Source organism: uncultured Helicobacter sp. (assembly GCF_910577135.1).
GTDB lineage: Bacteria > Campylobacterota > Campylobacteria > Campylobacterales > Helicobacteraceae > Helicobacter_C > Helicobacter_C mastomyrinus.
This window is the reverse complement of record NZ_CAJTLL010000003.1, coordinates 1-57,671: the sequence shown is the minus strand read 5'-3', so window position 1 is coordinate 57,671 and position 57,671 is coordinate 1. Positions and strand designations below refer to the sequence as shown.

The 57,671-nt window shown below is 37.2% G+C and carries 58 protein-coding genes, 1 tRNA gene and 2 pseudogenes (1 of these 61 running past the window's edge); 27 read left to right on the top strand and 34 right to left on the bottom strand.

Annotation, left to right across the window (positions count from 1 at the left end; genetic code table 11):
* The 9 genes from QZ289_RS02190 to QZ289_RS02150 all read right to left on the bottom strand — a co-directional run.
* Positions 1-834 carry the start of an anaerobic C4-dicarboxylate transporter gene (locus tag QZ289_RS02190; protein WP_295698723.1) on the bottom strand. It extends 897 nt beyond the left edge of the window, so only the first 834 of its 1,731 coding nucleotides appear in the window; it begins with the start codon at positions 832-834; its stop codon lies beyond the left edge, outside the window.
* Between the two features lie 89 nt (positions 835-923).
* Positions 924-2,363, bottom strand: a complete 1,440-nt coding sequence (gene aspA / locus QZ289_RS02185) for an aspartate ammonia-lyase (protein ID WP_295698722.1) — start codon at positions 2,361-2,363, stop codon at positions 924-926.
* Between the two features lie 169 nt (positions 2,364-2,532).
* Positions 2,533-3,876 carry a signal recognition particle protein gene (gene ffh, locus QZ289_RS02180; protein WP_295698719.1) on the bottom strand — a complete coding sequence of 448 codons (1,344 nt, stop codon included), beginning with the start codon at positions 3,874-3,876 and terminating at the stop codon, positions 2,533-2,535.
* Between the two features lie 575 nt (positions 3,877-4,451).
* Positions 4,452-5,741: an ATP-dependent nuclease gene (locus QZ289_RS02175; RefSeq protein WP_295698716.1), complete on the bottom strand. Its 1,290-nt coding sequence runs from the start codon at positions 5,739-5,741 to the stop codon at positions 4,452-4,454.
* Positions 5,738-6,130 (bottom strand): YkgJ family cysteine cluster protein, encoded by a 393-nt coding sequence (locus QZ289_RS02170; protein ID WP_295698714.1) that lies wholly within the window; start codon positions 6,128-6,130, stop codon positions 5,738-5,740. Before QZ289_RS02170 ends, QZ289_RS02175 begins: the two co-directional genes overlap by 4 nt.
* Positions 6,117-7,355 (bottom strand): hypothetical protein, encoded by a 1,239-nt coding sequence (locus QZ289_RS02165; protein ID WP_295698712.1) that lies wholly within the window; start codon positions 7,353-7,355, stop codon positions 6,117-6,119. Before QZ289_RS02165 ends, QZ289_RS02170 begins: the two co-directional genes overlap by 14 nt.
* Positions 7,352-7,978 (bottom strand): uracil-DNA glycosylase family protein, encoded by a 627-nt coding sequence (locus QZ289_RS02160; protein WP_295698710.1) that lies wholly within the window; start codon positions 7,976-7,978, stop codon positions 7,352-7,354. Before QZ289_RS02160 ends, QZ289_RS02165 begins: the two co-directional genes overlap by 4 nt.
* Positions 7,979-7,990: 12 nt before the next feature.
* The gene (locus QZ289_RS02155) at positions 7,991-8,746 is read right to left on the bottom strand and encodes an exodeoxyribonuclease III (RefSeq protein ID WP_295698952.1); all 756 of its coding nucleotides are present in this window, start codon (positions 8,744-8,746) and stop codon (positions 7,991-7,993) included.
* A gap of 107 nt (positions 8,747-8,853) precedes the next feature.
* Positions 8,854-8,930 (bottom strand) — tRNA-Glu (locus QZ289_RS02150).
* 79 nt (positions 8,931-9,009) lie between these two features.
* Between QZ289_RS02150 and QZ289_RS02145 the strand changes: the two genes are divergently transcribed.
* Both QZ289_RS02145 and QZ289_RS02140 read left to right on the top strand, forming a co-directional pair.
* Positions 9,010-10,104 carry a CapA family protein gene (locus QZ289_RS02145; RefSeq protein ID WP_295698708.1) on the top strand — a complete coding sequence of 365 codons (1,095 nt, stop codon included), beginning with the start codon at positions 9,010-9,012 and terminating at the stop codon, positions 10,102-10,104.
* A gap of 12 nt (positions 10,105-10,116) precedes the next feature.
* Positions 10,117-10,725: a LysE/ArgO family amino acid transporter gene (locus tag QZ289_RS02140; RefSeq protein WP_295698705.1), complete on the top strand. Its 609-nt coding sequence runs from the start codon at positions 10,117-10,119 to the stop codon at positions 10,723-10,725.
* Here the strand turns inward: QZ289_RS02140 and murG are convergent.
* A complete protein-coding gene (gene murG / locus QZ289_RS02135) occupies positions 10,706-11,752 on the bottom strand; it encodes an undecaprenyldiphospho-muramoylpentapeptide beta-N-acetylglucosaminyltransferase (RefSeq protein WP_295698703.1) in 1,047 nt (348 codons plus the stop codon). The genes QZ289_RS02140 and murG overlap by 20 nt on opposite strands.
* Before the next feature lie 133 nt (positions 11,753-11,885).
* Here murG and gltX point away from each other — a divergent pair, with 133 nt between their 5' ends.
* Complete coding sequence (gene gltX, locus QZ289_RS02130) at positions 11,886-13,265, top strand: glutamate--tRNA ligase (protein ID WP_295698701.1); 1,380 nt, start codon at positions 11,886-11,888, stop codon at positions 13,263-13,265.
* 95 nt (positions 13,266-13,360) lie between these two features.
* Here gltX and QZ289_RS02125 read toward each other — a convergent pair whose 3' ends face one another.
* From QZ289_RS02125 to fliW, 3 genes are all read right to left on the bottom strand, one after another.
* Entirely contained in the window at positions 13,361-13,786 is a 426-nt protein-coding gene (locus QZ289_RS02125; protein WP_295698699.1) for a Fur family transcriptional regulator, read from the bottom strand.
* Between the two features lie 402 nt (positions 13,787-14,188).
* Positions 14,189-16,222 carry an ATP-dependent helicase gene (locus QZ289_RS02120; RefSeq protein WP_295698698.1) on the bottom strand — a complete coding sequence of 678 codons (2,034 nt, stop codon included), beginning with the start codon at positions 16,220-16,222 and terminating at the stop codon, positions 14,189-14,191.
* Positions 16,223-16,237: 15 nt separating this feature from the next.
* On the bottom strand, positions 16,238-16,663 hold the full coding sequence (gene fliW / locus QZ289_RS02115; RefSeq protein WP_295698696.1) for a flagellar assembly protein FliW: 426 nt from the start codon (positions 16,661-16,663) through the stop codon (positions 16,238-16,240).
* Positions 16,664-16,745: 82 nt separating this feature from the next.
* Between fliW and QZ289_RS02110 the strand changes: the two genes are divergently transcribed.
* The 4 genes from QZ289_RS02110 to alaS all read left to right on the top strand — a co-directional run bounded on the left by QZ289_RS02110 (position 16,746) and on the right by alaS (position 23,778).
* Positions 16,746-19,445 carry a valine--tRNA ligase gene (locus QZ289_RS02110; protein WP_295698694.1) on the top strand — a complete coding sequence of 900 codons (2,700 nt, stop codon included), beginning with the start codon at positions 16,746-16,748 and terminating at the stop codon, positions 19,443-19,445.
* Between the two features lie 15 nt (positions 19,446-19,460).
* The gene (locus QZ289_RS02105) at positions 19,461-20,129 is read left to right on the top strand and encodes a rhodanese-like domain-containing protein (protein ID WP_295698692.1); all 669 of its coding nucleotides are present in this window, start codon (positions 19,461-19,463) and stop codon (positions 20,127-20,129) included.
* A gap of 396 nt (positions 20,130-20,525) precedes the next feature.
* Positions 20,526-21,119, top strand: coding sequence for a phosphatase PAP2 family protein (locus QZ289_RS02100; RefSeq protein WP_295698690.1), 594 nt, complete (start codon positions 20,526-20,528; stop codon positions 21,117-21,119).
* Positions 21,120-21,132: 13 nt separating this feature from the next.
* Complete coding sequence (gene alaS / locus QZ289_RS02095; RefSeq protein WP_295698688.1) at positions 21,133-23,778, top strand: alanine--tRNA ligase; 2,646 nt, start codon at positions 21,133-21,135, stop codon at positions 23,776-23,778.
* Between the two features lie 117 nt (positions 23,779-23,895).
* Here alaS and carA read toward each other — a convergent pair whose 3' ends face one another.
* From carA to QZ289_RS02075, 4 genes are read right to left on the bottom strand one after another with little or no spacing between them, the layout of a single operon-like run.
* Positions 23,896-25,038, bottom strand: a complete 1,143-nt coding sequence (gene carA, locus QZ289_RS02090) for a glutamine-hydrolyzing carbamoyl-phosphate synthase small subunit (RefSeq protein WP_295698685.1) — start codon at positions 25,036-25,038, stop codon at positions 23,896-23,898.
* A complete protein-coding gene (locus tag QZ289_RS02085) occupies positions 25,035-25,580 on the bottom strand; it encodes a DUF507 family protein (protein WP_295698683.1) in 546 nt (181 codons plus the stop codon). The genes carA and QZ289_RS02085 overlap by 4 nt, the downstream gene beginning before the upstream one ends.
* Positions 25,581-25,640: 60 nt before the next feature.
* Positions 25,641-27,647, bottom strand: a complete 2,007-nt coding sequence (locus QZ289_RS02080; RefSeq protein WP_295698681.1) for a transglycosylase domain-containing protein — start codon at positions 27,645-27,647, stop codon at positions 25,641-25,643.
* 15 nt (positions 27,648-27,662) lie between these two features.
* Positions 27,663-29,030, bottom strand: coding sequence for a methyl-accepting chemotaxis protein (locus tag QZ289_RS02075; protein ID WP_295698679.1), 1,368 nt, complete (start codon positions 29,028-29,030; stop codon positions 27,663-27,665).
* 304 nt (positions 29,031-29,334) lie between these two features.
* On the opposite strand from QZ289_RS02075, the gene QZ289_RS02070 reads away from it, so the two are divergent.
* The 5 genes from QZ289_RS02070 (at position 29,335) to QZ289_RS02050 (ending at position 34,455) form a co-directional block, all read left to right on the top strand.
* Complete coding sequence (locus QZ289_RS02070) at positions 29,335-29,790, top strand: transcriptional repressor (protein WP_295698678.1); 456 nt, start codon at positions 29,335-29,337, stop codon at positions 29,788-29,790.
* Positions 29,791-30,237: 447 nt separating this feature from the next.
* On the top strand, positions 30,238-31,218 hold the full coding sequence (locus tag QZ289_RS02065; RefSeq protein ID WP_295698676.1) for a DMT family transporter: 981 nt from the start codon (positions 30,238-30,240) through the stop codon (positions 31,216-31,218).
* Positions 31,202-32,422, top strand: a complete 1,221-nt coding sequence (ilvA, locus tag QZ289_RS02060; RefSeq protein WP_295698673.1) for a threonine ammonia-lyase — start codon at positions 31,202-31,204, stop codon at positions 32,420-32,422. The genes QZ289_RS02065 and ilvA overlap by 17 nt, the downstream gene beginning before the upstream one ends.
* A gap of 8 nt (positions 32,423-32,430) precedes the next feature.
* Positions 32,431-33,759 carry a hypothetical protein gene (locus QZ289_RS02055; protein WP_295698670.1) on the top strand — a complete coding sequence of 443 codons (1,329 nt, stop codon included), beginning with the start codon at positions 32,431-32,433 and terminating at the stop codon, positions 33,757-33,759.
* Between the two features lie 12 nt (positions 33,760-33,771).
* Positions 33,772-34,455 (top strand): hypothetical protein, encoded by a 684-nt coding sequence (locus tag QZ289_RS02050; RefSeq protein WP_295698669.1) that lies wholly within the window; start codon positions 33,772-33,774, stop codon positions 34,453-34,455.
* On the opposite strand, the gene QZ289_RS02045 is transcribed toward QZ289_RS02050, so the two are convergent.
* From QZ289_RS02045 to QZ289_RS01990, 12 genes and pseudogenes are all read right to left on the bottom strand, one after another.
* The gene (locus tag QZ289_RS02045; RefSeq protein ID WP_295698667.1) at positions 34,439-35,827 is read right to left on the bottom strand and encodes a methyl-accepting chemotaxis protein; all 1,389 of its coding nucleotides are present in this window, start codon (positions 35,825-35,827) and stop codon (positions 34,439-34,441) included. The two genes, QZ289_RS02050 and QZ289_RS02045, sit on opposite strands and share 17 nt — an antisense overlap.
* 394 nt (positions 35,828-36,221) lie before the next feature.
* Positions 36,222-36,530, bottom strand: coding sequence for a hypothetical protein (locus QZ289_RS02040; RefSeq protein ID WP_295698665.1), 309 nt, complete (start codon positions 36,528-36,530; stop codon positions 36,222-36,224).
* A gap of 1 nt (position 36,531) precedes the next feature.
* A complete protein-coding gene (locus QZ289_RS02035) occupies positions 36,532-36,705 on the bottom strand; it encodes a hypothetical protein (RefSeq protein ID WP_295698664.1) in 174 nt (57 codons plus the stop codon).
* Between the two features lie 198 nt (positions 36,706-36,903).
* Positions 36,904-37,116 (bottom strand): hypothetical protein, encoded by a 213-nt coding sequence (locus QZ289_RS02030; RefSeq protein ID WP_295698662.1) that lies wholly within the window; start codon positions 37,114-37,116, stop codon positions 36,904-36,906.
* Between the two features lie 141 nt (positions 37,117-37,257).
* Positions 37,258-37,743, bottom strand: coding sequence for a hypothetical protein (locus QZ289_RS02025; RefSeq protein WP_295698659.1), 486 nt, complete (start codon positions 37,741-37,743; stop codon positions 37,258-37,260).
* 110 nt (positions 37,744-37,853) lie between these two features.
* Positions 37,854-38,078 (bottom strand): hypothetical protein, encoded by a 225-nt coding sequence (locus QZ289_RS02020; RefSeq protein WP_295698657.1) that lies wholly within the window; start codon positions 38,076-38,078, stop codon positions 37,854-37,856.
* 27 nt (positions 38,079-38,105) lie between these two features.
* Entirely contained in the window at positions 38,106-38,369 is a 264-nt protein-coding gene (locus QZ289_RS02015; protein ID WP_295698655.1) for a hypothetical protein, read from the bottom strand.
* 102 nt (positions 38,370-38,471) lie between these two features.
* On the bottom strand, positions 38,472-38,837 hold the full coding sequence (locus QZ289_RS02010; RefSeq protein WP_295698653.1) for a hypothetical protein: 366 nt from the start codon (positions 38,835-38,837) through the stop codon (positions 38,472-38,474).
* Between the two features lie 8 nt (positions 38,838-38,845).
* A complete protein-coding gene (locus QZ289_RS02005; RefSeq protein WP_295698650.1) occupies positions 38,846-39,463 on the bottom strand; it encodes a hypothetical protein in 618 nt (205 codons plus the stop codon).
* A 100-nt stretch (positions 39,464-39,563) separates the two neighbouring features.
* Positions 39,564-39,863, bottom strand: a complete 300-nt coding sequence (locus QZ289_RS02000; RefSeq protein ID WP_295698648.1) for a DUF6094 domain-containing protein — start codon at positions 39,861-39,863, stop codon at positions 39,564-39,566.
* Positions 39,863-40,441, bottom strand: a complete 579-nt coding sequence (locus QZ289_RS01995) for a hypothetical protein (protein ID WP_295698645.1) — start codon at positions 40,439-40,441, stop codon at positions 39,863-39,865. The genes QZ289_RS02000 and QZ289_RS01995 overlap by 1 nt, the downstream gene beginning before the upstream one ends.
* Positions 40,442-40,647: 206 nt before the next feature.
* Positions 40,648-41,382, bottom strand: a pseudogene (locus QZ289_RS01990) (helicase); the annotation flags it as partial.
* Positions 41,383-41,484: 102 nt separating this feature from the next.
* On the opposite strand from QZ289_RS01990, the gene QZ289_RS01985 reads away from it, so the two are divergent.
* From QZ289_RS01985 to QZ289_RS01965, 5 genes are all read left to right on the top strand, one after another.
* A complete protein-coding gene (locus QZ289_RS01985) occupies positions 41,485-41,673 on the top strand; it encodes a hypothetical protein (RefSeq protein WP_295698639.1) in 189 nt (62 codons plus the stop codon).
* Positions 41,646-42,206, top strand: a complete 561-nt coding sequence (locus tag QZ289_RS01980) for a hypothetical protein (protein WP_295698637.1) — start codon at positions 41,646-41,648, stop codon at positions 42,204-42,206. The genes QZ289_RS01985 and QZ289_RS01980 overlap by 28 nt, the downstream gene beginning before the upstream one ends.
* A gap of 136 nt (positions 42,207-42,342) precedes the next feature.
* Positions 42,343-42,672, top strand: a complete 330-nt coding sequence (locus QZ289_RS01975; protein ID WP_041308936.1) for an STAS-like domain-containing protein — start codon at positions 42,343-42,345, stop codon at positions 42,670-42,672.
* Positions 42,669-43,505, top strand: coding sequence for a hypothetical protein (locus tag QZ289_RS01970; protein WP_289688031.1), 837 nt, complete (start codon positions 42,669-42,671; stop codon positions 43,503-43,505). The genes QZ289_RS01975 and QZ289_RS01970 overlap by 4 nt, the downstream gene beginning before the upstream one ends.
* 53 nt (positions 43,506-43,558) lie before the next feature.
* Entirely contained in the window at positions 43,559-43,690 is a 132-nt protein-coding gene (locus QZ289_RS01965; protein ID WP_289688032.1) for a hypothetical protein, read from the top strand.
* A 134-nt stretch (positions 43,691-43,824) separates the two neighbouring features.
* Here QZ289_RS01965 and QZ289_RS01960 read toward each other — a convergent pair whose 3' ends face one another.
* The 5 genes and pseudogenes from QZ289_RS01960 to QZ289_RS01940 all read right to left on the bottom strand — a co-directional run bounded on the left by QZ289_RS01960 (position 43,825) and on the right by QZ289_RS01940 (position 45,376).
* Complete coding sequence (locus QZ289_RS01960; RefSeq protein ID WP_289688033.1) at positions 43,825-44,031, bottom strand: hypothetical protein; 207 nt, start codon at positions 44,029-44,031, stop codon at positions 43,825-43,827.
* On the bottom strand, positions 44,003-44,242 hold the full coding sequence (locus QZ289_RS01955; RefSeq protein ID WP_289688034.1) for a hypothetical protein: 240 nt from the start codon (positions 44,240-44,242) through the stop codon (positions 44,003-44,005). Before QZ289_RS01955 ends, QZ289_RS01960 begins: the two co-directional genes overlap by 29 nt.
* A 145-nt stretch (positions 44,243-44,387) precedes the next feature.
* Positions 44,388-44,620 (bottom strand): annotated as a pseudogene (locus tag QZ289_RS01950) (type II toxin-antitoxin system YafQ family toxin).
* A gap of 341 nt (positions 44,621-44,961) precedes the next feature.
* The gene (locus QZ289_RS01945) at positions 44,962-45,165 is read right to left on the bottom strand and encodes a type II toxin-antitoxin system HicA family toxin (RefSeq protein ID WP_081947976.1); all 204 of its coding nucleotides are present in this window, start codon (positions 45,163-45,165) and stop codon (positions 44,962-44,964) included.
* Positions 45,158-45,376, bottom strand: coding sequence for a type II toxin-antitoxin system HicB family antitoxin (locus tag QZ289_RS01940; RefSeq protein WP_034367506.1), 219 nt, complete (start codon positions 45,374-45,376; stop codon positions 45,158-45,160). Before QZ289_RS01940 ends, QZ289_RS01945 begins: the two co-directional genes overlap by 8 nt.
* 156 nt (positions 45,377-45,532) lie before the next feature.
* Here QZ289_RS01940 and QZ289_RS01935 point away from each other — a divergent pair, with 156 nt between their 5' ends.
* The 10 genes from QZ289_RS01935 (at position 45,533) to QZ289_RS01890 (ending at position 57,641) form a co-directional block, all read left to right on the top strand.
* A complete protein-coding gene (locus QZ289_RS01935) occupies positions 45,533-45,736 on the top strand; it encodes a hypothetical protein (protein WP_034367508.1) in 204 nt (67 codons plus the stop codon).
* Positions 45,729-47,006 (top strand): hypothetical protein, encoded by a 1,278-nt coding sequence (locus tag QZ289_RS01930; RefSeq protein ID WP_295698625.1) that lies wholly within the window; start codon positions 45,729-45,731, stop codon positions 47,004-47,006. The genes QZ289_RS01935 and QZ289_RS01930 overlap by 8 nt, the downstream gene beginning before the upstream one ends.
* Positions 46,990-47,385, top strand: coding sequence for a hypothetical protein (locus QZ289_RS01925; RefSeq protein ID WP_290456595.1), 396 nt, complete (start codon positions 46,990-46,992; stop codon positions 47,383-47,385). Before QZ289_RS01930 ends, QZ289_RS01925 begins: the two co-directional genes overlap by 17 nt.
* A gap of 7 nt (positions 47,386-47,392) precedes the next feature.
* Positions 47,393-47,884, top strand: coding sequence for a hypothetical protein (locus QZ289_RS01920; RefSeq protein WP_290456594.1), 492 nt, complete (start codon positions 47,393-47,395; stop codon positions 47,882-47,884).
* The gene (locus tag QZ289_RS01915) at positions 47,884-48,504 is read left to right on the top strand and encodes a hypothetical protein (protein WP_290456593.1); all 621 of its coding nucleotides are present in this window, start codon (positions 47,884-47,886) and stop codon (positions 48,502-48,504) included. The genes QZ289_RS01920 and QZ289_RS01915 overlap by 1 nt, the downstream gene beginning before the upstream one ends.
* A gap of 3 nt (positions 48,505-48,507) precedes the next feature.
* Complete coding sequence (locus QZ289_RS01910; protein ID WP_290456592.1) at positions 48,508-49,251, top strand: hypothetical protein; 744 nt, start codon at positions 48,508-48,510, stop codon at positions 49,249-49,251.
* Positions 49,251-49,811 (top strand): hypothetical protein, encoded by a 561-nt coding sequence (locus QZ289_RS01905; RefSeq protein WP_295698622.1) that lies wholly within the window; start codon positions 49,251-49,253, stop codon positions 49,809-49,811. The genes QZ289_RS01910 and QZ289_RS01905 overlap by 1 nt, the downstream gene beginning before the upstream one ends.
* A gap of 10 nt (positions 49,812-49,821) precedes the next feature.
* A complete protein-coding gene (locus QZ289_RS01900; protein ID WP_295698620.1) occupies positions 49,822-52,029 on the top strand; it encodes an alpha/beta fold hydrolase in 2,208 nt (735 codons plus the stop codon).
* A gap of 16 nt (positions 52,030-52,045) precedes the next feature.
* Positions 52,046-53,698: a hypothetical protein gene (locus QZ289_RS01895; protein ID WP_295698618.1), complete on the top strand. Its 1,653-nt coding sequence runs from the start codon at positions 52,046-52,048 to the stop codon at positions 53,696-53,698.
* 73 nt (positions 53,699-53,771) lie between these two features.
* Positions 53,772-57,641, top strand: a complete 3,870-nt coding sequence (locus QZ289_RS01890) for a hypothetical protein (protein ID WP_295698615.1) — start codon at positions 53,772-53,774, stop codon at positions 57,639-57,641.
* Positions 57,642-57,671: the final 30 nt, after the last annotated feature.

Sequence of the window (57,671 nt, the reverse complement as noted above, 5' to 3'; positions counted from 1 at the left end):
AATAGAATCTACTCTATCATCAAAATAATACGCAGGGATATTTTTGCTTACTGCATTCAGTATGGACTTACGCACGACATCAGAAATAGAAGTAGCATAAATTACCACACAAAGCACACCGATAAGGAAAATTGCTACGCTTAGCTTTGCCCCCTTTTTAAGCTCAATATGCTGTGCACCCATAGGAGCTTTGACAAGTCCGGCTTGAAGGCGTTCTTGATAGATGAGGTCTTTGCTCAAATCAAGCGGAAAAAACTTGCTCATCACAAATGCAGTGAGCATACACGCACTGAATGTAGTGATAAGCCACACAAGAAGTAGGGTAGGGTAGTTCCAGCCAAGTGGCTCTAGCACACCTGTCATATACACTACTGCCGCGCTTACAGGAGAAGCGGTAATGGCGATTTGGCTTGATATCACAGCGATAGAAAGCGGGGCAGAGGGTTTGATATTTTGCTCCTTTGCTACTTCTACAATTACAGGTATCATTGAAAAGGCAGTATGTCCTGTCCCAGCTAGAAATGTGAGGAAGTAAGTAACCGTGGGTGCGAGGTAGTTGATATATTTAGGATTCTTGCGCAAGATTTTTTCTGCTATTTGCACCATATAATCCAAACCACCGGCTAATTGCATAGCAGCAATAGCTGCAATCACAGACATAATAATTAAAATAACATCCCAAGGAATATCCCCGGGCTTCATACCAAGTATAAGGCATAGCACCACTACGCCAAAGCCCCCAGCATAGCCTATTGCCATACCTCCAAGCCGAATACCAATAAAGATTGCCCCAAGCAGCACTGCTATTTGCAAGATAAGAAGTATATGTTCCATAAATATCCCCTAATATAAATTAAAATAAGGTATGTCTTAAAGATTCTTAATAATTGATGCTTAAAATCTTTAAGGTTTGTAAAAAGGATCTATGCAAAAGGTGAGTGTTTTTGAAACTTCGCCTTATCTTCTGCACTCATATGTGGATTAAGCATATTTTTGGGTTGGAAAATTTCATCAAGTTGCTCTTTTGTGAGCAATTTGCGCTCAAGGGCGATTTCTTTAACAGGTTTGCCTGTTTGCAGAGATTCTTTAGCGATAGAAGCGGAATTTTCATAACCAATATAAGGATTAAGCGCGGTAACAATACCAATGCTGTTATACACAAAATCACTGCATACCTTTTCATTTGCGGTGATCCCATCAATACATCTACTCGCAAGTGTGAGCATAGCATTTCTCATCATAGAGATAGAATTAAACAAACCATAGGCAATTACAGGCTCAAACACATTGAGTTGGAGCTGCCCACCTTCACTCGCAAAGCTCACGGTCACATCATTGCCAATCACGGCATAGCAGACTTGATTTACTACTTCAGGGATTACAGGATTCACTTTGCCGGGCATAATGGAGCTTCCGGGCTGCATTTTAGGGAGGTTGATTTCATTTAATCCCGCTCGAGGTCCAGAGCTTAAGAGTCGCAAGTCATTACATACTTTAGAGAGTTTAACGGCTACACGTTTAAGCACGCCGCTCACTTGCACATACGCGCCAGTATCTTGTGTCGCTTCAATCAAGTCATCTGCGGTTTGGAATGGGTGTCCTGTAACCTCACAAAGCTTTTTTTGCACGATTTTTGGATAATCAGGGTGAGAGTTAATGCCCGTGCCAATGGCTGTGCCGCCCATATTAATTTCAGTGATAAGATTTCTTGCTTCAAGCACTCTAGCAATGTCTTCCCCCATCATTACTGCAAATGTGTGAAACTCTTGTCCTAATGTCATAGGCACGGCATCTTGGAGCTGAGTGCGCCCCATTTTTAGCACATCTTTGAACTCTTTTGATTTTTTTTCAAATGAAGATTTTAAGACTTCCATATCCTTTGCTAATGCAGAAAGCTCATCATAAAGGGCTACATGGATAGCTGTAGGATAGGAATCATTAGTTGATTGTGAAAGATTTACGTGGTCATTTGGATGGCAGTATTGATACTCGCCTTTTTTATGCCCCATAATTTCTAAAGCGAGATTAGCTACCACTTCATTTGTATTCATATTAGTGCTTGTTCCTGCCCCTCCTTGAATCATATCTACGACAAATTGATCTCTTAGCTCCCCAGCAATTAACCTATCACACGCTTTGCAAATCGCGTCCTTTTTTGCATCATCAAGCAGATTAAGCTCATTATTTGCTAGAGCCGCTGCTTTTTTGACTTGTGCAAATGCCTTAATGAAACTAGAATAGCTACTTAGCTTATCGCCCGTGATATTAAAATTTTGTAATGCGCGAAATGTTTGCACCCCATAATATACATCATCTGTGATTTCAAGCTCACCGATAAAGTCGTGTTCTACTCGATTTCCCATAATAGTCTCCTTATAATTTTGATTTTTTGTTTTAAAACTATACCTAAATCAAAATTATATAAATTTAATAATGACAGGATTTAAAAGATGAGTTTTTAGATTTTAAACATTTTAGTAACACCTAAATATCAAATAAATTGACACAAAAAGACAAATTTTTCTTAAACCATTATTTTGGCATTTTTAAATTTCCCATCATACTCATAAGTTCTTGCATACCGCCCTTTTGGGTGAGCTTTTTTGCCCTTTTGGAAGCTTGGTCAAACTGCTTAATGATACGATTTATATCGCTTACCTCTAGTCCGCTCCCAAGTGCTATCCTTTTGCGCCTTGAACCATTGAGTAGGCTAGGATTCTCACGTTCTTTTTTTGTCATAGAATTGACCATAGCACGGATATTTTTCACCTCACTTGATTTATCTAAATCCACATCTTTTAATGCACTTGCCATATTGCCAAGCCCGGGTATCATAGAGACAATTTGGCTCATCGAGCCAAGCTTTTTAACATTTTCAATTTGTGCGATAAAGTCCTCAAAGCTAAACTGCCCCTTCTTGAGCTTTTTGGTAATTTGCTTAGCTTCATCTTGGCTTATCACACTTGCTGTTTTTTCTGCTAAGGAGACTATATCTCCTGCTCCCATAAGGCGCGATATGATTCTATCAGGCAAGAAAACATCAAAATCAGCGACCTTTTCTCCGCTTCCTATGAATTTGAGTGGAATACCGATTTGATAAGCGATGGAGAGGGCTATACCGCCTTTTGTATCGCTATCAAATTTAGAGAGTATCACACCATCAATGCCAATTTTTTCATTAAAATGTCCCGCAGAGCGGATACCATCTTGCCCACTTAGTGAATCTGCTACATAGAGGCATTCTGTGGCATTTATTGCTTTTTTTACTGCGGCTAATTCATTCATTAATGTTTCATCAATAGCCAATCGCCCAGCACTATCGACAATCACTACATCATAATGTCCCGCTACAGCTTTTTGTCTCGCTTCTTTAGCTACGCAAATCGCGTCATTTGGCTTACTTGCAAGATTGGGCGTGAAAATATCTACTTCTATGCTTTGGGCGAGTTGGTTAAGCTGCTCGATAGCCGCTAAACGGTGCAAATCACAAGCTACAAGCAGCACTTTTTTACCTCTTTGCTTCAAATAAAGCGCGAGTTTAGCACTCGAAGTGGTTTTACCGCTTCCTTGTAAGCCCACCATCACAATCACACTTGGCGGAGTGGGGGAAAAGCTAATGCCATAGCCTTTTGATGATTGCAAAATATCTGCTAGGGCGTGTTGCAGAGCGGCACTAAAGCTCTGTTTGCCTATACCTGCTTGTTTTGTGTGCTCTTGCACGACTTGCACGATATGTTTTGTAGCCTTATGATAGACATCATTTTTAAGCAATGTCTTTTTTAGCTCCTCACATGCTCTTTGCAATGCCTTCTCATCATCGCTAAAGCGAATCTTATTCATAATGCTCTTAAACGAGCTTGTCAGGGTGTCAAACATCATTGCCTCCTTTTTATTTGGATATTATAGTGTAGAAAATATAAGATCCTACTTGATAATCTAAAAGTGTATAAAATCATAACTATTGTGTTTATACACTGCATTATGGTTAAACTTTTTGCTTTGCTTTTTTGATAAATAAAGAGAGAGGGGGTGTTATTCTCTCAATTAGCATATTTCTTTTTCTCTAAGCTTGCTCTAAAACTAAGGAGAGTCTATGCTTCTTATTGTTTGCAGAGGATAATTTGCTTTTTAGCATAAAAAAGAGTGCCCTCTTTCTGTCAAAAGCAGAGTATAGCTTATGGTTTTCTCATTACTTAGTTGTGAAGATTGGGGGAATTGCTTCAAAATTCTCATCTTTTAATGAGGAAATCTAAAAATTATGAAGGCAAAAAGTTTTGAGATATTTATATTGTAAAACTCGTTTATAGAATCTGGCTTTTAGAATGCTAAAAGTTGTCAAAGCTGTTTTTAGGTGTAAGTATGAACAAGATTGGTGTATGTGTATTTTTGCTTTCAAGATTTCGCCGTGCTTTGGAATAATCATTTTTTTATTTAATTAGACTTAATAACTCTCAAGGAATGGCACATTTATCGATAAGATTTTTATGTTCTTGTAATTCTTGTTCTTTTTTTACATCATTTTGAGGGATAAGACCAAAGGTTTCCTTGGCGTTTGCACAATCTTTAAGCTTGTAATATCCCCAAGCAAGGGAATCAAGGTAAGCAGGATTAAGCGGTGAGATCTCTAAAGCTTTTTTGACATGTCCTACCCCCTCTTTTATGTCAATATCATAATCAATCATCAAATACCCTAGAAAATTAAGGAAAAATCCCACTTCACTACTTTGGAAGTTTTGTAAAGAAGCATTAAGACGATGATCTTTGGGTGTGTCTTTATCAGGTGTTTGCATAAGATTCAGGGCAGTTTTAAGTTTCTCTGCAATACTATGTATTTTTGTCATATTATGCTTGTTTTCTAAGGATTCAAAGGCGTAGATTTGCTCTAATGCTAAATAATAAGGATTTTGATTTTCCTCATATAAATATTTTGCCTGTAAAGAAGCGTTGAGATAATCTTTTTGTGCGACATACAAATCTAAGAGAATCTGTCCTTTAAAGGGGAATTGTGCGGCAATATTTGAAGCCTGCTTGAATTTTTGCTGATAGGCATAAATAAGAATAAGATTACGTGCATTCTCAATCGTAGGGTTTTCATTAAATATATGTTCAAAAAACTGCTCTATTTTATCAACCTTGGCAAATCTCGCATATACATCAATGCTAAATTTACAAAAGCTCCCAGTGCAGCCATAAGATTCAATATGTGAATTTAAAATTCGCAATGCCTCTTTTTCGTGGGATTGTGCAATTTCTATGACAATGATTTTTTGCACAATATCAGGATTTTTGGTCGCATTATAAGCCCGATTTAAATATTTTAATGCTTCTTTGTATTCGCCTCTGCTTGCTAGGAGCGAACCTAAAATATCATCAAGTATAGGAGATGGCTCACTTTTAGCAATACTTTTTGCTTCTTCAAGGGCTCTCTCACTCAAACCTAGCTTCAAATAACAATCTAAAAATACTTTACGCAGTGTTAAGTCTTTTTCGCCTCCTTGTGCGATATATTCATTAGCAAAATCAAGTGTAGCGGAGGGATTATTTAAACTAGAAGAAAGCACGATAGCCTCTTTAAAATATTCTAACTTTTTAGTTTCCTCATAAAGCACTAAATACAAATCTCGTGCTTTCTCAAATTGATTTTGTGCCTCATAATCTAATGCTTCAAAAAGATAATCATCTTCATTGAATGCCCCATAAGATAGGCATATAAAGCAAAATAGTGCCATTATAATTCTCATTTTTTCTCCTTTGGGTATATACCCGGGCATTGACTTTTAAGCAGCATAACAGAATGCCTATCAAGGTTTTTGTGAGATTCCCAAAAAGGAAAGGTGCGGCATTGTTTAGGACGATAAGGATAAATGCTGCATTTGCCGCTTGCACCATCAAGGAATATGCAGGCTAAGCCATTATAATGTGCTTTTTCTAAAAATGAAAACCGATACCCGACCTTACGCACATATTGCGTACAAAATGATTCAAAGCTCAAGGCAAGAGCTGAAGCGATTCTTTGCATTTCATAAACGCTTACAAATACATATCCGCTTTGCCCTGTGCAGCATCGCCCTCCACAGCCGTTGCACTCATTTGCATTAAATATAAAAGGATAGTCTTTATTTATACTCATAGAATTTTTTCGCATCACTTTTATAGATTCTGTTTACGTATTCTACTTGCGAATCTTTAATACGTTCTGTAAAGAAATGATTTCCACGATGAATATGATTCAAAATAAGCTGCTCTACACCTATGGCGGTAGAATAATTCACCCAGTCATAGCGCAAATCCCCACCAAGCAATGCTGCATATTCCACAAGACGTTGGTTTTGGTTATTGATAACATTTGTGATAAATAGATTCTTGCGATCGTCTTTTTGAATCAGTAGTAAAAGTGAGGGGTTAAAGTTAATTTGCGTAGAAAGTAGCTTGTCTGGCACTTCCTTAGAGAGTGCGAGCTGCGAAGCCATAAGCCCTGTTTTGGTAACAGGGGTATTAAAAAAGATGACATTATCAGCAATAAACTTTTCGTGTTTTTCTAATTTTTGGGAAAATGTTGTCGCTGATTGAAAATCTACAACTTCTTCAAATACGACTTTATCACTTTTATTTTTTAATATTTCTCCTAGATGCCGTCCCACAGAGCTACTATCATTATAAGCGACAATATCTTTATCTCCTGTTAAAGAAAGCAAGAGTTCAATCTGTGCCTCATAATCAATTCCGCCAAAAAGGAGTTTCTTAGGTATATGGGTATGAATACTATGTTTATTGATTGTGGGAAGGTAGGTAGGAAGGCTTATATCAAGCTTTGCAAACTCCTGTGCACCATTTGGGGTAAGAATAGCAATCACAAAATCATATTGATTTTTCACAATACGTTCGTAAGTATTTTCAAGATTATTGGGGCTTTCATCGCCTGTATCGAATACTTCAAACATAAAATCATTTCCTCTTGCCATCAGGTATGCTAAAATTGTATCAATACTGCTTGAACTATAACGCCCAATGATTTTTTTTGGCATTAGCAGTGCTAGTCTAATTTTTGCATTGCTTTGCAATGTCGTAGGTATCATAGCATCGCTAATACCCAAATCCTCAAGCACACTAGCAAGTTTTGAGCGGAGTTCTGCATTCTCACTTTGTGGGTCAAAAAACGCTATAAATGAGAAAAATTGCCCCTTTGCAAAATAATTGAGCAAACACGAAGAGCTACATTTATCCGTGCTGATATTAAGCACTTCTTGCTGTGGCAATGGAAGTGGAGAGATGATATAGCTTTTTGCCACAGCATTTATAGCAAAGATTCCGCATAGACATAAAAGCATCAATGCTTTTAGGCAAATTTGTTTCATAATTGTCCCTTTGCAATCAAAAAGTGATTGTGTGTTTCTATTTTAAGAGAGGGATTGCGCACAAGTTCATTTAAGGAATAAGTAACCAAAAATTGTTTGTTATTGTGCCATAAAATTCTACCCCCTTCTAAATGTTGTCCTAAAATATGCTCTGCTACTTGATTGCCCAGCAAAATACATATTTTTGGTGCGATTTTCTGCAGTTGGGAGAGGCAAAAGCCCATACAGGAGAGTATCTCACTTTTGTCAATATGCAGATTATGCCCATCGCATTTTACCAATGAAAGAATACAGGTGTGCGATATGGAAAGATGAAAAACACGTTCGATTATGTTTTTTAACATAAGTGCACTTTTATTTTGCACAAACTGCCCTTTTTCATCAATAAGGGGTATTTCGCTAATAAAGCAAAGCGGAGCTTTGGGATTAAAAAGCCCTATGCTAGGTTCTTTACAATGCTTGATACGATTACATAAAGAGCAGTTTTTAATTGCAGATTCTAAATTATTTTGTAGTGGCACAGCGGGGACTTGGCGATAAAAATGGCTACTATATTGCTCTCCACAGGCATATCTCCCATAGAGTTGCTTAAGATGGAGCAATTTAAGAATCTGCGCTTTCACCCTTAATCCCTGCTATATATCAAGCTCCAGTCCCACCGGACAATGATCGCTACCAAAAATATGCGGATAAATAAACGCATCTTTTAAATGCTCTCGCAAAGCATTTGAGCATAAAAAATAATCAATCCGCCAACCTGTATTATTCTCCCTTGCCTTACCCATATAGCTCCACCAGCTATAAGCCCCCTCTAATGTGGGATAAAAATACCGAAAGCTATCAATAAAGCCAGATTCTAAAAGCTCACTCATTTTGCCACGTTCCTCATCTGTGAATCCAGCGTTGCGGCGATTGGTTTTGGGATTCTTTAAATCAATCTCTTTATGTGCGACATTTAAATCCCCGCAGATAATCACAGGCTTTTTTTTGCCTAAATTTCCGACAAATGCTCTAAAATCATCTTCCCATTCCATACGATAATCCAAGCGTTCAAGCTCACGTTTAGCATTGGGCGTATAGACATTGACAAGATAAAACTCATCATATTCAGCAGTGATAATGCGCCCTTCTTTATCGTGATGGGCTATAGCCATATCATATTCCACATTTAAAGGTTTTTGCTTACTTAGCACCACCACGCCAGAATAACCCTTTTTCTCTGCACTATTCCAATAGCTATGATAGCCCTTAAAGTCAAAGTCCGCCTGATTTTTGTGCATTTTAGATTCTTGAATGCAAAATATATCAGCATTGCTTTGGGTAAAAAAATCCATAAAGCCCTTATTCACACAGGCTCTTAAACCATTGACATTCCACGAGATGAGTTTCACCATAATCCTTTAAAATATATTGAATCTAAACCTATGGACTCACTTGATAATACTCACTATCCATCAAATAAATCCTTAATAAGATAAGAAGCAGGGTTTTATCCCTGTGGCGACCCTTGAAAGATTTGAACTTCCGTTTCCACCGAGAAAGGGTGGTATCCTTAGCCAGCTAGATGAAAGGGTCAGCAGAAGTATAGCAAACTTTTTTAAGATTCGTTACAATGCCATTTTCAAGTAAAGAGCCTTACACACAAAGGAGAAAAATGCGTTTTTATCGGCATATTATGATATATGGAGTTTCACTTTTGCTACTTGGCGGTTGCTTTGGTAGCAAGGTAGGAGAAGTGCAACCAGAGGGCATAAGCACAAAAGAGGGGGATATTATCACCATAAGTTTTGTAGGCGATAATATCCTCGGGGATTATTATGGGAGTAATGGAGAAACATTTAATTGGTATTTTAAGAAAGTGGGCGGAGATTATGGCTACTTTTTTGCTAAAGTCAAGCATATCTTTGAAAATGATGATATGAGCCTAGCTAACCTTGAAGGACCCTTGACTACGCATAATGGCGATAGATTAATCAAGCCTTTTGCATTTAAAGGCGACCCAAGCTATGTGGAGATTCTAAAACGTGGGGGCATAGAGGCAGTAAATATTGCTAATAATCATACGCGTGATTATGGTATGCAAGGCTTTAAAGACACTCAAACCCATCTTAAAAACGCACAGATTTTTTATAGCGGGGAGGGGATTTTAAGCATTTATGAAATAAGGGGCAAAAAAATCGGTATGGCAGGACATCGCGGGTGGAATCTTGGCATTAAAGAGCAGGTGAAAAATGAGATTAAAGCCTTGCGTGAAAAGGGCGCGGATATAGTGATATTTAGCTTTCATTGGGGCGAGGAGAGGGAGCATTATCCTAACAAGATTCAGCAAGAAATTGGGAGATTTGCTATTGATAATGGGGCGGATATAATAATCGGGCATCACCCGCACGTGCTGCAAGGCATAGAGGAATATAAGGGCAAAAAAATCATTTATTCTCTAGGGAATTTTGTCTATGGCGGGGCTAAGAATCCTGCCGATAAAGATAGTATTATCTATCAAGTGCGTTTTGCCTTTAATGATGGACAAAAACGACTTGAATCTTTAAGCAAAGATATGATTTATATCACTCATCCCAAAGTGGAACAAATCGTGCATTTGCCTCAATGGAGCGAATTGCATAGTTTTATCCCCGTGCGTATTAGCGGGGAGCGAAGTTTTAATAATTATCAGCCTATTATTGCAGAAGGTGTGGATAAAGAGCGCATTATCAAACGTATGGATACCTATAGTAGTCCTTTAAATCAGTAGACTTATGGCAATATGTATAGTTTTTGGCAAGGATTCCTCGTCTCTTTTGGGCTTTGCTCGGCTATTGGGGCGCAAAATGCCTTTGTTATCAAACAAGCTATTAAAAAAGAACATACTTTGTTTGTATGTGCTACGTGTGTATCGTGCGATGTGGTGCTAATGAGTGTTGGCGTGCTGGGCTTTGGGAGTATATTTGCTGAATCTGCCCTATGGAGTAAAATTTTAGCGATTTTGGGCGCAATATTTCTATGCTACTATGGCATATCTTCTTGCAAAGCAGCCTTGCAATCACACAAAGGCATTTCCATACAAAAGGATAGCACTCATTCATCACTCTCACATACTATTAGAACAGCCCTTAGCATTACGCTTCTAAATCCACACGTATATTTAGACGCCATTGTCTTACTTGGTAGTCTTGGAGTGAGTGTTCAATCTCAAGTAGCTTTTCTTATAGGTTGTATAGGTGCTTCTATGGCGTGGTTTGCGCTGCTAGGTTTTGGGGCAAATGCACTTTCAAACTATTTCACCTCACCTCTTGCGTGGCGGATACTTGAAGGGATTGTCGCTTGTATGATGTTTGGCATTGCTATTAGTCTTATTATTTTTGCATTAGCCTAGCAATATGCCCTAAAATCTCTTTTGCCCCATTTGGTTTAATCTTATCCATTACTTGCTGCGATTTTTGGCTCAAAGCATCACCCCGCATAGTGTCTAAAAAGTCTAAAACCGCCTTTATATCAAGGACAGATTCCCGTATTAAAAGCCCTAAGTCCTCATTTGTAAAATAAAGCGCATTGTAGTATTGATGATCCTTTGCCGCGTATGGATAGGGGACAAATACACCAATAAGCCCATTTGCACTCATTTCCCATAAGCTAGAAGCCCCCGCACGTGCTATGCAAATATCTGCCTTTTGCAAACGCTTGACAAGATGAGTATCAAAGGCAAAAAGTTCAATCTCTGTTAAAATCCCCATTTCCTCATATTTTGCCTTCACACGCTCATAGTCCCTCTCTCCGCATTGATGAGTGATTGTAATTCCTCTCTCTAAAAGCTTAGATGCGATTTGCAAGGCAAAGTCATTAATGCCCTTTGCCCCTTGAGAACCACCCAAAAACAGCAGATTCTCTATATGTGTGCGCACTCGCGCAGAGGTGAAAAACTCATCTCTTACCGGATAAGATGTGCGGATAAAATGTTTAGAATCTGCCTTAAAGCTGCCAAAAATGGCCTTAGCAAAGGGTGTGAGAATGGCATTGAGTTTGCCTTTAATCGCATTTTGTTCGTGAATAAAAAGCGGTATCCTACATAGCACACTCGCTATACTCGCGCCCCCAGCGCTAAATCCCCCCACACTAATCACACATTGCACTTGATGAATTTTTAGAATCTTATGTGCTTGTAAAACGCATTGAGATTGTATAAAAAGGGCTTTTAGCTTAGCCAAACCGCTTTTGTTCACCACGCCCACAGAGGGCAAAAAATAGCATTGCTTAAAAAGTGAGGAATGTTCAAACCAAGCTTTATCCTGTCCCAAAGTCGAACCTATATAAATGGCTTCTTTGCCCTCATCTTGTAAAGCCTCACCTAGAGCCTTAGCAATGGCTAAATGTCCACCTGTGCCGCCCCCTGTGATTGCAAACATATCTATCCTTACGCATAAAATGAATGCGGTATTATAATGTGTAAAAATGATATTTTGGGAATCTTACAAAAGCCACTTAAAAGTTAAAATACTATATACTACTCACGCATTTGAAGTTTCACAAAGGGATAAAATGGCTCATATTGTTACACGTTTTGCACCCTCTCCCACGGGGTATTTACACATTGGAGGCTTACGCACGGCATTGTTTAACTATCTTTATGCACGGGCAAATGGTGGTAAGTTTTTACTTCGTATTGAGGATACAGATTTAGCGAGAAATTCCACAGAAGCGGCAAAAGCAATTGTGGAGGCATTTAATTGGGTGGGGTTAGAATATGATGGTGAAGTGGTGTATCAAAGTCAGCGCTTTGATACCTATAAGCAATACATCAAGCAGCTTTTAGATTCTAAAAAGGCGTATTATTGCTATATGAGCAAGGAGGAGCTAGAGGCACTGCGCGCGGCGCAAGAGGCTAAAAAGCAAACACCACGTTATGACAATCGTTATCGCGATTTTGATGGCACACCTCCGGCGGGAGTTGCCCCTGTGGTGCGTATAAAAGCCCCGCTTGAAGGGGAGATACGATTTAGCGATGGCGTGAAAGGCGAGATATGTATTCAAGCTAAGGAACTTGATGATTTTATCATCGCGCGGAGTGATGGCACACCTACTTATAACTTTGTCGTAGCAGTTGATGACGCGCTGATGGGTGTTACTGATGTGATACGAGGGGACGACCACTTAAGCAATACGCCAAAGCAAATTATTGTTTATGACGCACTTAATTTTACTATTCCACGATTTTTTCACGTGCCGATGATTCTTAATCCTCAAGGGCGCAAACTAAGCAAACGTGATGGTGCAATGGGAGTGATGGATTACTATAAAATGGGATATTTGCCTGAAGCGATTTTAAATTTTCTTGTGCGTTTGGGCTGGAGCTATGGCGATAAGGAGATTTTCTCGCTCAAAGAAATGCTAGAGCTGTTTAATCCCAATGCCCTTAATAGTGCGCCTAGTGCCTATAATGAGGATAAGTTCTTATGGCTTAATGCGCATTATATTAAAAATACCGATAATGCTATGCTTGAGGAGCTTTTGAGCGCATTTAATGTGCCAAAGCTTAGCCCTAAGGTGCGTGAGATTCTCTACCCTGCGCTTAAAGACCGCTCCCGCACACTTGTAGAGTTTGCACAAGGATTTAATGATGTATTTAATGCTCCTTGTGAATATGATGAAAAAATGCGCTCAAAGCTTGATAGCACTGCTATTATGGCTTTAGAAAATCTATTTAAAGACGCAGAGAGTGATATATGGGAATCTACGCAAAATATGGAATCTTATCTCCATCATTATGCTGCAAAATATGAACTTAAAATCGGTAAGCTAATGCCCGCTTTACGATGTGCTTTGTTAGGCAAAAGCGGCGGGATTGGTATCTGCGAGGTGCTAGCCATACTTGGCAAAGAGGAGAGCTGTAAGCGAATAAAGAGACTTATTTCATCATAAGGGGTTTATGAATTTGATTGAGGTAGGGTTATAATGTTTTTAACTACTACCCATATTGAAGACAAACAAACTTAAGATAGGGCTATACCCTAATCTTAAGCATCTAATTTTTGCTTATCTTCTTTGCATTGCGGACAAGTGCCAATAAGCACAGCAGAAATATCAGAAATGGCATAACCACTTTTTTGCCCACAATCATTTTCCAAATAACTTGTTTCAAGCTTAATATCTTCTAGTTTGCCACATACCTCACAATATACGTGTAAATGCTTATCGCTACTTAATTCATATTTTTGCTTATCTTTGGGGGCTTTGATCTCGCGTAAAATATTTGCCTCACAAAGGGCATTTATGTTTTTATAAATAGTGGCTAAAGAAATAGAAGGATATGTTGATTTAATTTGATCGTAGATTTCTTCTACACTCATATGCCCGTTATTATAGATTTGACTTAGCATCGCAATACGTTGAGGCGTGATTTTTAAATGCTTTTCTCGCAAATATTTTTCAAAACCTATCATTGTTTTGTCCTCACTTTTTGTGTGTTAAAGTTTTTGTATCACGCATAATATATAAACTTGAAGCAAATAAAAACATAATAAAAGTGATTTTTGCATACAATGCTGTCTAGATTCTACGTATAAACTTTGCTTTGATAAGACTTGCTTAAAAAAACGGCGGTAGCTTTATGAGGTTTCGCTCCCATTTGTAAGACTACGCGGTGGCATAGCTATATATGCACGAAGTGCTTATCCACACTTGCAAATAGCGTAGCAATAGTGAATTTAACCTATGAAACTCACTTGATGAATGCGTTAGCAGTCATAAGTGTATCCTTTAGGCGCGAAGCGGATTTTAGATCCGCAAAGCAAGACTACGCGGTGGCATAGCCACAACAGCGTAGCAATATGGCAACTCTTAATCTATATCACACTCTCTTTGTGTAGTAATTCTCCCTCATACAAGAAAACCGAGGGGGCATAATCAATATTTTTTAACATATCCTTTTTGGCAAAAGAAAGGATAAGATTTTCTTTCGCGCGGGTGATAGCTACATAAAATAGCCTCCTCTCTTCCTCCAAGCTCCCACTTTTGCTCATAAGCTTTCTATTGGGAAATCTCCCCTCCATTAAATCCACGACATACACATTTTGAAACTCTAGCCCCTTGCTTGCATGCACACTTAGCAAGTGCACCCCGCTTCCCTCCGTGGCTTCGCTTGAGCCTAGAATCATCGCATTTAAAAACTTGCCCAAATCATTATGGTTTTTTGATAAATCAAACAAAAGTTTGCACTTGCGATTGATAGATTCTAAGACATTGTCAAATCGCGTGCTATCAATGCTACCATCTTTATTTTTCGCCCTTGTATTGGCAAGTGAGCGCATAATGCCTACAAAAAATGGAGATTGGGTGATATAGCTTACAAGTGTTTTAGGACTTTTAAGATGGTGGATTTGATGAAGCATTTCATAAAAATCGCTTAAAAACATTGCGCCATCTTTGTGAATCTTAGGGTGCTGTAAAATTGGGTGTGAGGCAAAAGATGGAGAGATGTGCGCATCAAATCGCCCTTGAGATTCTAAAGTAAAAAAATCATCAAAAAGCCCAAGTTGTGTATTTTTATGCTTTTGCTTATATGCCCTTATAGTGTGGTCTGGCTCAAACATACCTTTATGGCAGTCTCCTGCACCTAAGGCAAAAAGTGCCTCATAAATATCCTTTGCGATACTATTGCCTATGCCCTTGCCATAACTTAGCGTGTGGATATACGCCATCATATCACGCGGATTATGCACGAGGGAGCAAATATCAAGCAAGAGACTCACCTCCTTTGTGTTAAAAAAGCTCACACTTCCCTTGCGCTTAGATGGGATATTTAGCTCTCTTAGACTCGCCTCAATCCCATCAGCACTTGAATTGTTACGGAAAATAATCGCCGTATCCTCATAGGGCAAGTTACTTGTAGCGATACGTTTAGCAATGCCCTGATATTGTAAAAAAAGCTCATCATAGACTATAAGCTTAGGAGGGGCAAATTCTCCTTGCTTGACTACCTCTAGACGTTTAGGATAAATGCGTTCATTTTTTTCTATGACTTTATTGGCTAAATGCAAGATATGTTTGCTTGAGCGATAATTTTTGCTCAATGTGAAAACTTGCGCGTCACTATATTTATGTTTAAAACTACTGATAATACCAATATCTGCGCCATTAAAGGCATAAATGCTTTGGTCATAATCCCCCACGCAAAAGAGGCTTGGCGGACAGAGCGCATTCAGTATAGAATCTTGCAAGGGATTGGTATCTTGATACTCATCGCAAAGCACTTCGGCAAAAAGTGGTTTATCAAGCCCCGATACAGCCTTTCTGTATAGCAAAAGCAAGTCATTATAGTCTGCATAGTGATGGGTATTTTTGAGTTCGCTAAATTCTGCCATAAGGTCTTCATAAATAGGCGTGTAAAGCTCTTGCTGGAGGTTTCTCTCTATAAGCCAAGTGCCAAAAGAGCTTTTGGTAGCAGAATTTACAAAGAGCGAGTAGCATTCATAAAGATATTGTGCGGAATATGGTTTATTATGCTCTCTATCTACAAATACTCGCTTGTCATAGAGGCTTTTAAAGAGTATTTGCAGTTCTTTGGGTTGCTTGAGATGGATATGCTGATGTTCCCGTAAGTAGCGATAGGCTACTGCGTGAAATGTGCCAGATTCTATATTTTTAGCTACATCTTCGCTAAAGATTTTCCCCACGCGCAATATCATCTCGCTACTTGCCTTGTTAGTAAAGGTAAGGAGTAAAATATCTTTAGGCGCATAGCCTTGATTTAAAAGATAGGCGATACGTCCTACAATCGTAGAGGTTTTCCCCGTGCCAGCTGAAGCGATAATGAGATTATGCCCACTTGGCGCACTTGCTGCCGCTGCTTGTTCTGCATTAAGTTGTGAAAGCGGCATAGGAGTGAGAGGGGATTATTGATTGAGAGTTTGTAAAATTTCGTTAGATAAAAACTCTTTTAAAGGCTGCACCTTGCTAAATTGCGGATATTGTGCCACAGGCAAGGTAGTAACCTGTAAGCAGAAGCCATTAGCAGGATTAAATACAAAAGGTGCTATAAGATTTACAATAGAGTTTTCAATAGGCTTTTGCACCACTACCACGCAATATAGCTCTACCTTATCGCCCCTGCTTTCATCTAAATCAAGTAGCTTTTCATCAGCCGTAGGAATGGTAACATCATAATTGCTAAGCAAAGAGAAGGGATTAACAAGAATCATCTCAAAGGGTGTGCTTCCATCAAGTGCGCGAATCTTGCTAAATGTCTCATCAATTTTTTCTAATTCTATCTTTTTGACATCATCAAAGCCCAAAATAGGCATTTTTAGCTCATAAGTCATACTCGTCTCCATTTGTTTTTAGCATTGTGGTATTATAATACACTCAAAATTTAAAGCAAATTAAATACCACAAAGGCATTTTATGAATCCCACAACTCAAAATCCGCAAGAAAATAAAAAGGGCTATGCCCATAAAGATATAGAATCACGATTTTATCGGCTGTGTGAGGAAAGGGGATATTTTGAGATAGCAGGTAATAAGCACTTATGGCAAAGCCCTAACCCTAAATCTTTTTGCATTATGATGCCCCCGCCAAATGTGACAGGTGTGCTTCATATAGGACACGCACTTACTTTTACTTTGCAAGATATTATCACACGTTTTAAGCGAATGGACGGATATAAAACGCTCTATCAGCCCGGCTTAGATCACGCAGGGATTGCCACGCAAAATGTCGTACAAAAGCAGCTTTTAGCACAGGGCTTAGATAAGGATACATTAGGACGTGAAGCATTTATCGCTAAAGTGTGGGAATGGAAAGAAAAAAGCGGCGGGGCGATTCTTAATCAAATGCGTCATTTGGGTATCACCCCGGCTTGGTCGCGGTTACGCTTTACAATGGATCAGGGCTTACAAAATGCTGTTAAAAAGGCATTTGTGCAATGGTATAATCAAGGCTTAATCGTGCAGGATTGCTATATGGTAAATTGGTGCGTGGCAGATGGCGCATTATCAGACATTGAAGTAGAGTATGAGGAAAATCACGGCAAACTCTACTATTTGCGCTATCCTATTGCAGATTCCACACAAGCACTTATCGTGGCTACCACTCGCCCGGAAACATTCTTTGGTGATACTGCCGTGATGATAAATCCTAACGATGATCGGTATAAACATCTCGTTGGCAAAAATGTAATCTCGCCTATTCTTAATCGCCCTATACCCATTGTCGCGGATTCTCACGTTGATATGGAGTTTGGAAGTGGTTGCGTGAAGGTAACTCCCGCGCACGATATGAATGACTATGAAGTGGGCAAAAGGCACAATCTCCCTTCAATCGTGGTGTTTGACCAAAAAGGTATTTTAAATGAGAATGCGGGGGAATTTGCGGGGAGGGATAGACTAGAGGCTAGAGAGGCTATCGTGCAGAGATTGCAAGAGCTAGGCTTTATCGAAAAAATAGAGGATTATAGCAATCAAGTGGGTAAATGCTATCGCTGCGGCAATGTCGTAGAGCCTTATATCTCTAAGCAATGGTTTGTCAAAAAGGAAGCCGCACAAAAGGCGATTGCTAAAGTCAATGATGGGGAATTGCGCTTTTTTCCACCACAATGGATTAATAACTATAATGCGTGGATGAGGGAGTTAAAAGATTGGTGCATTTCACGTCAGCTTTGGTGGGGGCACAGAATCCCGGTGTGGTATTGCCAATGCGGTGAGAAAGTCGCCGCAGAGAGTGAGAATCCCACCTGCCCTAAATGCCATAAGATGATTACAAAGCAAGATGAAGATGTGCTTGATACGTGGTTTAGCTCCGGCTTATGGGCGTTTAGCACTCTAGGCTGGGGCAATGGCGATACACAAGCTCAATCCTCGCTTTATGACGATACGGATTTAGCAACATTCTATCCTAATTCCCTGCTTATCACAGGATTTGATATTTTATTTTTTTGGGTAGCACGTATGCTTTTAAGCGGGGAATCTTTGCTTCAAGCATTGCCCGTCAAAGATGTCTATCTCCACGCCCTTGTGCGTGATGAAAATGGGCAAAAAATGAGTAAAAGCAAGGGAAATGTGATTGATCCTTTAGAGATGATACAAACCTATGGCGCGGATGTGCTGCGATTCACTCTTGCGATATTATGCGCTCAAGGGCGTGATGTGAAGCTTTCCACACAGGTGCTTGAAAACACAAAAAATTTTACAAACAAGCTTTATAACGCCACGCAATTCCTCAATATGTATTTAGAGCAGCTTGGCGGCGAGATGGCAAAGCAAAAGGGCTTTGCAAACCTTAAAGATATGGAGATAAAAACGCCATTAGGACAGTATATGTATGCACGTCTCTGTTTAGCGACAAATGAAGTACGTCAGGCGTTAGAGAGCTATCGTTTTGAGCAGGGCGCGAGTATTTTGTATCGCTTTTTGTGGGGGGAATTTTGCGATTGGGGGATTGAGCTTGCTAAGGCGAGTAAAGATTCTATCTATGAGCTAGGCGCAATTTTTAAGTCCGCCCTTTTACTCCTGCACCCTTATATGCCCTTTATCACGGATTATTTATGGCATAGCCTTAGCGCGAGTGATATAGAATCTGCAGATTCTATTATGATTGCTCCTTATCCTAAGGCACAGGATAGGAGCGATAATGCAGGAGCTAAGCTAATACATCAATTTGAGCTAATACAAGATGTGATAGTGTGTATCCGCCGCTTGAAGGCTATGTTTGAGCTTGGCAATGCGCCTATTGGCGATGTCTATGTGAAGATCCACACTCCACTTGATGAGTCTTTACTTACACAATTTGTATGCAAAATGCTTAAAATAGAGCACTTGCACTTTACGCAAACAAAGGTTGAGGGCTGTGTGGGCGATGTAGGTGAGCATTGTGAATGCTATGTGCGCTTAAGCGGCATTGATTTAAGCTCTTTTGTCGCTCGTCTTAGCCATCAAAAACAAAAGCTTGAAAAGGAAATAGCGAAGCTAGAATCTATGCTAGGTAATGAAAAATTTATACAAAATGCTCCTAAAGCCGTGCTAGAGCAAAATCGCTTGAGTTTAACACGGACACAAGAAAAATATGATAAGATTTGTGCTGAACTTAAAGTGCTATCATCATCTTAACCTAAGGAGTAACCAATGAAAAAACTACTTGTATATGTGCTATGTGTGTATTTCTTATGTGCTTGTTCGGATTCTGCAAAAGAGCAGGATAAAAGTGAGAGTGCTAAACTCGTAGAATCTTATCCGCAGATTGTGGCATTGCTAGAAAAAGAGAGTGCAGGTGATACGCAAGGAGAGCAAAGTATGCGCGATGCATTGCAAAAAGCGGGAGTTTCTAATGAGCAAATTGAGGAGATAGGCTCACTTATCACACGCGCTAAGTTATCAGGATATGAGCTTATTTTGCCAAATGACCTTGCTGCTAAGAGCGATGAGTTTATCATCATCTCCACATTGCCACGAGGGATTTATAATCTTGGGCTTATCCCTCACGCGAAGCATTTTGAGTTTGCCTTAAGCCCATCGCTTAATGATGATGGGAGTGAGTGGAATTGGGAGGCTGATGGACTTTCACGTGCGCAAAAGGAGTTTATCGAGCTATTAGGGGATAATAAAGATGCTAAGATTGTTTTTTATGATAGCGGGGAGCATATATTTGCGCCTGTGGGAAGCGCACATTTAGGCATTATGTGGGCAAAACATTTAGGCTATACGCAGCTTTATCGGCTTATTGGTGGATTTGATATGTGGAAAGAGCTAAAGCTTCCCATTACCACAGAAGTGCCACACTGCTGCGAGATGTAGGAATTTAAGAATCCAAACCTTTTGCATAAGTATAAATCAAGTTTAGCTTTAGCTATCTATAGGCACATTTTTGCTCCTTAAGAGATTCATTGTGCTTTTTACTAGACTATGTTGTTTTCCCATTGCGGCTTCCAATATACGCCTTTACTTGTTCTGCTTTGTGCAAAAATGGCGTAATCGCTGGATTACCCTTTTAAAATTTTAATTGCAGAATCTCTTAACTTGTAAAATCTCACAGCAGCGAAGCCACGAGGATATGCACTCAAGCCTCTACACTTTGTGCCTATCCTCCATTGCAAATCCCATTTAAGGGTAATAAGATACATTTGCTTAAGTGAGTTTTTTAAGGTTTAAATTCTATAATGGCGCATTTATTTTGCATAAATAAGGATAGAGATGAGAAGATTGTGTGTGCGAGGATTGTTTTGTGTTTTTATGCTGTGTTTTTCTACATCAGCAAATGCTGCACGAGAAAATCAATTCGAGCAATTTGGTGATGTCTTTAGATTACTCCCTTTATATGTGATGGTAGTATCCGTAGCAATGGAGGATTATGAGGGTGTGGGGGAGTTAGCACTCGGGACATTAAGCACACAGCTTGTAGTTGAAGGTATCAAATATGGGCTTAGTAGTTTGCACAATGAGGGTTATGCGCTTAATTGGGCAAAAAGACCGTGTTGTGATGATTGGAAAGGTATGCCCAGCGGACACGCAGCGGGGGCTTTTAGCGCGGCAGGATATGTGTATTATCGCTATGGGTGGAAACCTGCCATTCCTGTGGGGATTTTGGCTGTGCTTACAGCTGCTTCAAGAGTAGAGGCAAAGAAGCATTCTATATTGCAAGTGAGTGCGGGGGCGTTAATCGCGTGGGGATTTTCATGGGTCTTCACAAAGCAGTATCAGCCTAAAAACACAATTATCCTCCCCAATATTGAAAATGACGTCCAAGGAAACACATCCGTGAGTCTCAATGTTTTATATAGGTTTTAAGCAAGGAGCGTAAATGAGGGATATTCGTCAGTTGTATTTAGACTTTTTCGCGCAAAGGGGGCATAAAATTTATGATTCTATGCCGCTTGTGCCAGATGATGCGAGTTTGCTTTTTACCAATGCGGGAATGGTGCAGTTTAAGGACATTTTCACAGGCAAGATTCCTATACCTACTCCACCAAAAGCCACGAGTTCGCAGCTGTGTATCCGTGCAGGAGGCAAACATAACGATTTAGAAAATGTCGGCTACACCGCACGTCATCATACGCTTTTTGAAATGTTAGGAAATTTTAGCTTTGGCAATTATTTCAAAAAGGACGCGATAGCCTATGCGTGGGAGTTTGTAACGCAAGTCTTAGGTTTTGATAAGTCGCTTTTGTATGTAACCATTCACGAGAGCGATGATGAGTCTTTTAGCCTATGGTGTGAGCATATTTCGCCAGAGCGTATCAAAAGAATGGGCGATAAAGATAACTTTTGGCAGATGGGAGATACAGGACCTTGCGGACCTTGTAGCGAGATTTATGTTGATCAAGGGGCTGAGTTTTTCCACTCAAGCGAGGATTATTTCGGCGGCGAGGGAGATAGATTCCTAGAGATATGGAATCTTGTCTTTATGCAATATGAGCAAAAAGATGGCATACGCACACCCCTGCCTAAACCTAGCATTGACACAGGTATGGGCTTAGAGCGGGTAGTAGCCCTGCTAGAAAAAAAGCTTAATAATTTTGATACAAGTCTTTTTGCGCCCTTGATGAAGAGTATTGAAAGCCTCACAAATAAGCGTTATTACCACGAAGATGAGCTATTAAAAATGACAGATTCTAATGTAGGGGAGCTAAGGCACACAAGCGCTTCCTTTCGCGTGATAGCCGACCACGCTAGAAGTGTAGCATTTCTCTTAGCCCAAGGGGTGAATTTTGACAGAGAGGGGCGCGGCTATGTCCTGCGGAGAATCTTACGCCGTGCGGTGCGACACGGCTATTTGCTAGGCTTGAGAAAGCCCTTTTTATTTGAGGTTGTTAAATCCGTGTGTGAGAGTATGGGAGAGCATTATGGCTTTTTATTGGAGCGCAAAAATGCGATAATGGAGCAATGCAAAAATGAGGAGACAAGATTCTTTGAAACTATTGAATCAGGTATGGAGCTTTTTAGCAAGGAACTATCCCGCACAAAAGGGCTTTTTGATGGTAATGTGGCTTTCAAACTCTATGATACCTATGGCTTTCCGCTTGATTTGACACAGGATATGCTGCGCGATAAGGGCATAGAGGTGGATTTGAAAGCTTTTGAATCTTGTATGAACACACAGAAAAGCCGCTCTAAGGCGAGTTGGAAAGGTAGTGGGGATAAAAATAAAGAGGGCGACTTCAATGTGTTTTTAGAAAAATTTGGTGAAAATGTCTTTGTGGGCTATGAAAAAATGTGTGAGGAAAGCACAATTTTAGCATTACTTGATAGCGATTTTAAGATGATTGATACTTTAGCGGCAAATAGCGAGGGCTGGGTAATGCTAGCATCTACACCTTTTTATCCTGAATCTGGCGGACCAATAGGTGATAAAGGCATATTGCTTGAGGTAAATAAATCCTATGAGGGGAGTAAGGATTCTCACAATCAACACATCATCGCACAAGTGCTTGATACACAAAAATACTTTGGGCTTAATCTCTCACATATCAAGGCTTTAAAGCCCATTAGTGCGGGAGATAATATCATCGCACAAGTAGATAATTCGCGTTTAGAAATCATCAAGCACCATTCCGCTACGCATTTGCTACACTTTGCTTTGCGCAAGATTCTAGGAGAGCATATCGCTCAAGCAGGTAGCCTTGTGGAAGATACACGTTTGAGGTTTGATTTCTCCCACCCTAAGGCGATTACAAAAGCAGAGCTAGAAAGGATAGAATCTTTAGTCAATGCCCTCATCTGTGCAGGAAGCCCCCAAGAGTGCGAGACTATGGGCATAAATGAGGCAAAGGCGAAGGGCGCAATGGCGCTCTTTGGAGAGAAATATGGCGAGAATGTGAGGGTAATTAGCTTTGGAGATTCTATTGAGCTATGCGGGGGAATCCACGTATCAAATACCGCGCAGATTGGCAGCTTTTATATTGTCAAAGAAAGTAGTGTCTCTAGTGGGGTAAGACGTATTGAAGCAGTATGCGGGAATGCGGCGTATCTTTATGGTAAAGATGCGCTAAAAGCTATCAGCGAAGCAAAGGAGATGCTCAAAGCACAGGATTTATCACAAGGCATTATGAAGCTAAAAGCGCAGCTAAATGAGCTAAAAGAAAAGGTAGCCGCCGCAAAGCAGAGCATTAAAAGCCTTGATTTTGAAGAAATAAATGGCATAAAATTAATCGTCTCAAAGCTTGAGATAGACGCAAAGGCAGCAAAAGAAGCGGTCGATAGGGCAAAAAATGAGAATGAAAAAGTAGCGATTTTATTACTAAGTGTTGTTGATAATAAGATTGCCATTACCGCAGGGGTGAAAAATGTGTCTTTGAAGGCAGGAGAGTGGGTAAAGGCAGTCGCATTAAAGCTAGGAGGCAATGGCGGGGGGAGAGATGACTTTGCCACCGCTGGAGGCAAGGACTTAGCTAAAATCAATGAGGCAATGGAACTCGCTAAAAATATGGCAAAAGAATCTTTAAGATAAAATCAAGTAAAACCAAGGCTGCTTAGCCATTTTTATTATCGTGGAATATTAGGGGAAGCAAAATTTACTCTTGATTGTAAAAAGATATAAAGTGTAAAAATACTTTGAGTTACAAGATTATGCTTTTATACATAATTTAGCAAAAGATTCAAAAAGTATCCTTGCTTCTTTTGGTCCCGGGCTTGCTTCGGGGTGGTGCTGGACAGAAAAAATAGGCTTATCTTTATAAGCTACACCTTCAATCGTGCAATCAAAAAGATTACGATGCGTGATAGTAGCAATCTTTGCAATAGTTTCAGGCACACAATAATTATGATTTTGTGCCGTGATTTCTACGGCTCCGGTTTGAAGGTTTTTAATCGGGTGATTGCTGCCGTGATGTCCAAACTTAAGCTTATAGGTGGGATAACCGTGTGCGATAGATAGAAGCTGATGTCCAAGACAGATACCAAAAATGGGTATGGAAGATTCTATAAGCTTTTTGATTTGCGCGATTTCATTATGGAGCATAAGGGGATCGCCTGGACCATTAGACAAAAATACGCCTTGTATCTCGCCTTTGTGGAAGCGGCTAAGAATTTTATCAGCTTCAAAGTTATGCGGCATAACTTCTACTTCTAAGCCCACTGCACAAAGTTCATTAAGGATATTTGTCTTTGTGCCAAAGTCAATGGCAATAACCTTTGCGCGAGGCGTGGGAGGTGTGGCAAAATCAAGCTGTGTGAAATCGAATATAGAATCTTTATGTGTGTAGGGCATTTGCGTGGAAACTTCTTTAATCAAATTAACCTGCTCAATACTTGGGGTTTGTTCTAAGATGTTTTTTAGTTCGTTTAGGTGTGAGAGCTGTGTGGAGGCAATCATCATCATTGCACCTTGATGGGTGAGCATTTTAATGAGTTTGCGTGTATCGACATTGCAGATTCCCATAATATTATGATTTTTAAGATAATCTGCCAAACTCTGTTCTGAGCGGAAATTTGAAGTAAAATCATTATAAGAAGCTACAATAATCCCCACACAAGAGCATTTTGCAGATTCTGAATCTTTAGCATTTGTGCCTACTATGCCAATCTCTGGCATACTCAATACGACAAGTTGCCCTGAATAGCTAGGATCAGTGATGATTTCTTGGTAGCCCGTCATAGAGGTGTTAAATACTACTTCACCTATGAAAGTCCCCTGCGCACCAAAGCTTTTTGCCTTAATATGCAAGCCATTGGCAAAATAGAGATTGACATCTGTAAGATTCTGGCTCATAAAAGTCCTCTTTTACGCAATTCTTCTTCATAAAGTTTCCCAAAGACAATATCATATTCCTCTGTCCCATAAACGAGCTTTCTTTTGTATTTTTTGAGCTTTTCGACCACGGCATCTTCTGCTTTTTCATAAATTTTTGAATATTCATTAATGGCTTTAAAAATAATATTTTTCACAATGGTTTCAGATACATCAAAACGGATAAGAGGAATTATAGCAGCAAGAATTTGATGAGAAATATCGCTACATCGCTCTTCCCACGCGAGATAAAAATTCTGCTCTTTGGCAATTTGTCGCTTACACATTCTAAAAAGTTCACGCTCATCCATTCCAAAATCTTCAATTTCATCGCTTCGTTCTTCGAGAATCTCACGCACTTTTTCATCAATGGCAAGTTCCTTTTGAATATTATTTTGCAAAACTTCAAGTGCATTTTGAGCGATATTAGCGATAGGGGCTAAAAGCTCAATTTGGGGAGCATTACCTACATCAATACTGATTTTGTTTGCAATATATGGAGCGTGCTGCATTTTTAGTCTCATCACTTATCCTTGTTTTTATTTTTGCTATTGTAACGAGTTTTAAGTAAAAAAGGATTTAAGCTAGAATAAAAGTTCTTCTTCAATATTGGCAATAGGCTTTTTAACCGGTAAGGGTGAATTATCTGTATAGTAAAAATCCCCATAATCAAGGGTTTTGAATTTCACGCCCTCAGGAATTTGGAATTTACGTGTGATGCCCGGGTCAAAGGTAAGCACTTTAGAGAAAAAATATGCAAATGCTGGAGGAGCCACAATACCGCCAGATTCGTGTGGTCCTATGGGTGTATTATCATCACGTCCATACCACACGATAGCCTGTACATCAGGGGTAAAGCCACAAAACCACGCATCTATATTGCGATTTGATGTGCCTGTTTTACCTGCGACTTCTAAGCCATTCATTCTAGCTCTTGCGCCTGTGCCGCGATTAACCACATCGCGTAAAATATCAATTGTTAGAAACGCTTGGGCTGCAGTGGTGATATGGCGAGATTCTCTAGGGGAGCTATATATATTCTCCCCACTTTTGTTTATCACAGATTCTATAAGAGCGGGTTTAAGGATAGTACCATAATTTGAAAACAAAGAGTATTGCCGTGCTGCTTGAAGGGGTGAGAGCTCAAAGCTTCCAAGTACGATAGACATATTTTCAGGGAGATTCTCAAAACCATCATTTTTAAGGGCTTGATACACCTTACTGAAGCCGATATTTTGATCCACAAGATTAATCGTAGCAAGATTGCTTGATGTGCGGAGCGCGTCTTTAAGTGTCATAAAGCCATTGAATCTTGTTGTATAGTTTGATGGGCGCCATTCTTCGGCTTCACTTTCTTGTGTGTCATCACTTGCTACTTCTGCTGCGCCTTTGGTAACAAATTTACGTGGCACATCTGGCACAAAAGTAGCCGGAGACTCACCCTTATCAAATGCACTTTGATAGATAAAGGGCTTGATAGAGCTACCAAGCTGTCTTTTAGCTTGTGTGGCACGATTAAATTTATTTTTCACATAATCTACCCCACCTACAAGTGCGAGTATATCGCCTGTATGCGTATCTGTAACCACCATTGCCCCATTAAGTGTGTCATTGCTAAAATCAAAATCTGTAAATGTTTTAGGATAGCGTTCTATAAGACGTTTATTGATTTGCTCATAGCCATAAATAAGAGCTTCTTGTGCGGCAAACTGATAGTCAAGGTCAATATTGAGCTTAATATAATATCCGCCTGTCTTTAAATCCTCAATATGTGCTAATTCACGCAAAACTTCATCTACAACATAAGGAGCTACATTTTGCGTAAGTGTTTGATTATATACCTCTGGCACCTCATTGAGCGCACTTTGCTGCTCTTCTTTGCTAATCCAACCAATATCATAGAGCCTATCAATAATATCATTTGCCCTTGCTATTGAATATTCTTTATTTTTAGTTGGGTCATAGAAGCTTGGGGCTTTGGGCAGACCTACAAGCATACAGATTTCTTTGAGCGTTAATTCATTTAGGGTTTTGTGAAAATACCCTAATGCAGCCGTTTTGATACCGTGATAGCCGTGTCCAAATGAAATGCGATTAAGATAAAGCTCTAAGATTTTTTCCTTGCTCAAATGCCGCTCAATATGGATGGCAAGCATTACTTCTGTGAGTTTGCGCTTCAATGTTTTTTCAGGACTTAGAATGATATTTTTAATAAGCTGCTGTGTGAGAGTGCTTCCACCTTCAACATAGCGCATACTCTTAATGTTTTTGAGCATAGCGCGCGATATAGCATCGGGATTGATACCAATATGTTCAAAAAATAATGTATCTTCTACGGCAAGCAGAGATTCTATCACACGTGGGGGAATTTCATCAAAAGTAGCATAGAATCTAAAATTTTCATCAGTAAAAACATTAGCAATCAGCCTATCTTTTCTATCTACGATTTGTGAGGCAAATGAAAAACGATAGTTTTTAATCTTATTCACTTCGGTTTCTACATCATAAAAAAGCTTGATAAGATAGGCGCATACGCCTATACCCAGAGCAACAGAAAGCACAAAAAAACTATACTTTATACCCCGCCACATAAATTATCGCATTCCTTATGATTCTTTTGTCTCATGTTGTGCGTTTGGAAGGGCTGTTGAGGTGTGTTCAGTTTGCACTATTTCGGATTCTAATTGTTTGATTTCATTGAGCACTTCTTCGCGTTTTTCGTTATACATCTCTACAATAGATTTCATAACGCCATCAGAATTTTGCTCCATTGCTAAGATTCTAGCGTCTATAAAGCTTTTTGGGCAGCTTTGAGTTTCATCAGCGAAGGTTTGTGCAAGTGTAATAGCTTCAGTATGCACCCCTGCGTGGAATGTATCAAGCGCCTTGTATCCTTGTGTATTTGCAAATGTTGCCTTGCCATCACCTTCAAAATACCATTTGCCCAAGCGGCAGTTATGATGATCAACGCAATTAAAGCTATCTGCCAAGCCAAAGATATAAGAGTAAAGATTATTTTTATACACTACGTGGTCAAGCTTTGCCAATACACAGAAGATTCTATTGCTTAAGTTAAAGGTATTGTATTTGGTAATAAGGCTTCCCACTTTAAGATTATTGACAAGGCTATGGAGTTTTGCCACACCTTCACGCACATTCCCTGTGGCTTCGTTTGTTTCTTCAGTGCTTGTTTGAATGTCATTAGCCTCTTGCTGCATAGATTTAACCACCACGGCAATTTCTCTTGTCGCTTTTTGTGTCTTTTCAGCCAATTTTCGCACCTCATCGGCGACCACAGCAAAGCCTCGCCCGTGTTCTCCTGCTCTTGCTGCTTCAATGGCAGCATTAAGTGCTAGGAGGTTAGTTTGATCGGCAATATCATCAATAAGAGAAATCACGCTTGTGATTTCATTACTGCGTTGTGTGAGAGAATTTACTAAATCAGAGGCAACCTGCATTTTTTCATAAAGCACTTCTATTTCTTCTAAGGCTTTTGCACTCATACCTAAGCCGTCTTCGGCAGATTCAGCAGCTTTCACAGAATATTCAGCTACAGCATTTGATTCTGTAAGGACATCTTGTAGGGAAGCTTGAGTTTCGGTAACACCTGTTTTAAGGCTCTTGGTATAGACTTCAAAAAGATTTGTGCCAGAGCTTGAATCTGTAAGGGTATTAAGAGGAAGAATTGAATAATACATAGTGTCATCAATTCGCATATGTGTAACGCTATATTCATTATGCATACAATTTGCGTGTGTGGCTTTTTCATTAAGTTGAGGGACAAGGTGATGAAGGTTTACAAGTCCCTGAGCAACATTGTTTTTATATACTACTTCATTCCCTTTTATTCCTACAATTGCCTCAGCTTGAGAAAACTCTACAAGAGATTTATACATTTTAAGTTCTTGCATAAGACGTGCAATTTGCGCATCTTTTTCTATTATCTGTCGTTGAAGTATCTTAGAGTTAAACATTGATTGTGCTCCTTGTATTTTGTGATTGCTTGAAGGTGAAATCATATTAAAACTATGGTGAGTATTGTGCCATATTTTTATTTACAAATTTCTCATTCATCATATCTCTTTGTAAATATCATAAAAACATCATAAAAACAGCGTATTTTGTTAAAAAAATGCACATTTTTGGCTAACAGCGTAATATTTTATTATGATAAGCCTTCTTATTTACATTTCTGTATATATTTTATTGCTATAATTCTTAGCAAAGTAAGAATCCTAACATTCCTACAAATATGACACGAAAGATAAGGAGGGTATTATGAATGCCAATCATCGTTTAGAAACACTTGATTCAATTTTAGACAGACTACGGAGTTCTATTAAAAAAAATGGGCTTAAAAACTCTAAACAACGAGAAGAAATAGTCGCTGTTTTGTATAAAAGTGGCACACACTTAAGCCCTGAAGAGATTACTAACATCATCAAAACAACGGATAAAAATACGAGTATCTCATCAGTATATAGAATCCTCAACTTTCTTGAGAAAGAGCATTTTATCACCGCACTTGAAGCGGATAAAAGTGGAAGACGTTATGAAATAGCAGCAAAAGAGCATCACGATCATATTATTTGCCTTAGCTGTGGGGATATTATTGAGTTTGTTGATACAGAGATTGAGCGATTACAGCTTGAAGTAGCAAAGCAATTTGGCGCAAACCTTATTAGCCACGATATGCGACTTTTTGTGAAATGTTCCAAATGTCAAGGGCTTTAAGCCTTTAATGCCTATACTATTTGCAAGCAAGGGTCTTGCTTTGCAGGAAGTAGATTCCTGCTTCGCACCATTCAATCTCGAAGGGATTTAATCTTGCAAAGGGTGATAGCCCTTGAGGACAAAAGCACGCACTTATAACTCAAGCTACGCTTTATTCTATCATACGCACGAAGTGTTCGCTGGGTTACCCTCTCACTCCACACCTACAAAGTGAGTTTTAAAAAGTATAGATTCTCTAGGGTAAGATACGCTCAACCCACATATAAAATATTAAAGAATCTCAAATTTCAGCAAAGTAGTGTTTGTTAAGAAGCAAAACCCATCATCTCATTCACAAATGCTATCATTTCTCTTCACAATGAGATTCCATTTAATTAGTAAGTAAAGATATACTTCGCTTGTGAAAGAAGTTTTGGATTATTTATTTTTAGCACAAGGGGGCAATTTATGAAGCAAAATATTGCACGTGGCATTTTTGCTATGCTTCTTTCCTCGTTTTTATTCGCGCTGATGAGTGCGGAGGCAAAGATTCTCACACAATCCCTTCCTGCTATGGAAGTAGCGTTTTTTCGCTCGTTTGTAATGGTGGTTATGCTCCTTCCCATAGTCTTTAGCAAACCTTTAAAGAATCCTACACACAAAAAAGGTGGTTGGTGGTTTTTAATCTCTCGTTCAATGACTGGGGGGCTAAGCTTTGTTGCACTTTTTTATAATATCGCTACCATACCGCTTGGCACAGCCACTGCCTTTGCGCAAAGTATGCCCCTCTACATCGTGCTACTCTCCCTCATTTTTTTAAAGGAACGCTATAATCTAGGGGTCATTCTTTCCACAATTGTAGGCTTTGTGGGTATTTTATTGATTTGCGATCCTCATCTTGAGGGGTTAGACATGATAAATATTCTCTTTGGGGTGATAAATGGCTTGTTTATGGCAATAGCCTTTTTAAACTTGCGTGCGCTTAAAGACTATTTCAACTCTTGGGCGGCGGTATTTGCCACAGGGGTGGCGATGAGCATTATCGCCCTATGTGTGAGCTTCACTCCCTTGCCTTATCTTAGCGATATGTGGATTATGCCACAAGATTGGGAATGGCTGCATATCGTGTTGCTTGGGCTTTTTGGCACTTTAGGGCAGCATTATCTTACGCGGGCTTATATGCTTGCTCCTGCGGGGATTGTCGCGCCTATTGATTATACGCGTTTAGTATTTAGCATAGGGCTTGGGATAGCACTTGGGGATAGTCTGCCTAATCTTCCTACAAGCATAGGGATATGCCTTATTATCTTTTCTGGCATTGGCGTGGGAGCGCCTATTTTGCTTAATGATATAAAGCGATATATGAAATATTCAAGTTACCTTAACGCAAGGCAGGGTAGAATCCACGACAAAAATCGCTCAAAGGAACGCAATGAAAAACATATATGACAAAGCCCTTAAGGCAAAGCAGCGTTTGCAAGATGTAGTGATTCCCACGGCGTTTAGCTATGCGCCTGTGCTTTCGCGTTTAGCGAACGCAGAGATTTACCTCAAAAAAGAGAATCTCCAGCTTACAGGGGCGTTTAAGATTCGCGGGGCGTTTAATAAAATCGCTTCTTTGGTAGAGGGGGATTCTTACCATATTAATGGCGTTATTGCCGCAAGTGCGGGGAATCACGCGCAAGGCGTAGCCTATGCTGCACAGCATTTTGGGCTAAAGGCGGTGATTGTAATGCCTGAAGCCACACCCTTACTCAAAGTGAGTGCGACTAAAAATCTAGGCGCAGAGGTCGTGCTAAGCGGAGACAACTATGATGAGGCTTATGGAAGAGCCTTAGAGATTGCTAAAGAGCGGGACTTGGTATTTATCCACCCCTTTGCCGATGAAGAAGTGATAGCCGGGCAGGGAAGCATAGCCCTAGAGATGATTGAAGCGTGTAGGGATATTACCACTATTGTTGTGCCTGTGGGTGGAGGAGGGCTCATTGGCGGGATAGGGAGCGTGTATAAAAAGCTCTGCCCTAAAGTGCGGGTAGTTGGTGTAGTCGCAGCGGGGGCTGATGCGATGAAACGTTCCTTTGATAGCAAACATATCATTAAGGTAGATTCTGTGCGGAGTATTGCCGATGGGATTGCCGTGCGTGATGTCAATGCGGAGAACTTCGCCCTTTTGCAAGAATGTGTCGATGAAATAGTGAGTGTAGATGATGAGGAAATTGCTAATGCGATTTTATTCTTACTCGAGAAGCAAAAGCTTGTCGTAGAGGGTGCAGGAGCCGCGAGTGTGGCGAGTGTGCTGCATAATAAATTTGCCATAAAGCCAAATGACAAAATGGGGCTTATCTTAAGCGGCGGGAATATCGATATTACTATGCTAAGTGTGATTATTGAAAAGGGTTTGCTCAAATCCAATCGTAAAATGCGGCTTAAAGTCGTGCTTGTAGATAAGCCCGGGAGTTTGCAAGGGCTTACAGATATTTTAAGCTCTGTGGGTGCAAATATCGTGCAAGTGGAGTATGATAGGACATCAGTAATGCTAAAATATGGCGATGCGCTTATCACTCTAGGGCTTGAAACCAAAGGAGAGGAGCATAAAGCCCTTATCCGCGAGAAGCTAAAGGCAAGTGGCTATACCTTTAGTGAAATTAGCTAGGTGTGGGTATGTTTAAGCAGCTATGGGAGAAATATAGGGTTTCTAATTTTCGCACAAATGTGCTATTTTGCCTTATTTTGAGCGTCAATGTAGCGCTTTTACTCTTTGCTTGTGGGGATATGAGTATCCATCATAGGGAAGCTGCTGGGGTGTTTTACTCTAATGATTTAGCCTTTATGATTGCGCGATATTCCCTCTCACTCTTTGGGCAAAATGACTATGCCCTGCGGCTGCCCTTTATCCTTATCCATATATGCAATATGTTTCTTTTGTATAGAATCTCTAGGCTATACCTTCAAAAGCCTAGAGATTCACTTATTGTCGTGCTCATCTACGCGCTCTTGCCCGGAGTAATCTTTAGTGCGCTTTTTGTTTTAAAAAGTGGCTTGATTATCTGCATTACGTTTTTATGCTGCTATTATCAAATACGATTTAATAAAATGCCTTATTTCACTATGCTTATAGCAGCATTTGTCGATGGGAGCTTTGCGATTTTGTTTTTTGCATTTTTCTTTTTTACGCTTAAGAATAAAAATATGTGGGGGATGTTTATCTCACTTTTGCTTTTTGCGCTTAATATGTATCTTTTTGGCTTAGATATATCAGGGATTCCACGCAATCACTTTTTGTCTAATTTGGGGCAAATGATGATATTTTTCTCCCCTTTGTTTTTGATATATTATTGCTATACGCTTATCAATGCGCTTAAAAAGCAAAATAATATTCTTGTGCATATTGGTGCGGTTTCTATGTTTTTTGTCGTGCTGCTCTCTATTCGTCAAAATGTCGATTTGGAGAGTTTGTTTCCTATGAGTGTGGTAGCACTCCCTGTGGCTGTGAGGCAATTCTTTGCAGATATGAGAATGCGGCTTAAGCCTTATAGAATGGCTTATGTAAGGCGATTTACTATCATTTTAATACTGCTTTTCGCACAAAGCTTTGTTTTGTATGCGAATAAGATTCTCTATCTCTTTGATGTAAAAAGTCATTTTGCAAGCTCATACTACATTAGCAAAGATTTAGCAAAGGCATTGCGGCAAAAGGGGATAGAATCTATTGATGTAGGGAATCATAGGCTAGCCCTTAGCCTTAGATTCTATGGTATCGAGCAAGCTCAAAGTCCTTATTTGCTCCCTACAAATGACTTAAGCCAAACGTATGAGAATGAAATCCCTATTGTGTATTTGGGTAAAAAGATAGCTGCCTTTATCATTCTCCCCTCTAAGCAAAGCACCCCTATTGCAACTACACAGGCACATACAAAGCAAAAAGATAAAGATTCTAAGCATATACACACCCCCCATACTACGCATAAAAGCAATGTGCCATCTCCATAATGCCTTAACTTGATGAAACTCTTTGAGCTTATCATAGCCCTTTCTTTGGTAGCCATACTTTTTATTTTCCTCCCTAAGGGCAGTAATAACCACTCCCTAGAGGTAGCCCATAGCAGCCTTATCACACATTTAAAGACACTCCAGTTCACCGCCTTAAGCGATGATAGCACATATCTACAAGCCGCAGCCACTCAAGATATGCTAAAAGCCTACCCTTCGCTTAATGCAAATTCACTTCTTATCCATCATCATAACGCAATGTGGCAGGTGCAGTTCCACTTAGGCAAAATCTACACAATATATAGTTATAGCTTTTATATCGATACGCCACGCAGGGCTACTACTACCGATTTTGATTCTCGTCCTATGGCGGGGGATATTATCCTCAAAAATATGGAGAGAAAATGCTTAAGCGCCTATAATAACACCAATACCGCACAGGAGTGCAAGAATAATGCCCTTGCTTTAGTGAGGCTAGGAGAATTTTTTGGCATAGATGGGATATTGATAGAAGCTGATGGATTCTGCAAGGAGCGTGAGGGCGCACGAGTTTATTTTGATCGATATGGCGCACCCTATTGCGGTAGAATCCCCACGCCCCTACTCTCTGCCTTTAAAATCACCTTGCTTAAGGGCGCATATAGTAAGCATCTCTGTATCCTGCCCCAAAGCGGGCTTATCACATCTCAATGCTAACTTTCTTTTCTTCTAAAAACTGCATAAATGTTTTGCTGTATTGCTCAAGCTGTTTTAAACCCTCAATAATGCTCTGTGCATTTTGTGCATTCACTTCCTCGCCTAATTTAATGGTAGTATGCCCAACGCAATCACTCATTTGTTTTTGCAAGGCATAAAAGGAGTGCGTATCAAGCCCCAAACTTGTAAGATTGCTTTCTATGGAGAGTAAATTACCTGTTGAGAGCGCGCGATTAAAATCAAGCACTTCTCTACCAAGATTAAAGCTTAAATATACGCTTGATTTATATACAATATGCTCTAATTTGCCAATACTGAGTAAAAGCCGCTTGGTAAGGGTTGAAAACACTACAAAAAGATTAGAGGCACTTTTCTCCATCGTATCAAACACACCGCTAAAATGCTCTGTTTTTTGATGACTTTGAGTAGCAATATCTGCTACTTTTGAAGAACTAGTGGTGATTTGCTCGATTTCTTGCTGCATTGTTTGCACCACGATAGCTATATCATTTGTCGCCTTATGTGTGCGCTCGGCTAGCTTTTGCACCTCATTAGCCACCACAGCAAAGCCTCGCCCGTGTTCCCCTGCTCTTGCTGCTTCAATGGCAGCATTAAGTGCTAGGAGGTTAGTTTGATCGGTAATATCGCTAATCATACCAAGCACTTGAGCAATATCATTTGACTTTTGAGCAAAATTATCAATAATAATGCTATTTTCTGCAATCAACTCCGCCAATTCATTAATAGAATCCGTAATAGAGGTAACATCTTTTTTAGAATCAAAGGAAAGTGCTTGCATATTATTGACATTATCATCAACGTGTTTCATATATTCAACATCATTTTCTAAATGCAAACTGATACGGGTTAGGTCTGTATTTTGATTATCTAAGCTCATATCCATAAGGGACTTTGCAAGGGCATTTTTAATATTATCTTTTGCATTTTGCTCTATGCTTTCTAGGGTTTGATTAATATTGTGTATATTGATGGCAAAAGCCCCTTTAAGCCCCTGTGCAAATGCTTTACGATAATATCTTCCCTCTTGCGTGGAGCGAACAGAAGTGCTGATTTCGCGCATAAAAACTTCAAGATTATCGATAAGAATATTGATATTGTGAGCAAGCTCATACAAATCTTTATCAACATTAATTCGCAGGATACGTTTTTCAAACTCACCATTGCGGTAGTATTTTGAACATTCAACAATTCGCTGTATAAATTGTGCTCTTTGAGTAAGCTTATAATAACTCAACAACGCAAAGACAGCAATCAAACCATAACATAAACTATGTATGCTTATATTATAAGATATATCTAATATTATACCCATAAGACTAAGAATAGCTACAAATGCTATCATTGTTTTCATTATATTCGACCTTTGGAAAAATGCTTTCATTTGAACGATTTTATCTTTTTAGGCTTAATAGCAAACTACAATTCAAGAGACGATTGCCTATATTTACGGATTGATATAAAGAGATGGGAAAGGGGATTCTAAAGTTTTTGAAGTGGTGGACGCGCAGGGATTCAATAAAAACTCTATGGACTCACAATGTGTTTAAATAAGTTTTTATATTTTGCAACTTGTTACCGAATTTATAACCAAAAAAATGGCAATATTCAACCTACCTATTTTAGTTTTAGAGCTTTTCAAAGGATTCTTTTTGTAAATCTTTTGAAAAACCCAAAAAGGGAAACCAAACAGAAAAAACGAACATTGATTCCTATTTGGTTTTTAATAATATAGCAAGTCATTTCTCTTAAGGTATCATTTTATTTAATGATACCTCTTCCCAAGAAATGGTTTTTCTTTCCTTGTTGATAGATACTTTGTAGAAAGTTGTTACAAAATTTCTCTCATACCTTCCTCCTATATATTCGCTTTCCCATTTGTCAATGCTAACAGTAAAGTCATTAGGATAAAAACGAAATCCGCTATTGCCGCAGCCATAAATGCCATTGCGTTTCCACATTGTTTTAGGGCTGATTCCATATTTTAGAAGAATAAAGGCAAATATACGATTTGGAGCGAAAAGAGCGTCTGTGCTGTTTGCAGTTGCCTTGCTCATATTACCTCCTTGTGCTGATGTCGCATTGATTGAATGAGTGCTTAAAAGCACTTGCATATCGTTGCTTGACACTTGAATCGCTATAAGAAGTAAAACAAACTTTAGATGGAGTTAGTGCAGTTGTAGCTGCTCCAAAACCTACAAATACAAACATTAAGGCTATAAAAATTTTCATCGTGTGTCCTTTCGATATAAATAGACCAAAGAACAGACTTATTGCCATATAGGGCAAAAAAATCTGCCCTATCGGTGGCAACAGTGCTATGCACGACTAATTACTGATGCAAGAATCGAGTGAAATCGTATTCGGTGCAAGAAAAAGGATTTTCAACTGTGACTTTACAGCTTTTGATATTCTCATTCAGCCAATAGGCTATACGAGTTTTTTATCATTGTAGTTTTCGTCACTAGCATCTTCGTCATCTTCAATATTTGAAGCGAGATGCTTATTGAAAATTTTTCCCATTTCAGACAATAAAAATACTTCAGCATCTTTCACGCTATCAAATCCTTTTTGGCAGAAAGCGTAAAAATTCTTATTGACGAATCCGAATAAACTTAACTTTGCGCTAATTTCTTTTTCCATTTTTAATCCTTTATTTTTATTTACAACAGGCAAAATGCCACTAAGCCACAAGATGACCAAAAAGCTGTTTCCATTTTGACAAAAAGCGTTGCTTGATGTTTTCGTGGAGATTTTGTATATTTTCAGCCTCGGATTCCTCTCTTATAATTTCGAGAATATCCTCATTATAAGGTGTGGCATCTGACCCCATTCGTAGTTCTCCGTATTCATAGGCACAAGAGCCTCTGAAACCATTAACCGCTTATCTGCTATTTTGATTTCTTCAGGCATAGGAGGAGTGAGACCAAACAGGTTAGCTGTTTGATTTAACGCCCTTTCCTCTGCTTCTCTGTATGCTTGCATGTGTGGAGAATTTTTAATCGGAGATGGTATATCCATTCCTGTAAGACCTTCGAATGCTTCGTGGAGTAAAGCCCATTTTTGCAATTCTAAGTTTCCCTCAAAGATTTCAGCCATCACAAGACAATGCTGTGCTACGCTGTAAAATCTTTTAGTTTGTCCCCAGAATCTACAAGTGCGGCTTAAGGTTTGTGCGATGACATTTACATCAAAATCGCTATCTTTAAGTGCAAATGGGTTAATTAATTTTCCACTAGCATTCATCACTAACGTGTGTGCTAGAGACATTGTGTATCCTTTTAAATATTAAAAGACAAATGAGGAAAGCACACAACCCTTGCGGGAATGTTAAAAAGTGCATTCCCGACCTATTGGGCAAAAAGAAGAATATAGTTGAGTTATAGTTTGCTAATAACAACTCCAAGAATGGCTATAAAAACAGCAAACAAAGCAGCCTGAGTTCCAACCACCCATTTAAGCACACTTGAATGCGATTTAGAAAGCTTAATATCAATCTTGGACTCTAAGGCTTTAATATCGCCACGAACTTCATCAATTTCTTGTTTAAGTTCTTGCTTCATTTCAGCCATCTCCTGATGAACTTCTTCACGAAACTCAGACATTTCATTGCGAACCTTGGCAAACTCAGCCTAAAACTCTTGTATTTCAGCCCTTACGGATTTAAACTCAGCCTTAGTGTTAGTTTCTAACATCTTTAAATCAGATTGAGTTACAGAGATTTCCTCTACCGTATTTTTAGCTACTTCCCTTGATTCTGCGATAATCGCTCCAGCCATTTTAAAGACTTCGTCTTTAGTAATAGCAGAACCTTCGCCATCTTTGTTGCAAATGCGTTCAGCAAATATATCAAGTAAAATTTCAAAATTTTTACTAAAATTATATGCTATATTCATTGCAGTTCCTTTCTATTGCTATCTCCTTTTATTGGAGCACATTTTTCAACAATAAGCCATAAGGCAACTCCATAACGGATAACCATTTGCAATGGGCAACGGTTAGACAACCTCAAAAGATAGAAAATCCTCTTCACAATCAGGGCAAAAGTATTTGTATCCATCTACCGCCGATGCTTCGACATTGCTAAGACAATGAGGGCATTTTGGTTGATTTAGATGCAATCTTTCCTTGTTAAAGTGATAAGCAAATTTAATCTTGCCACTCACATAGTTTTGCTTCAAGAGTTGTTCTATTTCTTCGAAACACATTCCTGTTAAGCAAACTCCAAGATTATTTTCTATTTGAGAATAGTAGTAGTCCAAAGCCTGTGCTCTATCCGCAAAAACTCTTGTTTCAGGGATAAGATAAATCTTAGCCTCATCAACATAAGCAGTTCTTGTGATTTTATAGATTTCAATGCTCATTGGTTCTCCTAGACTAATTTCATATAAATGCCTTCGTTTGTATCGAAAGCATAAACCTCAGTGCAGAATTGCTCTTGCACACGCGTTTTTGTATTCCCCTTGTCATCAGTCCTCACCGCATCATCGCCTACGGTTTCAACCTTTTTAATGCTCCCCTTAATAAGAAAACCATTAATGGCATCATCGCAGATTCCAGCACCAAGCAATAAAGCAGATTGCCCTTCGTTTGGTGTTTGGATGCTTGATGCTCCGATTGAGCTCGTGCGACATAGCCTTGCTCTAAAATTAATTGTTTTAGAAGCATTATTAAGCAACTCAATTTTTTGCCATTCCTGCAATCCTTTAGGGGCCCTAAAGATAAGATTAGCAAGATTGTTTTGAGGTATGTTAATGTCAAAAGAAAGAATATCCTTAAGGTTTACCGCCTTTTCAATTTGAATTTGCGATAGCACCTCATCCGCCGAAACCAATCCGTCCTTATCCTTTTTTAAGAGAATAAAGAATTGGTTAAAATTTTGGTAATCGCTGTTATCATCAAAAAATACACTCTCCACTTTGAAGCGTGAGTTTGATAGAACTTCTGCCATTTTTGCATTAGCACTACTAGGATTGATGATAAGCAACATATACCCACCATTAGCAACACTTGAGCCCATTTTTTGACAAATTCAGTTTCCAAGCGAACATTTTCATGATATATATTTTTAGTATCCCCATAAGGAGGATTCAAAAACAAAAACCCAAAAGCATTATGGCTCTTAATGACGCGTAAGCCATCATCGTTGATAAGCTCATCAATAACCAAAGATGCTTTTTTGCTCTCTCAGTGTCTAGTTCTACTCCATAGGTTTTTACACCACTAAAGCGTTTAAACAAAGAAAGGGCAACACCTTCGCCACAGCAAGAATCACACACCAAGAAATTTTCTTGTTTGCCTGTAATTGAAATTTTGTCTAGGAACTCATTTACGGTTGCACTATTTGTAGGAAAAAATCCTAACTTTTTGTCCGATTCCAATCTTGCCATTATGCAACTCCTTGAATTTTAAAATTTGATTTTTTATACTCCGCATAACATGCTTCTATAATATATGCGAGTTCTTCATAGTCATTTGCAGACAATCTTGCAAAATTGACAACACCATAGTTATACAGCCCATTAAGCGACATTTTTAGCTCAATATTTCTTGTGTCAAGCAAAGTTTGAAGAAAGAATTGTATAAACCCTTCTTCTCTAGGCACAGGTAAGGCTATTTTGTTGAGCCAAGTCTTGAACCCATTCATTAAATCTTCTTTATCCCGTGAAGGAAAAAAGAACATATTGCAATCTTGAAAAATATCCCGCTGATAAATCGTTATGTGGCTGTAACCTTCCTTAATCACATCTTCTACCCGTGCATAAGAGGTCTCTCCTATAAAATAGTTTTTATCCCCTATTAATGCAGCAACAGAGCGATTTCCACTCATAAAATAGGCACTAACGCTGCGGCAGATTTGAGATTGCCCTACAATTTCAAGTAAAACAATTTCTCTATTGTTTTCTACAAAATCTACACAATCAACGCTTCTCCTATCTATTATCATTTCAAAAATTTCTTTAACCATTTTTTGCCTCCTAAAGCAAATATATAAACACGGAAGGGAAATTCCCCTTATTTTTCAAAAAGGGATAAACCCAACCGCCACTGCACCTGAAAACTAAAATAGTGATAATTGAATCCCGCTATTGTTTTCACTTTCTAGCTTTTTGATGATGTCTTCGCCACTCATTTCAACCACTTGTGCTTTTTTTCCTTTGTAGATAGTAACATTTACTCTCTTGCACTAGGGTCAAACAATGAGACACTAGGAACAGGCGTTACCACTTCTTTTACAGGAGATTTTTTTACTTGTGAATGAGTTTTGTATTTATCATCTTTACCGCTAGAGACATGAGCTACCTTAATTTTAGGTTGCTTTTCTTTTTTTGCGTTATATAACGCTTCAAAAGCATTCCATTCTCCAGGAACAAATACCCACTCGTTAGTAGGACTTTCACTATCATCTGACTTGTCGCCTGATAATATAGCTTTTGCAATTTGGTCTTGTATTGAGACTTCATTGCAAAAAGCACCTAGCTCGTTTTCTGTGGTTACAAGTCGTCCCTCAAGCAAATTTGCTGCCTTAATTTTTCTACTCATAAGAGCTAAAGCAACAGATTGTGGGGTTCGCTCATATACCAAGAAAAACACCTTGCACGAAACTTTTTGCCCAATTCTCCAAGAACGGCGAGAGGCTTGTTTAAGCGTGAAAGTGTTATACCCTGTTTGGTAGAAAAATATGCTTGGATACTCAAACAAATCTAGCCCTGTTTTTACAAGTTCAGGATTTGTTATTAAAACGTCACAAGGATTCTTTTTTATCCACGCATCTCTCTTTTTAGCCTCAATGTTTCCATTAAGAACCTTAATACAAACAGAGGATTTAAGTAAGGTTTCCAAAGCAGCAACTAATCGCTCTGTCGTTCCTAGATTGGAGTAAGAAACATACACCAAAGATTTTCGCCCTTGCTGATGTTCTTTAGCAAATTCGAGATTCTAGAGCAAAAAGATTTCGGAAATAGAGAAAGAAAGTCATATTGAAGTGGCTAACAATAAAAAGAGACTCAAATGGCAGAAATTGAAGCCCAGCAATTAACAGAAGTTAAGCAACAAGAAGCCAATAAGGTAGTGGGTTTAAAAACTGTGGAAAACGAAAGAGAAGTGGCTATCAGCAGTGAAAGGGCAAAACAAGCTATCAAGGAGCAGGAGAAAATCACGCAAGAAAAAATATGGAGGTCGTTCGTGTCGAAAAGGTAAAACAAGCAGAAATTAACAAAGAAGCGGAACTTGTCAAGGCAGAAGAGGAAAAAAGAAAGATTGAAATTGATGCGGAAGCTAGAAAAAATGCCGAAGCTGATAAGGAAAAACAATTTTTGGAAGCAGCCGCACTTTTAGAAGTAAAAGATAAAGAATCGCAAGGTATTGCTAAAATAGGTGCAGCTGAAGCGGAGGCTTTGAAATTAAAAGAACTAGCTCCAGTAACTGCACAAATCACATTGGCAAAAGAGATTGGCGAGAATGAGGGATACCAGCATTATCTTGTTACTATAAGACAAGTGGAAGCGGGCGAAAAGATAGGTATCGAACAAGCTAAAGCTCTTGTAAGTGCAGATATGAAAATTATCGCAAATGGTGGGGATGTGCAAGATGGTATGAGTAAGATAGGAGATATTTTATCATCAAAGGGCGGAACAAGTGTAGGAGCAATGCTTGAGGGATTGGCTCAAACACATATGGGTAAGGAGTTTTTGAACAAATTTACTACAAGCAAAGATATAGACAAGAATTAGTCGTGATTTGTTCCCCTCCCATAAGAATTTCTTACTTTTACCAAAGGTTACATTGTCTGTGGAATGATGTGTGCTTGTTTGATTTATTGACTTACATCTTAATATAATTCCGCAAAACATACAGAAAGGATAAGTTATGAATGGACAATTAAATCATTCCCTTAATGTTAAATCAATTTGTGGGGATTTTGATTTCCTTGGTAGTAGAGGTAGCGGAGAGAATCTTCACGCTAGAATTGTCGATGAAATTTTGGAGAAGAAGCAATCCGCTATTGCAGTAGATTTTAATGGCATTGAGGGCGTTGCTCATGCATTTGCTGATGAAGTTTTTGGATTGATGGTTACTCGTTTTGGTATCAGCTTTCTTAAAGAGCATATTGTGCTTATTAACGCAAATGACACTATCAAAAGTATGTTTAACTATGCCATAAGGGAACGAGCAAAAAAACTTGAGGGCAGAGTTTGAATCTCCTAGAACGCATTGAGCAAACACTACTTTGTATTCAGAACAAAGACTTTTTGCAATTTAATTCGTGGATGGAAACTGCTGATATTTTGCTTATTGAAAACCTAATGGGAAGAGGGATTCTTAATGGAAATGAAGTAAAAAATGATTTTTTTACTTTTACACAAAAGGGTATTCATTCCAAAAGCGGTTCTTCGCTAATGAATATATGCTCCAGAAATGATGTTGAAAAAAGCACCTACGAACTTGTGCGAGTTTTATCAAAAACACTTAATGATGCAAAAATCCTAAACGAAATACAAAAAGATATAAAAGATTGCTTTAGGTATGTTATCTCCGAAATACTTAACAACATTGCAGACCATTCCAATGGTAATGGTATAGCCATTGCTCAATATTACAAAACCAAAAAGAAAGTTCAGTTTTCAGCTCTTGACAATGGAATTGGTTTTCTTGCAAACATCAAGAGAAAATTTTCTAACATCAATACACAAGAAGAAGCTATCAAAAAAGCTCTTGAAAAAGGCATTACAACATCATCATATAATTTGCTTTACGCTTCAGAAAGGAATATTGGATATGGGCTATTTGTTATATCACAACTCATACAGGACATTAAAGAAAGTGAATTAGTAATTTTATCTCAAGATACTCTTGTGAGTGTTAGAAACAAAGATGGTATTAGTGTAAGGCGATTGAAACACAATTTTGAATGCACTTTGGTTTGTTTTGAAATTGACGAAAATTCAATGAGAAAATTAGACTATGATATAGACACAATGATACAGAAGATTGTTTTACCAAATACAAATTCTATTGACGATGTTTTTTAAGAATTGCTTATAGCAAGAGTAAGAGCTGTCAAAAGGAAATTGTAGAGTAGAGATTGTCAAGGGAATATGTAGGGACAGAAATCATAAGCAATAAGTTCAATCAACCCACATTAGAATCCAAAGCACCCACTCATAATGAGCAAACTATCGCCGATAGTAAAGTCTTTGGATTAAGAGAATTATAACACAATAAACACATCGCTGCATCTCTAAGTAGACTGCCCAATTCTCACAATTCTCATCAGCTACTTGTATGCTTCTTGTCGTGAAGTTATTTTGATGATTTCAATAATTAATTCGTTATGCTTGATATATCCAATCACTCGATAATCTCCAATTCTCCATCGATAGCAATTTTGTGTTTGTGTCCTTTAAGTTTTTTTGCATTTGGAAGCAAATGTGGTTCGTCATTTTCTTTAAGAATTTCAATAAGAGTTAGAATCCTATCGGTATCATGAGGGGATGATTTTTGGATTTTTTCTAAACTTTTGAGTGCCTTATTGATGATTGATACCGAATATTTCATCTTTTACTTCTTGTGTTAATTGAGCGTATTGCTTGGGATTTGTTGCTTTTCTTGCCTGAAAATCGTTGTAAATATCGGTTTCCTCAATCAAACAAGATTCTTTTTCTTTGCTTTTGTCTGTTTGGATACAAACCGCAGCATTAGCGATTTTTGCTAAATTTTTTATAGCTTCTGCAAATTCGCTACTAGCGTTTTCAATGATAAGTGTCATCACAATATCCTTTCCTTGTTGTTTTATTATAGCATACCTATTTGAACTGCACGAATCTTCATATTTCTCATTTGACATACATTTTAGTGGTATGTGGCTGTCAAAGGAGAAAATTATCTTTGTGTTCTTTATCGCAAAAGTAAAATTATTTTTTAAATAATGTGCTATGGCTACCCGCATTAATATAAGTAAGAATAAGAAACTCATCTTGTTTTTGATAGATTAAAAGCAAGTCAGGCTTAAATGGCATTCTCTGAAATCCTTAAAAGCCCCCTTCAATAAATGGTCTCTATATTTTGCTGCTAGTTTTTCGCCCTTGGCTAATGTGTCATTTACAGATTCTAGAAACTGGAAAACTGTGGGAGCAAAATGTTTAATTGCCTTTTTGTAAGCTTTGGTATATAAGATTTTGTATTTCACTTAAGAATCGCCTTGTGCATTTCTCTAACTGAATTGTAGGCTTTAAGCTTACCTTCTTTGTAGAGTTGCACCGCTTCATCGTTTTCTTGTTGCCATTGCTTTGCTATATCCTCATCTGTTTGTGTAGCTTGGACTTTAAGATTGGCAAGTTTTGCTACTTCTTTGATGGCTTTTAAAACATCTTTGTTTGCATTTTTATTGTAATTGTCATCGTGCTACTCCCTACATAAAAATATGCCGTGTATTCTGGCACAACTTTATCCATTTGAAAAATACTTGCAATTTAGTTAAGAAAACATCTATCCTCTAGCAGATTCTATAATAGTAAAAAGTTCTTTAATAATTTTGGGATGTAAAGTCTTGCCTGTATGATGTGGCAAAACCATTCTGTAAGAGTTTTTCATATAGATTCTGTGACCACCCTTTTGTCTTGCAACAACAAAGCCTTCCTGAAGCAAAAGTTTTTCAGCCTCTTTTGCTGTAAGTTTTGGTAATTCAGGTATTGGCTAGTTCTATGGGGACAATCGCTGTATCTTTAGCTTGTATATGCCTAATCTCATCTAGTTGCAAACTTTCCATATACAATGCTGCTGCTTCTTTAATGTTACTAATGGCTTCTTCATAGCTTTCTGCTTGAGTTACACAACCACTAAGCTCTGGCACAGAGGCAAAGTAACCATCTTCATCTTTTTGGATAATAGCATTCAGAATCATAAAAACTCCTCATAGTAAAACTAAGGCAGATTCTAGCATGCATTGTCCTCATTTGAAATGTATATTTGTTTTATAGATATAATTGTTTATATTTTCAAAAAAGGAGCATACAAATGAGTTGGTTAGAGACCCTATGGTTGGCAGATGTTTTAAGCAGTGATAAGAAAACTGCAAGAAAAAAGATTAATTGGTTTGTGGGAATATTTTTTTGTTTTGATTGGTGTGTTTGTTGCATTAGCATTTGTGTTGGCAGCAACAGGCAGAGATAGTGAAAAAGAACAAGCCTCGAAAATTATTTTCATTCAACACATTATGCCAAAAACATTACAAGAAGGCTATAAAAACAGACAATATGGATAAAGCCATTACAGAAGAGATTGCCTATCTTCAAAACAAGAAAAGTCCTTTATACAAAGAGCTTGTCCTCATGCAACAAAATTACCAAGAGTTTCTTGCTAACAATGGTAGAGAGTGTGTGCTTTCTGATAAAAATAATCGGGTAGCAAACAACAAATATCTTAATGAAATTGAAATAGAAACAACCAAAACAAATCAAACAATCTTTACTTATGATAATCAAATAATTGATATGGAGGAATTAGCATCCAAAAACATAGACACTCTAAACTCTAAATTATATTTTATGGGCATAGAACTCACAGGAGGCACAGAATCTCCCAATCCTCTCTCTGCATACTTCTTTGGTGAATTAGATTCTAAATCCAACATAGGATTAGATGAATCTCTTCCTATCTATCACTTCTCCCCCAAAGATGAAGAAAATAATCTAGGCACACTTCTTATCTTTTTAAACTCTTGCACTCTTACTCTTTTAAATTATTCTCTTCTTAATTCTACTCTCAATATTAAACTCACATTAACACATAAAGAATCTAAAGAAAAACAAGATAAAGCTATCATACAAAACAAACAAAAACAACACAAAGAACAAAGCAAACCTTTAAGCATTGCAATGCTTCACCCTATACTAGAAGATAATGAGATAAAGTGTATGCACGGAGGAGTAGTGCAATTAAAATCTAATCTAGGCAAAAGTATTCAAGATAAGAATATCCCTATGGTATTAGAAACTGATTTACTCTATAGCTCTATTGTAGGTTGTCCTAATCCTCCTATAAGTGGAGGACCTTGCACACAAGTAGCACTCATACTTCCTAGCTCTCGTGGATTAAAAAAGCATAATGGAGATTATCCTATAATGCAGGATTTAGTAAGTTCTGGAGTATTCTCTGATAAAGGAGTTCCACTTGTTTGCACACCTAAAGCTAATAGTTATAAAATCAATGCCCCTAGTCCTAGTAATGCAAGCACACAAGATAAAGAATCTCTGGCACCTCATATACAGTTCACTAAACCTACACTAAGACTACACTATAAAGAACACAAATCCCAACAAGACAATTTACCTATTACTCGATTCTATCTTTTTGATAATCTAAAAGAACAAGAAAATCCTTTTGAAAACCTTATTTTAGATTATCAAAGTGATGCACAAAATATAAGTGATAAAGACTTAGAAAAAGAGTTACTGCAAAGCTATCCTGATAAAGAGCAAGAGGATAGATTTGTAGTTGGGTTTAGGGGAACAAAAAATGAAAACATTTTTTAAAATTTTATATATTGGTTGGTTGGGATTTTGCGTCTTGATATTTATTATGTTATTAGGAATGGCATATGAACCCGACTTTTTTGGAAGCCTTTTTTTTACTTTAGTATTAGCTGTTATGCCCTATTTATATTTTCTATGTATTTTTAAAATTCCTGTTGATTTTGAAATTTGGTGCAATAAAAATAATTCTCATATCAATGATTTTAAATTATTTTTTAAAAAATATGTGCTATATTTGCTTATTCCTATAATGGCATTTGCTTTATTTGTGATATTCGGTGATATGGTATCAATATTGTTACTATTAAGTCTGCCATTTCTATGGCTATATATTGTCGGGATAAAAAAATTTTTTATGTTTTATATAGCAAAACTTTGAAGATAATATGGAAACAACGAGAATTCAAATCAACAACCTTAAAGATTATGCAGAATTAGCGTGGGCTTCCTATTTTTACTTTGATTTCCTTAAAGATTCTAATAATATCCCTAGAAAGATTTATGAATTAGATTCAAAAAACGATAAAATCAAAGATAAAAGCTATCCTAGAGGATATAAAGAAATAGAAATTACTTTAGAACATATAGTAAGCCAAAACTATAAAGGACAAGAAGTATTAATCAATTTAAAACAGGACAATACTTGGCAATCAGATTTATTAAATTCCTTAGATAAAAAAACTAACTTTGACAAACTCAATGGCGAATTTGGGGAGATTCAAACTAAGAATTTTCTTAACAAATACGACCTCTTAAAACACTGCCCCAATACTGAATCTGGATTCTCCGCCACTCTCTTTAAAGACACAAAAGCAGACTCTAAAGATTCAGAATATATCCTCTCTATTAGAGGCACAGAATATAGAAAGGTAGCTTAATGCTAACATACATATTCCTTTTAATCTTTATCCCCACCATTCTCTCTTATCTCATATTAAAGTTTATTTATAGAATCATTTTTAAATCTAAAGAGAAAATTTCAAAGTTTCTAGTCTTTCTTGGAAGTATCGGATTGATTATCTTTTATCATACACCTTATTCTTATTATTTAGAGCCTACTTATTGGCAGTTTAGGAATATGTGTAAGATTAATGAACTTCCTAATAATGAGGAAAAATATAATAAGATTCTAGCTTACTACAATATGAATTGGGATACTATGATAAAAACAAAAAAGCCATTCCAGCTTGTAGAATTTATAGATAAATCAAGAAATACTTTGAGTGATGATGATATTAAAAACATTCATAAAATTACAAAACCAATTCCTAATAAATTTTCTTATGAATTTGATACAAAAACAATAAAAAATAGAATAAAATTCGGCTTTGATATTTATGTCCATATAGAAAATGGCAATATTAAACCCGAAAGATTCGCTTGGTTTACGGCAGAATGGCAAACATTTCGAATAGAAGGCATAGAATGGGATATTGCTACAAGCGGAGATTTTAGAATGCCCACTAAAATTTTAGATTGTGGTTATTTTAAGGAGTAAGCAATGACAAATAAACAACAGATTCAAAAATTAAGAGACAATGCAGAGCTTGCTATGGCTTCCTATGGATATTTTCATTTGGCAGATTCTAATTACAATTTTGATAAAGACAACACGGATAAAAGGAGATTGGCGGAATTTAGAAAAATAAAAAAACACAAATTGGAACAAAATAATATACGAATCACAGACCAAGAACTACAAAACACCTATCCCACCTATGAAGACATTCTCAACATAGAATACAAATATTTCAAAGATAAAAATAGTAAGCCTCAAGATTCTTGGTATCATAAACACTTCTTAGGTGGCGACTTCACCCCCACTCAAGCAAAAAACTTCTTTGAACGCTATGATTTACTAGAGCATCAACCCAACACCAATTCAGGATTCTCTGCTACCTTATTTCAAAATAAAGAATCTAAAGAATACACCCTAGCCATCAGAGGAACAGAATTTAAACTAGAACAAATCCAAGATTTCATCAATGATTACTACATAGGCACAAATAATAATGATATGAATAGAGTGATAGAACAATACTTTGATATGCTTCTCTTTTATGAGGAAACTCTCAAGCCTTTATTACAAGAAAAAGGCATTACAAAGATTAATGTTATAGGACATTCTCTAGGAGGCTATCTCACTCAACTCTTTGCTTTATCTTTTGCTACTGCAGAAAATGCAAATATCATTAAAGGGGTTTATACTTATAATACCTCTTTAGAATCTAAGAGTGTTGCCTAATGCTAATATATCTATTTCTTTTAATCTTTATCCCTACTATTCTTTCTTATCTCATACTTACATTTATTTATAGAATCCTCTTTAAATCTCAAAAAAGTGTTTCAAAGTTTTTAGTCTTTCTCGGAAGTATTGGTTTAATAATATTTTATTATACGCCTTATTCGTATTATTTAGAGCCGAGTTTTTATAAGTTTAAAGAAATATGCCAATTAGACCCAGAGATTTATCAAGCTAATGGTGGTAAGCTAGATGAGGAATATTATAATAAAGTGCTAAAGTATTTTGATACAAATATTGATGATTTCATTAAATATTTAAATGATAATAAAAGAAATTGGAGCATACTTAGAAAACGACAAAATGATAGGATTCAAAGCAGTATCACTATTCTTTTTAAGGAGAGTAATGAAGCTGGCAATATCATTAAAGGAAATTTAGATAATATTTCTTTGATTGAACTTAATGTTTGGTGGGATCAAGTAAGACCACTCCCAGCAGGTAATGAAGGAACAGGGATTTTTTTAGGAAGTTTCCCAGAAAATTGTGATTATTTTAAATAAGGAATAAGCAATGAACAATAAAGTAATGATTAATAGACTAAAAGACAATGCAGAGTTAGCAATGGCAGCTTATGGATACTTTCATTTAGCAGATTCTAAGTATGATTTTAATAAAGATAACACAGATAAAAGGAGGTTAAAGTATTTTAGAGATATTAAGAGAGATGAATTAATAAAGCAAAATCCCAATACCACAGACCAAGAACTACAAAACACCTACCCCACCCACTCCGACATTCTCAATATAGAATACAAATACTTTAAAGATGAAAATGGCAAGCTTCAAGATTCTTGGTATCATAAACATTTCTTAGGTGGCGATTTCTCCCCTCTCCAATCTCAAAACTTCTTTGAACGCTACAACCTCTTAAAACATTGCCCCAACACAGATTCAGGATTCTCCGCCACTCTCTTTAAAGATACAAAAGCAGATTCTAAAGATTCGGAATACACCCTAGCCATCAGAGGCACAGAATTTAAACTAGAGCAAATCCAAGATTTACTCAATGATTATTACATAGGCACAAATAATAGTGATATGAATAGAGTGATAGAGCAGTATTTTGATATGCTTCTCTTTTATGAGGAAACTCTCAAGCCTTTATTACAAGAAAAAGGCATTGCAAGGATTAATGTTATAGGACATTCACTTGGTGGCTATCTCGCTCAACTCTTTGCTTTAAGCTATCCGCATAGTATCAATGAAGTTTATACTTACAATGCACCGGGAATAATGAGTGATAAGATTACCAATACACTCTATTGGGTGGCACAAGGCATAGGATTTACCCTTGCTGCAAAATCCATAAAATGTATTTTTAGGGCTAAAACAATTATTAGCTCCTTTGGCTCTCTATCTTCATCACCTAGACCCTTTGAAGCAAAGAATGTTCTTTTAAACAAGCAAGATAAAGATGTGATTGTGGGTATAATCCCTATACGCTCTAGCTATAAAAGTGTGATTACATTTAACAATATGAATAATGATGATAGTATGGAGCAAAGGATTATAAGCAATACCTACACAAATGATGTGCCTTATTTTTTGAGAGATGATGGGTATAAATTTGCTAATGAAAATAGGCAACCTATCTTTTATTATAAAGATATAGGGAAATATGCTAGAGAATTTTATGAGTTAATGAGTGATAGTAGATATGAAGGGAAATATCTCTATTATCAATACACTTTGCATAATGCGACAACACAAGCAAGTGTGGCTAAATTTGACTATCTCATATTGGATTATGATTTATCTGCACCCTATTCAGAAATGGTAAATAGATTACAATTTATGACTGAAAACAAACAATATCCAGATCCAATAATCACTAACAATAATATATTTCGTGTAGTCTCTATTGATAGTAAAGGAGCAATGGATACTATTGGGTATTTGGGCAATCATATGTTTGGTTATGATTCATCTATCGTTGTTGAAACAACAAATATCATTAACACCCATTCCCTTATCCCCCTCACTCAAACCCTCTACTTCTACTCTTATCTTTTAGAACTAGACTCTAATAATGAAATGATAGAATCCAAGCTTAATACACAAGATAAAAAAGAAAAACTACAAAAATATATTCACGAACTCAATGTCTTTATGGATAATATAAGACTATCTATGAATATTTTAATCAATGAGATTGATAAAGAGAATGTTAAAAAATACGAAAAATATAGACAGAATACAAAATGGTATCAAACAACTTCAAAATATGAAGAAATAGATTTTCTTCCTCTTTTTATTTCTCAAATCAATGAAAAAGCTTACAAGATAGAAAGTCTCAAGCAAGATAACAATCAATATTTTCAATCAAATATCAATAAAGAAGAAATGATTGATTCAATATTGAAACTACAAGAGAAAAGTTATTTGATAGAAATGTTCGACATTGACAAATTGAAAGAACTAAGAAATAATTGTAAGGCTGATAAAAAATTTAGCATTACAGAAAAATTAAGTCTTGCTACTTGTCAGCCATTTGAACTTGTAAATTCTCAAAATATGGCTTTAATCAATAAAAATAATGTAAATTCTATATTCGGTTATTTACATCTTGGATATTTGCTTACTCAAGAGTGGCACGAAGAATATATTAATGGCAGATACAAAATAATGAAAGGGTTGTATTTTAATGGGAAAACTAGCTCTAGTTTTAGTCAATATATGATAAAAAGAGATGACGAAAAAGAAGCTATTAATCATTAAGGGGGGAATTGCTATTATGTTAAGCAAGTTAGATTTTGCATTTTCTATTCAACAAGCAAACAAAAGTATTTTTATCTTTGCTAATGACAAAGACTACATTGATTGTGATACAATCCACTCCCAAATTTATGAAAAGATACAAGACAATGAAGAACATAAAAATATAAGCCTAGAAGAATTACAATCTTATAAGCCCTCTCTCTTTTTAGATTCCACTCTCCTCACAGGCTCATCTGAAATAGAAACGAATCCCTTTCTCTTTGGTGAATTAGATTCTAAATCCAACATAGGATTAGATGAATCTCTTCCTATCTATCACTTCTCCCCCAAAGATGAAGAAAATAATCTAGGCACACTTCTTATCTTTTTAAACTCTTGCACTCTTACTCTTTTAAATTATTCTCTTCTTAATTCTACTCTCAATATTAAACTCACATTAACACATAAAGAATCTAAAGAAAAACAAGATAAAGCTATCATACAAAACAAACAAAAACAACACAAAGAACAAAGCAAACCTTTAAGCATTGCAATGCTTCACCCTATACTAGAAGATAATGAGATAAAGTGTATGCACGGAGGAGTAGTGCAATTAAAATCTAATCTAGGCAAAAGTATTCAAGATAAGAATATCCCTATGGTATTAGAAACTGATTTACTCTATAGCTCTATTGTAGGTTGTCCTAATCCTCCTATAAGTGGAGGACCTTGCACACAAGTAGCACTCATACTTCCTAGCTCTCGTGGATTAAAAAAGCATAATGGAGATTATCCTATAATGCAGGATTTAGTAAGTTCTGGAGTATTCTCTGATAAAGGAGTTCCACTTGTTTGCACACCTAAAGCTAATAGTTATAAAATCAATGCCCCTAGTCCTAGTAATGCAAGCACACAAGATAAAGAATCTCTGGCACCTCATATACAGTTCACTAAACCTACACTAAGACTACACTATAAAATCTATCCTTCTCAAAAAGACAATCTCCCTATATATAGAATAAAGCTTAATGATAGTATTATAGAATCTAACAATGATACACCACTAGATGCTCTTCATATTGATATAGCTAAGGATACTCAAGCATTAGAGGCGGAAACATTAAATGATAATAGTTTAGATTCTAATCTGCAAGATATACTCTCTAAAATCTACTCTAGTTTAAAACAAACTTATGCCAAAGACTATCTTTATCAATATCTATCCTTACAATTAGATTCTAATGCCCTTATTCTCATACTCCTTACCCTTCAAACAATTCCTAAAGTCTATAAAGAGCCTTATAAAAACTATGAGCATAAAGACTATGGCATAGGCAACTACTACTACCTCTATAACTACTGCACACATACAATGCTAGATATAAAAGACTATACACAAGTAGGATTAGATTCTTATCCTAGCAATGCTACTATCCTTACATTACACACACCTTATAAAACACAAAGACTAGAGATCGAGTTAGCTAATGGATTGGATTCTATCATAGAATCCAAGGATAGAGAAAGACAAGCACAACAGGCTAAAGAATCTAAAAATTCTCAAAACAACACAAAACAACAAATCATAGACTCTCTATTGACTATTACCCTTATCAATGGAGGCTACAAAGAGAGGTATTGGGGATTTGGGGAAGAGGAAATACAAATATCTAAAAGAGACAATACCTAAGAATACATAAGCAAAAAATACGCTTAAGAGAATTTTATGATAGAATAAGGATTGTGTAAAAGAGGTGGCTCAAATGATGATTTCAAGCAAAGAAGAATTATTACAAGAAATGGATAATATGTTAGGCTTAAAGACACATAAAACAATACATCAGATTATATTTCTTTGTCCAAATATGAATGCAAATCTCATTACGCATAATAACCAATCACCACAGAATCTAGGGCAAGAAATCCTAAATAAATTACAGCAAACGCACGTTGATGCAACTATACACAGCTTTGAGACATTAAGTCAAGAACAAATCTTGGGAACAAAACAATCCTACAGCCTACCCAAACATATTACCCTAAAGACATATTGCAATGATGACACTATCATCAAAACCCTATTAGATTCTATTAAAGAATCTGCAAAGATTAATACAGCTAAGCAATATGAAAACCTAGAGGCTATGCTTGATGACATCAAGTCTGAAAATATAAATAAGATTTCTCTAATAAAACCTAAAAATGAAGTAATAAAACAGATTAAGGAATTCATAGAATCTAACTTGTTTGCAGATATGATAAAAGCAGATGCTAAGGCAAATATTGAGCAACTTTTTAATAAGCTAGAGCAGTATATCAAACAAGCCCTAAAGGATAAAAATAACGATGATTATAAAAATATCATAAAAACAATCTTTGGCGTGATTCTTACTATTGCCACAGGTGGAGGTGCAGCAATCATATTGCTAGGTATATCTGCAGTATTGCTTTCATCACTTATGGACTATCAAGATGCTAAAAATAACAAGTATAGCTATATCAAAAATCCAATCATAGAGTTTCTTGCCACCGAGTTAGCAATGTATATACAGCTTGCAAACACACAACTACTCTCTTGTATGCTGATTGTGGAAAGCACACAAGAGACAGACAAGAAAAAAATAGAATTTCTTGACTTATCAGGCTTTAATCTTTATTTGGAAAATACGTTATTATCGTGTGCTCAATCTATCGCTTTTAAGGGTGAATTTAGCTCTATGATAGATATTCCAAACCTATTAGCTCAAAAAGCAATTACCCTACCCAAAACACAAGACAATAGTATAAAAGCTCAAATGCTCCACATACACCAAAATGAAACTAAACAACAAAATATCAAAGACGTATCTCTTCTTACACATATGCTCCAAGCAGTGCGATACTTCAATCATCTTGCCTATATAGAATCTCCACATTTTAACTCTGCCTTATTAGCTGAAATCTTGAATAACAAAAACACTCAATACCCCAATACTCACACCACAAATATGGCAAAAAATTATCTTATTATCACCAATGCCCCAAGCAAATATAATGCAAAGCTTACAGAGACGATTACCCAACACATCATTGGTAATACAATTAAAGACGATATAAACAATCGCACCAAACAAGAGCTTACTCTCTCAAGAGAGGGCGAAAAGAAAAGCTACAACACCACAAGAGATTACAGCACATATAGGATAGAAATCAATAAAAAAGATGATGAGCCTTATATGGTGCAGCTTTCGCCATTTGTGAGAGTAGATATGAATAAGATTAAAGCGAGTTTTGAAAATAACGAATCCTATAAAAAAGCACAAAAAGAACTACAACAATTACATACACAGTACGATACAAGCTTTTATTCAAATTATTCACCCGGCAATATGACCTTGTATGATTTAATGAATAAAAAAACATCTCAATTAAATCACATAAAAAAATCCTATGGTATAGATTATATAAACCAATTCTTTAAAACTCCAAAAGAGATTGAGGATATTATTAAAAAAGAAGAGCAAACAGCTAAAGATTTTCTTACCCAATTGCAATATTTTCATGATGACAATGAAAACTTGGATAATTCTTTATTAGCGATTTTTACGCTTTTTTATGGACTCTATGTGTTTAAGATACATTTTCCAAGCTTTGCGTTGAAAAGTAGCATTGCAAAAAAGACAACAAGTAGTGGCTATCTTTTCACAAACGAGCGCGATTATCTTAAAGTCTCTTGTTTAAATGAAACTTGGGAGTTTTATCTCACCAAAGCACATCCAGACTATAAAGTCCAACCATCTCAAAATGTCCAAATCGCCAAAGTTTTACAAGAAAAACTCTTGCAACATAGCAGCCCACAAGAGACAGAGCTAAGTAAAGACTTCTTAGACTATCTTAGAGAATTTATAAATACTGATATTGCGAATAACGATGCAAAAGCATTTGATAAGACAATGCAGCAAGAAATAGGGATTGATTTGGATAAGGAGCTAGAGCAAGAGCTAGCACAAATCGAAAAATATGGAGAAGAATACAAAAAGATTGTGCAGCAAGAACACACACAAGAAGTATGTTATAACTCATTTTTTAAAATATTAGGCATAATATGCCCCTTTATGAATTTCGCTCACGAAGATATGATTGATACGACAAAGCATTGCATTGCAATTTTTATCAATACCCTTAAATCTCTAAATAAAAATCAAAGCTCAAATTTTGCTTTGCATTTATATCGGGCATTGCTTACAGAAATAGGAGGAGTGCTATTCTTATCATATCCCACAACTATACGTGTGCATATTGAGGCAAACATTCAAAACACATCACAAGATGTAAATAAGAAGATAGAAGAAAAACTTGCAAAGTTAAATCTAAAAAACAAAGAGCTTAGAGAAAATTTCCTCAAAGGTTTTGCCCAAGTGGAGCTAAGACGCACTCAAAAACAAATAGCACATTTTGAGGTAAAAACTGCCTTTATCCTTAAACACATTGATAAAGATGTCAAAAGATTAAATCTCCAAGCTATCAAAGAAAATCTAAAGCAAACTATGAGCTCACCCAAAGACAAAGCATTGATTGATAAAATTTGCTTTACATATAGCAGTGGTAAGGCACAATCACACTTTATAGGCACACTTCAAGCACGAGAGATTTTCTCTCAAATCAAGCAATTTCATTATAATAAGATTATTTATCAGCTCAAAGTCACTTCTACTCGAACTGCAGTAGATATAGCACTAGATATTATACTTAATTATTATTTTAGCACCAATTATGAGGCATACCAAAGAGAGTTTGAGAGCATTATGCACAAACGTTATACATTCTATTATGATTTGCCCTATGCCTTAAAAAGAGTAGAGAGTCTCCTAGAAATTGATACCCAAAACCAAACCATCAAAAAAGACAGAGAGCTCACCTACTATCCTATGATTGTATGCTCGAAATTTATGTCTTTTGATTTCCAATCAATGATATATGGCACAGAGCTTTGCACAGGTGGGCTGACACATCATATAGGACTAGCTTATCTATTACACCAAAACAAAAGTGATGATTTGCAAGAATTCTTGCTTACAAAACTCCTATCCTATCTTATCATCGATGAGAAGCGAACAGCAAAAGATAAGCAAGATTATGAGACACACTATAATAAACAAGTGCCAGATTATACATTCTTTCATCATAAGAATGTAGATAGCAAAGGCATCATCACAAGCACAATAAGCCATATATCCCTAGATAATATACTTAAATACCAAGTGCCAGAGGAGAGTAGTTTGTATCAAGAATTTAAGGCTTTAGAAAGCGATAAAGATGACACATCAGCCATTGACGCCTATAATGAAGCCCTAGAAATCTTAGCAGAGTATAAAGACTATTATCTGACTCATACAAGCAATGGAAAAGAAGATAGAAACAAAGCAAGGAGATTATTAGAATGCCTTAATGTTATAGGGCAGAATAATATGAGGGCTTTATATGTGGGGGTGAATAAAGAACGTAAATCTGGCAAGCTACCAACACCTACTATTATGGGAGCAAACAACGATAAGAAATACAAAGAGCAATCACAACAAGATAAGAAACGTCCTAAATTCATAGGTCGTCTAGCCACGACTATCATTATAGAAGATGGCTTATGGTTAGGATAGATTTTTAAATAAGATTAAGGAGAAATAATG

What these genes read in the sequence shown, in the direction of transcription:
- QZ289_RS02085 (WP_295698683.1), bottom strand. Translation starts at nt 25,580, where the DNA reads ATGAGACTAAAAATGCAGCACGCTCCATATATTGCAAACAAAATCAGT.
- QZ289_RS02000 (WP_295698648.1), bottom strand. Translation starts at nt 39,863, where the DNA reads ATGGCAAGATTGGAATCGGACAAAAAGTTAGGATTTTTTCCTACAAAT.
- QZ289_RS02105 (WP_295698692.1), top strand. Translation starts at nt 19,461, where the DNA reads ATGAAAAAACTACTTGTATATGTGCTATGTGTGTATTTCTTATGTGCT.
- QZ289_RS02145 (WP_295698708.1), top strand. Translation starts at nt 9,010, where the DNA reads ATGCGTTTTTATCGGCATATTATGATATATGGAGTTTCACTTTTGCTA.
- QZ289_RS01900 (WP_295698620.1), top strand. Translation starts at nt 49,822, where the DNA reads ATGAACAATAAAGTAATGATTAATAGACTAAAAGACAATGCAGAGTTA.
- QZ289_RS02110 (WP_295698694.1), top strand. Translation starts at nt 16,746, where the DNA reads ATGAATCCCACAACTCAAAATCCGCAAGAAAATAAAAAGGGCTATGCC.
- aspA (WP_295698722.1), bottom strand. Translation starts at nt 2,363, where the DNA reads ATGGGAAATCGAGTAGAACACGACTTTATCGGTGAGCTTGAAATCACA.
- QZ289_RS01905 (WP_295698622.1), top strand. Translation starts at nt 49,251, where the DNA reads ATGCTAATATATCTATTTCTTTTAATCTTTATCCCTACTATTCTTTCT.
- QZ289_RS02035 (WP_295698664.1), bottom strand. Translation starts at nt 36,705, where the DNA reads ATGAAAATTTTTATAGCCTTAATGTTTGTATTTGTAGGTTTTGGAGCA.
- carA (WP_295698685.1), bottom strand. Translation starts at nt 25,038, where the DNA reads ATGAGCCAGAATCTTACAGATGTCAATCTCTATTTTGCCAATGGCTTG.
- QZ289_RS01925 (WP_290456595.1), top strand. Translation starts at nt 46,990, where the DNA reads ATGAAAACATTTTTTAAAATTTTATATATTGGTTGGTTGGGATTTTGC.
- QZ289_RS02120 (WP_295698698.1), bottom strand. Translation starts at nt 16,222, where the DNA reads ATGCCGCTTTCACAACTTAATGCAGAACAAGCAGCGGCAGCAAGTGCG.
- QZ289_RS02170 (WP_295698714.1), bottom strand. Translation starts at nt 6,130, where the DNA reads ATGAGTATAAATAAAGACTATCCTTTTATATTTAATGCAAATGAGTGC.
- QZ289_RS02140 (WP_295698705.1), top strand. Translation starts at nt 10,117, where the DNA reads ATGTATAGTTTTTGGCAAGGATTCCTCGTCTCTTTTGGGCTTTGCTCG.
- QZ289_RS02040 (WP_295698665.1), bottom strand. Translation starts at nt 36,530, where the DNA reads ATGAGCAAGGCAACTGCAAACAGCACAGACGCTCTTTTCGCTCCAAAT.
- QZ289_RS01890 (WP_295698615.1), top strand. Translation starts at nt 53,772, where the DNA reads ATGATGATTTCAAGCAAAGAAGAATTATTACAAGAAATGGATAATATG.
- gltX (WP_295698701.1), top strand. Translation starts at nt 11,886, where the DNA reads ATGGCTCATATTGTTACACGTTTTGCACCCTCTCCCACGGGGTATTTA.
- QZ289_RS02100 (WP_295698690.1), top strand. Translation starts at nt 20,526, where the DNA reads ATGAGAAGATTGTGTGTGCGAGGATTGTTTTGTGTTTTTATGCTGTGT.
- ffh (WP_295698719.1), bottom strand. Translation starts at nt 3,876, where the DNA reads ATGTTTGACACCCTGACAAGCTCGTTTAAGAGCATTATGAATAAGATT.
- QZ289_RS02080 (WP_295698681.1), bottom strand. Translation starts at nt 27,647, where the DNA reads ATGTGGCGGGGTATAAAGTATAGTTTTTTTGTGCTTTCTGTTGCTCTG.
- QZ289_RS02075 (WP_295698679.1), bottom strand. Translation starts at nt 29,030, where the DNA reads ATGTTTAACTCTAAGATACTTCAACGACAGATAATAGAAAAAGATGCG.
- murG (WP_295698703.1), bottom strand. Translation starts at nt 11,752, where the DNA reads ATGTTTGCAATCACAGGGGGCGGCACAGGTGGACATTTAGCCATTGCT.
- QZ289_RS02045 (WP_295698667.1), bottom strand. Translation starts at nt 35,827, where the DNA reads ATGAAAACAATGATAGCATTTGTAGCTATTCTTAGTCTTATGGGTATA.
- QZ289_RS01895 (WP_295698618.1), top strand. Translation starts at nt 52,046, where the DNA reads ATGTTAAGCAAGTTAGATTTTGCATTTTCTATTCAACAAGCAAACAAA.
- fliW (WP_295698696.1), bottom strand. Translation starts at nt 16,663, where the DNA reads ATGACTTATGAGCTAAAAATGCCTATTTTGGGCTTTGATGATGTCAAA.
- QZ289_RS01995 (WP_295698645.1), bottom strand. Translation starts at nt 40,441, where the DNA reads ATGGTTAAAGAAATTTTTGAAATGATAATAGATAGGAGAAGCGTTGAT.
- QZ289_RS01985 (WP_295698639.1), top strand. Translation starts at nt 41,485, where the DNA reads ATGGCAGAAATTGAAGCCCAGCAATTAACAGAAGTTAAGCAACAAGAA.
- QZ289_RS02055 (WP_295698670.1), top strand. Translation starts at nt 32,431, where the DNA reads ATGTTTAAGCAGCTATGGGAGAAATATAGGGTTTCTAATTTTCGCACA.
- QZ289_RS02125 (WP_295698699.1), bottom strand. Translation starts at nt 13,786, where the DNA reads ATGATAGGTTTTGAAAAATATTTGCGAGAAAAGCATTTAAAAATCACG.
- QZ289_RS02065 (WP_295698676.1), top strand. Translation starts at nt 30,238, where the DNA reads ATGAAGCAAAATATTGCACGTGGCATTTTTGCTATGCTTCTTTCCTCG.
- QZ289_RS01915 (WP_290456593.1), top strand. Translation starts at nt 47,884, where the DNA reads ATGCTAACATACATATTCCTTTTAATCTTTATCCCCACCATTCTCTCT.
- QZ289_RS01930 (WP_295698625.1), top strand. Translation starts at nt 45,729, where the DNA reads ATGGATAAAGCCATTACAGAAGAGATTGCCTATCTTCAAAACAAGAAA.
- QZ289_RS01910 (WP_290456592.1), top strand. Translation starts at nt 48,508, where the DNA reads ATGACAAATAAACAACAGATTCAAAAATTAAGAGACAATGCAGAGCTT.
- QZ289_RS02005 (WP_295698650.1), bottom strand. Translation starts at nt 39,463, where the DNA reads ATGTTGCTTATCATCAATCCTAGTAGTGCTAATGCAAAAATGGCAGAA.
- QZ289_RS02165 (WP_295698712.1), bottom strand. Translation starts at nt 7,355, where the DNA reads ATGAAACAAATTTGCCTAAAAGCATTGATGCTTTTATGTCTATGCGGA.
- QZ289_RS01975 (WP_041308936.1), top strand. Translation starts at nt 42,343, where the DNA reads ATGAATGGACAATTAAATCATTCCCTTAATGTTAAATCAATTTGTGGG.
- QZ289_RS02025 (WP_295698659.1), bottom strand. Translation starts at nt 37,743, where the DNA reads ATGTCTCTAGCACACACGTTAGTGATGAATGCTAGTGGAAAATTAATT.
- ilvA (WP_295698673.1), top strand. Translation starts at nt 31,202, where the DNA reads ATGAAAAACATATATGACAAAGCCCTTAAGGCAAAGCAGCGTTTGCAA.
- QZ289_RS01920 (WP_290456594.1), top strand. Translation starts at nt 47,393, where the DNA reads ATGGAAACAACGAGAATTCAAATCAACAACCTTAAAGATTATGCAGAA.
- QZ289_RS01980 (WP_295698637.1), top strand. Translation starts at nt 41,646, where the DNA reads ATGGAGGTCGTTCGTGTCGAAAAGGTAAAACAAGCAGAAATTAACAAA.
- QZ289_RS02070 (WP_295698678.1), top strand. Translation starts at nt 29,335, where the DNA reads ATGAATGCCAATCATCGTTTAGAAACACTTGATTCAATTTTAGACAGA.
- QZ289_RS02175 (WP_295698716.1), bottom strand. Translation starts at nt 5,741, where the DNA reads ATGAGAATTATAATGGCACTATTTTGCTTTATATGCCTATCTTATGGG.
- QZ289_RS02015 (WP_295698655.1), bottom strand. Translation starts at nt 38,369, where the DNA reads ATGAATATAGCATATAATTTTAGTAAAAATTTTGAAATTTTACTTGAT.
- QZ289_RS02010 (WP_295698653.1), bottom strand. Translation starts at nt 38,837, where the DNA reads ATGAGCATTGAAATCTATAAAATCACAAGAACTGCTTATGTTGATGAG.
- QZ289_RS01955 (WP_289688034.1), bottom strand. Translation starts at nt 44,242, where the DNA reads ATGACACTTATCATTGAAAACGCTAGTAGCGAATTTGCAGAAGCTATA.
- QZ289_RS01940 (WP_034367506.1), bottom strand. Translation starts at nt 45,376, where the DNA reads ATGATTCTGAATGCTATTATCCAAAAAGATGAAGATGGTTACTTTGCC.
- QZ289_RS02020 (WP_295698657.1), bottom strand. Translation starts at nt 38,078, where the DNA reads ATGTCTGAGTTTCGTGAAGAAGTTCATCAGGAGATGGCTGAAATGAAG.
- alaS (WP_295698688.1), top strand. Translation starts at nt 21,133, where the DNA reads ATGAGGGATATTCGTCAGTTGTATTTAGACTTTTTCGCGCAAAGGGGG.
- QZ289_RS02050 (WP_295698669.1), top strand. Translation starts at nt 33,772, where the DNA reads ATGAAACTCTTTGAGCTTATCATAGCCCTTTCTTTGGTAGCCATACTT.
- QZ289_RS01960 (WP_289688033.1), bottom strand. Translation starts at nt 44,031, where the DNA reads ATGAAATATTCGGTATCAATCATCAATAAGGCACTCAAAAGTTTAGAA.
- QZ289_RS02030 (WP_295698662.1), bottom strand. Translation starts at nt 37,116, where the DNA reads ATGGAAAAAGAAATTAGCGCAAAGTTAAGTTTATTCGGATTCGTCAAT.